Raw genomic sequence first — 56,674 nt, forward strand, 5'->3', positions numbered from 1 at the left:
GACGATCAAGCCCGGAGCATGATCTTTGACCTCGACACCGCGATACAGGCGCTGGTGGAACGGCTCGGGCGTGACGATCCCGAAACGGTCAAATTGACGGGTATCTATCACAATCTCATTCGCTACTGGGCCGAAGTATGAAGATCATGTCCTTCCAAGCAAGCCTTGCCGCAGCTCTGGTGCTGGCGGCCGCCTGGCTTGCATCCCCTGTTTCTGCCCAGACACAGGCCGCGCCCGCGGCACCGGTCCAGTCGACGGCTCAGCCGTCCGCGGTCAGCCCGGCCCCGGTTGTTGCTCCGCCTGCGGCGCCCCAAGCTGTCGTGTCCGCGGCTGCAAAGTCCGATACGGCAGCCGGCATCGCGCCCGCCATGAAGGAATTGTCGCCCTGGGTGATGTTCCAATCGGCGGATATCATCGTGAAGGCGGTGATGATCGGGCTCGCCTTTGCGTCGCTCGTGACCTGGACGGTGCTGATCGCCAAGTCGATCGAATTGTCGATCGCCTCGACCAAGCTTCGCTCGGCGCTGAAGAAGATCGCGGAGGCGCGCTCGCTCGCGGAAGCGCAGATGGCGCTCGGCGCCAAAGCGGGGATACTGCCGTCCTTCCTGGCCGCGGCGCTGCGGGAGGCGCGGATGTCGGCCGGCCTGTCCAGTGACACCGGCATCAAGGAGCGGGCGGCTTCGAGCTTCTCCGAGATCATGCGCGCGGAGGCGCGGCGCATCCGCGTCGGCATGGGTGTGCTCGCGACCATCGGCTCGACCTCGCCCTTCGTCGGCCTGTTCGGCACGGTGTGGGGCATCATGAACAGCTTCATCGGCATCTCGAAGTCGCAGACCACGAACCTCGCCGTCGTCGCGCCCGGTATCGCCGAGGCGCTGCTCGCCACCGCGATCGGACTGGTCGCCGCCATTCCCGCCGTCATCATCTACAATTACTTCTCGCGCGTGACGAAGAGCTATCTCGAGCTCGTCAGCCGTGCTTCGGGCGCTGCGGGACGGTTGCTCTCGCGCGATCTCGACCGCAGCCACGGCAGCGTGCATTCGCGCGCGGCGGAGTGAATCATGGGCGTATCGCTCGCAGACAATGATGACGACGACGATTTCGGCGAAACGCATGAAATCAACGTCACGCCGTTCATCGACGTCATCCTGGTGCTGCTGATCATCTTCATGGTCGCAGCGCCGCTCTCGACCGTCGACCTGCCGATCGATCTGCCGACGTCGAGCGCGACGCCGCAGAAGAAGCCGGACAAGCCGACCTATCTCAGCATCAAGCCCGATTTGACGCTTGCCATCGGAGAGAACCTGGTCCACCGCGCCGAGTTGATCGGCACCCTCGACGGCCTGTCCGACATGAGCAAGGACAAGTATGTCTTCCTGCGCGCCGATCGCTCGGTGCCGTATGGCGAGTTGATGGGCGTCATGGAGCTGTTGCGCTCAGGCGGCTATTCACGGGTGAAATTGGTTGCGCTGGAAGGCGCTCCGGGGGCGCCCGCGGCAGGCGCCGCTCAGCCTTAGAGGCCCGCGATGTCGGACGAGTCCAGACCAGCCCGGACGCTTTGGATTTTTGCAGCGGTGGCGGCGCTTGCGCTCCATCTGGGCGGTGCCGCGCTCGCACTGGCGCACTTGCGGGCCGATGACGGCGACGACGGCCTCGGCGCAGTCGGCGCGGAGTTCGCGGTCGAGATGGCTTCGCCGAAGGCGCCGGACACCGACCTTCCCCCGGGGCCGGATAGCGAAGCAATGCAGGAGCAGCAGGCGCTTCCCGAGCAAAAGGCCGAGACCAAGGAAACCGAGCTTCCAAAGGATCAGTCGCAACAGGTCGACGATCCCGATCGGGTCGTCACGGAGAACATCTCGAAGAAGCCGCAGGACGAGGATCCGAAGATTGCAGCGGTCGAAACGCCCGCTGCGGAAGCTTCGCCGAAGTCCGCTGCGACGGCGCGGCAGACGCTCGATGAGGACGCGCGCGAGGCCGAGAAGGCGCTGGCGCCTGTGCTGGGCATCGGCAAGGACATTCTGAAGCTCACGGCGGACTGGAATCGCAAGATCAGCGCGCATCTCGCGGCCCACAAGGTTAACCCCGAGGGCAAGGAGCCCAACAATCAGAAGGTCAAGGTCAGCTTCGCGATCAACCGACGGGGCAACGTGCTTTCAGTCGACGTTGTCGAGTCGTCCGGGGATGCAGCTTACGATGCAGCCGCGATCTCGATTGTCCGCAAGTCCGATCCCATTCCGCAGCCGCCTGCCAGCCTGACTGACGACCGGTTCGAGCGCACCGTCGACATCATCTTCACACCGCCGGACGCAAAGAAAAAGAAGAAGACGGCTCAGCGCCAGTAGAGCCTGATCCCAACATAGACCACGACTAGGCAGGCGAAGATCAGCGCCACCGGGAGTGGCCGTTTCTGAGTTGCGTCCGCGGTCGCTGCCCCGAAGAAATTAGCCTTCCTCGGCTTCGGTTCGGGGCGGCGGAAAGCGGTAACATTGTCCGCCGCCGGTTCGGCCGCCCGGGGACGGACGTCGGGCGGGGTTCCCGCGCCGCCCATCTCGGCATAGTAGGCCTTGTAGATGGCGCCGATGGTGGCCTCGGTAGCCTCACCCTCGTTCATCTGTGCCTGCAGGTTCTTGTAGCTCACGAGGAATTCCTGCGCCCCCGGAGGCAGCGCCGACGACCCGTTGAGCTTGGCCATCATCTTCCAGGTGGCGAAATCGGCGCGGGCGCGGGTATCGGCGCGTCGCGCGATCAGCATGTCGGCAGCTTTGACCAAGTCGGCCTCGAGCCCTTCGGCTTGTGTTCGGGTGTGTTGCTGTTCAACTAAGCATTGCCGGTCAGAATGAGAACAGCCTGAATCACATAACCGGTCAACGTTCGCAGTATTGCTGAAATAACATCAAGATTTAGACCGAACTGGGAGCCTGCCAGCGGTAGCAGGATCAGCAAGCCGATCAGGATCAGCATCCCGAAAGGCTCGAGCCGCGCCAGCGGCAGGGCAAGCGGCTGGGGCAGCAGCCCCACCGCGACGCGCCCGCCGTCGAGCGGCGGGATCGGCATCATGTTGAACACTGCCAGCACCGCGTTGATCAGCAGTGCGTTCTTGAGATTGTCGAAGATCCATTGCGCCGAGTTGGCCGGAGCCCAGGGCAGGGCGTGCAGGGCAAGAGCTGCGGCCAACGCCAGCAGGATGTTGGTGGCGGGCCCGGCCAGCGCCACCCACACCATGCCGAGCCTGGGGTTGTTGAGTTTGCGAAAATTCACCGGCACAGGCTTGGCGTAGCCGAACAGGAACGGCGAATGCGCGAACAGCAGCATCGCCGGCAATATCAGCGTGCCGAACGGGTCGATGTGGCGGAGCGGGTTGAAGCTGACACGGCCGAGCTGCCATGCGGTGTCGTCACCGAGACGATATGCGACGAAGGCGTGCGCAGCCTCGTGGAAGGTGATGGCGAGCAGCAGCGGCAGCACCCACACCGAGAGGTCATACAAAGAAATGTTCACGGCTCTCGTCCGTCCCGGTTGCCTGCGGTCATGCAGCCGACCCAGCCAACCGGCGGTGCAGCAACGCTTCACCTCAACATAGGGTGGCCGGTTCCGAAATGCCACGCCGCAAATGATCGGCGCCCCGAACCTGCCGTGCAGTCGTGCAATTCATGCAGGAATGGTCCCCGGATATTGCGTCAGCCCGTCGTCGAGCTTCAGCCAGGCGAGCTTCTCGGAGACCCAGATGTGCTCGGTCGGCGCGAAGGCGTTGCGATCGTCGAACGTCGTCAGTGCGACGCCCGCCAGCGTGCCGTTGCGCCGCCAGGAGAACAGCCGCGTGCCGCAGCGTTTGCAGAACACGCGGTCGATGTTCTCGGACGACGCATAGCGGGCGATGTCGCCCTCGACGGTCAGTGCGCGCTGGTCGAACTGCGCGCGGACGAAGTAGGGCGAGCCCATTGCCTTTTGGCATATGCGGCAATGGCAGATGCGAACGTTGAGCGGCTCGCCTTCCGCCTTGAATCGCACCGCGCCGCACAGGCATCCGCCTTCTCTGACCATGACGCCCTCAGTAAGTTGCGCGCCCGCCGGAGATGTCGAACACGGCGCCGGTCGAAAACCCGCAGTCCTCGGATGCGAGCCAGCTCACCATCGCGGCCAACTCCTCCACCAGCACGAAGCGGCCTTTCGGAATCTTCGACAGCATGAAGTCGATATGCTGCTGCGTCATCTGGTCGAAGATCGCGGTCTTCGCAGCCGCGGGCGTCACCGCATTGACGAGGATGTCATGTGCCGCCAGTTCCTTGCCGAGCGACTTCGTCAGCGCGATCAGGCCGGCCTTGGACGCCGAATAGTGCGAGGCGTTCGGATTACCTTCCTTGCCGGCGATCGAGGCAATGTTGATGATGCGGCCGTATTTTTGGTTGAGCATCGCGGGCACGATCGCCTTGCAGACGATGAAGGGGCCGTCGAGGTTGATGCGCAGAACTTTCCGCCATTCCTCGAGATCGGTCTCCCAGACCGGCTTGTTGACCCCGGCAATGCCGGCGTTGTTGACGAGGATGTCGATCTTGCCGAAGGCGGCAAGCGTGGCGTCGCGGGCCTGCTCGACGGCCGCGGCATCGGTGACGTCGACCTTGAAAACGCGGGCATTGTCGCCGATTTCCTTTGCCGTCTTCTCGGCGAGGGCTGCATCAAAATCCCAGATCGCGACTTTGGCGCCGGAGGCGACGAAGCGCTGAACGATGGCGCGGCCGAAGCCCTGCGCGCCGCCGGTGACGATCGCGACACGGTCGTTGAGATCGATCTTGTTCATGCTGGATGCCTTCTGGATGCCTTGGCGTCAGAGCATGTAGCCGCCGTCGACGACGAGGTCGACGCCGGTGGTGAAGGCGCTCTCGTCACTGCCGAGATAGACCGCCATGGACGCGATCTCGTCGGCGGTGCCGAGCCGGCCCATCTTCTGGCGGGAGACGAACATCTCCTTGCCCTGCGGCCCTTGCGCCGCGGCGCGGTCGAGCATCGAAGGCGTCTCGACGGTGCCAGGGCAGATGCTGTTGCAGCGGATGCCCTTGGTGATGAAGTCGAGCGCGACCGCGCGCGTCAGCAGCGACACCGCGGCCTTCGAGGAGCTGTAGACGTAGCGGTTGGCCGGCGGCCGCAGCGCCGCGCAGGAGGAGATGTTGACGATACTGCCGCCGCCGCCCGCGAGCATGTCCGGCAGGAAGGCCCTGATGGTCCGGTGCATCGACTTGACGTTGAGGTCGAACGAGAAATCAAAATCCTCTTCCGAACACTCGAGAATGGTGCCGTGATGCACGAAGCCCGCTGCGTTGAGCAGGATGTCGACCTTGCCGACGCGCTTGGCGAAGGCGTTGACGTCGGCGGTGTTGCGAACGTCGAGCTTCGCGGTCTCGGCGATACCTTCCTTGGCCAGGCTCGCGATGCCGCTCTCGTTGATGTCGGTGGCGATGACGGTCGCGCCTTCACGCGCGAATGCGACGGCGCATGCGCGTCCGATGCCTGCCGCTGCAGCCGTGATGACGGCGCGCTTTCCCTTGAGGCGGTCTGCCATTTTTTCTTCTCCCTTGCCTGAAAGTTCTATCGGATCGTCATTGCGAGAAGCACTTGCGACGAAGCAATCCAGACTGTCTCCGCGGAGATAGCTCTGGATTGCTTCGCTGCGCTCGCAATGACGGTGTGGCTATCAGTGATTATCCCGCGCCACGCCAAATGTGCCGGCGACGTTCTGGTAGCGCGTGGCGAGCTCCATGCAGGCACCGGTCGACTGCTGTCCAACGGTGTTGCGATAAAGCTCCTGCCACGGCGTCTGGTTCGGCGGATGCTTGAAGCCGCCATTGGCCTTGAGCTCGGCATGGCGCTTCTTCACCTCGTCGTCGGAGATGAGAATGTTGGCGCTGCCCTTGTTCAGATCGACGCGCACCTTGTCGCCGTTCCTGAGGATCGCGAGCCCGCCATTGGCGGCGGCTTCCGGCGAAGCATTGAGGATCGAAGGCGAGCCCGAGGTGCCCGACTGCCGGCCGTCGCCGATGCAGGGCAGGGACATGATGCCGCGTTTGATCAGCGCCGCTGGCGGCTGCATGTTCACGACCTCGGCGCCGCCGGGATAGCCGATCGGGCCGGTGCCGCGGATGAACAGCACGCAGCGCTCGTCGATCTTGAGCGAGGGGTCGTCGATCCGCTCGTGATAGTCCTCAGGCCCCTCGAACACGACGGCGCGGCCCTCGAAGGCATTGAGATCGGTCGGATTGCTAAGGTAGCGATCGCGGAATTCCTTGGAGATCACGCTGGTCTTCATGATCGCGGAATCGAACAGATTGCCCTTCAGCACCAGGAAGCCGGCGTCCTTCACCAGCGGCTTGTCGTAAGCCCAGATCACGTCGTTGTCCGGCTTTGGCGCATTGGCGCAGTTCTCGCCGATGCCGCGGCCGTTGACCGTGACAGCGTTCTCGTGGATCCGCTTGTGCTTCATCAATTCGCGCACCACGGCCGGCACGCCGCCGGCGCGGTGGAATTCCTCGCCGAGATAGAAGCCGGCCGGCTGCATGTTGACCAGCAGCGGCACGTCGTGACCGACCTTCTGCCAGTCGTCGATCGAGAGCTCGACGCCGATGTGGCGCGCCAGCGCGTTGATGTGGATCGGCGCGTTGGTCGAGCCACCGATTGCGGAGTTGATCACGATGCAGTTCTCGAACGCCTCGCGGGTCAGGATGTCCGAAGGCTTGAGGTCTTCCCAGACCATGTCGACAATACGCTTTCCCGTCTCGTAGGCGATCTGGCCGCGCTCGCGATAGGGAGCGGGGATCGCCGCACAGCCCGGCAGGGAAAAGCCGAGCGCTTCCGCGAGCCCGTTCATGGTGGAGGCGGTGCCCATGGTGTTGCAATGGCCGACCGAGGGCGCCGATGACGCCACGATCTCCATGAACTCTTCATAGTCGATCTCGCCGGCGGCGAGCCGCTCGCGCGATTTCCAGACGATGGTGCCGGAGCCTGTGCGCTCGCCATTGTGCCAGCCGTTCAGCATCGGCCCGCCCGACAGCACGATCGCGGGCAGGTTGACGGTCGCCGCCGCCATCATGCAGGCCGGCGTAGTCTTGTCACAGCCGGTGGTCAGCACCACGCCGTCGAGCGGGTAGCCGTAGAGGATCTCGACGAGGCCGAGATAAGCGAGGTTGCGGTCGAGCGCCGCGGTCGGGCGCTTGCCAGTCTCCTGGATCGGATGGGTCGGGAATTCCATCGCAATGCCGCCGGCCTCGCGGATGCCTTCGCGGACGCGATGGGCAAGCTCGATATGGTGGCGGTTGCAGGGGGAGAGGTCGTTGCCGGTCTGTGCGATGCCGATGATCGGCTTGCCGGACTGGAGCTCGGCGCGGGTGAGACCGTAGTTCAGATAGCGCTCCATATAGAGCGCGGTCATGCCCGGATTATGCGGATTGTTGAACCATTCCTGCGAGCGGAGGTGGCGGCGAGCGCCGTTGCCGGCGGGGGCATGCCCATTGGTTGGTTTTTTTGTCATTGGTTTCTCCTGCAATGCAAACGCACTGGCGTCCGTTCTATGGTATCGGCTTGTGCGATGCCCAACGGCGCGAGCGACGATTTGCCTGCCCGCTGGCGGGTCGTTTCCTCACAAATCCGATACTAGTCATGGCCACTTGGTAACGCTACCATTTTGTTCGCAGCGCCCGCGCCTGAAGCGGCTGGCCGGTTGTCCGACCGCCGGGCCAACGAGCTTTGCCGCTCGATCACCTTGAAGCCGAGATCGAGCACCGGATGCTCCGGGCGCCGTCCGTCGATCGCGTCGATCAGCATGCTGGCGGCCGTGTTGCCCATCTCGTAGCGGTTGGTGCGCACGCTCGTGAGAGTTGGGACGGCGGAGGCCATGAATTCGAGATCGTTGAAGCCCACGATCGCGATCTGTTCGGGGATGGCGATCTCGCGGCGCCTGCATTCGAACAGCACACCCAGCGCGAGGTCGTCATTGGCGCAGAACACCGCGTCCATGCCGGGCTCCCGCGCCAGGAGATCGGTGAACAGGGCGCCTCCGAGCGTTACCGAGGTCGGAGTCGCCGTCGTGACGACGAGGCGTTGCTCGAACAGTCCGGCGTCCTTCATGGCCGAGACATATCCGTCGAGCCGCCGCTGCACCCGCGGATCCATCCGCGCGCCGACGAAGCCGATCTTGCGGTGACCTTGCGCGAACAGATGCGCAACCGCCGCACGGGCTGCGTCATAGTGCGAAAAGCCGATCATCATGTCGACCGGATTGGGTCCGATCTCCATGATTTGCACGATCGGGCAGTCGGCGGCATCGAGCATCGCGCGCGATTCCGTGGTCTGGTCGATGCCGGTGACGATCAGCCCGGCCGGCTTCTGCGCAAGAAACAGGCGCAGCAGCTTCTCCTCCTGGAGAATACTGTAGCGTGTGTTGGACAGCTGGATCGAGTAACGGCTGTTTTCGGAGGCGTCGTAGATGCCGCGCAACACGTCGGAGAACACATTATTGGTTAGTGACGGAATCAAGACACCGATCACCTCGGTGCGCTGCGAGGCCAACGCGCGTGCCGCCAGGTTCGGCACATAGCCGAGCTCTCTGGCCGCGCTCTCGACCCGGGTCCTCTTGGCGACCGACAGCGCCTCGGGATTGCGGAAGAAGCGGGACGCCGTGATCGGGCTTACGCCAGCGAGCTCGGCGACTTCCGCCAGCCGGATTTTCCCTGACTTGGTGCGGTTTCGACCCATTTGCTGCTCTTAACACAGCCACTGTCGCAAACAAAGGAACGTTGACAGCGCTACCAGCACAGACTAACCAAAGACAAATTGCCAAAACCGCACAAACTGCCGACAATGGCGCCCGTAAGGTTGGGCTTCGTTCGGTGAAGTCTGAAAAAACAAGACGGTCGCGGCGCGAGATGCGTCGTGGACTTTCGAGGAGGGAGCTAGATGTCGTCTGTGCAAATCCGCGACGTGCGGAAATCGTTCGGCAATTTTGAAGTCCTGCACGGCGTTTCGATTCCGATCGAGGACGGCCAGTTCGTCGTCCTGGTTGGTCCCTCCGGCTGCGGCAAGTCGACGCTTCTGCGCATGCTCGCCGGTCTCGAGAACATCACCTCAGGCACGATCTCGATCGGCGACCGGGTCGTCAACAATGTCCAGCCCAAGGAGCGGGACATTGCGATGGTGTTCCAGAACTACGCGCTCTATCCGCATATGACGGTCGGCGAGAACATGGGCTTCTCGATGAAGCTGCGGGGCGAGAGCACCGAAGAGATCAACAAACGCGTCAAGCGCGCCGCCGAGATCCTTGCGCTGTCGCCGCTGCTCGAACGCTATCCCCGCCAGCTCTCCGGCGGGCAGCGCCAGCGCGTCGCCATGGGCCGCGCCATCGTGCGCGATCCGCAGGTGTTCCTGTTCGACGAGCCCTTGTCGAACCTCGACGCCAAGCTGCGCGTCGCGATGCGCACCGAGATCAAGGAGCTGCACCAGCGGCTGAAGACCACGACGGTCTACGTCACCCACGATCAGATCGAGGCCATGACCATGGCCGACAAGATCGTCGTTATGCACGATGGCATCGTCGAGCAGATGGGTACGCCGCTCGAGCTCTACGACAAGCCCGAGAACCAGTTCGTCGCCGGCTTTATCGGCTCGCCGTCCATGAACTTCCTGAAAGGTCATGTGCGCGTTAACGGCGTTGCGACCTTCGAGGGGCCGAATGGCGTCAAGCTGCCGCTCAGGAACGCGCCGGCGGCATCCGACGGGCGTCCTGTCGTTTACGGCGTGCGTCCCGAGCATTTCACCATCGCTGACGACGGTGCCGATGCCGAGATCGTGGTGGTCGAACCGACCGGCTCGGAAACGCAGGTGTTTGCGAAGCTCGGCGGTGAGCAGGTCGTCGCGGTCTTCCGCGAACGTCACCAGTTCAATCCGGGTGACAAGGTCAAGCTGAAGCCCGATCCCTCCGTGATTCATCTGTTCGACGAGGCGACGGGCAAACGCGTGTAGCGACGCCAAAGAACTGCCCAAGCAGAACTGCCCAATACAAGACGACCCAATACAAATATAAAATTTAGGGAGAGAACGATGAGCGATTTCGACAGGCGAAGTGTGCTTAAAGTCGGTCTGGGCGGCGCGGCCCTGCTGGCCGGCCCGGGTATCGTCCCGGTGCGCGCGGCGGAGTGGACCAACACGCCCGAGCCGAACGCCTCCATCCGCGTGCTGCGCTGGAAGCAGTTCATTCAGGCCGAGTTCGACAAATTTGCCGAGCAGACCAAGGCGTTCTCCGAGAAGACCGGCGTCAAGATCAAGCTCGAGGCCGAGAGCTGGGAGGACATCCGTCCCAAAGCCGCGGTCGCCGCCAATGTCGGCGCCGGTCCTGACCTGATCATCGGAACGCTCGATGATCCCCACAAATTCCCGGAAAAGCTGATCGACATGACTGACGTCGCCGACTATCTCGGCGCGCAGTATGGTGGCTGGTACCCGGTTGCCGAGCGCTACGGCAAGAAGGGCAACAGCTGGATCGCCATTCCGCAGGGCGCGACCGGCGGCTGCCTGAACTACCGCGTCAGCCACGTGAAGGCCGCCGGCTTCGATGAATTCCCCAAGGACACTGCCGGCTTCCTCAAGCTCTGCCAGGCGCTGAAGAAGAACAACACGCCGGCCGGCTTCGCGCTCGGCCACGCCACGGGCGACGCCAACGGCTGGTGCCAGTGGGCGCTGTGGGCCTTCGGCGGCAAGGTCGTCAACGACAAGAACGAGGTCGTGATCGACTCGCCGGAGACGATCGCCGCGCTCGAATACGTCAAGCAGCTCTACGAGACCTTCATCCCCGGCGTGCTGTCGTGGAATGACTCGAACAACAACAAGGCGTTCCTCAACGGCGAGCTCAGCCTGACGCTGAACGGCATCTCGATCTGGACCGTCGGAAAGAACTCGACCGATCCGAAGCAGCAGGAAATCGCCAAGGACATGAACCACGCGCCGATGCCGATCGGTCCCGTGGGCGTGTCGACCGAGCAGCAGAACGTGCTCGTCTATTATGGTTACAAGCACTCGAAGTATCCGAAGGCCGTCAAGGAATACATCAAGTTCATGATGGACAAGGCGAACTACGACGCCTGGGAGGTCTCCTCCAACGGCTACGTGTCGCCGCCGCTTCCGGCCTACAACGACAACCCGGTGTGGACGTCGGATCCGAAGATCACGCCGTATCGCGACTGCCTGAAGCGCTGCCGCGACAACGGCTATGCCGGCGATCTCGGCTATGCCTCGGCCGCCGTGATGGGCGACTTCGTCGTCGTCGACATGTTCGCCGAAGCCGCGTCAGGCTCCGTGACGCCGAAGGCGGCAGCCGCACGCGCAGCCGAGCGCGCCAAGCGCTACTACCAGGTCTGATCAGCTCCAATCTACGCGGCGTCCGGTTCGCCGGACGCCGCGACTTTTCGTCGAGGGGAATCCGACATGGCAGTTATGGCCGAGTCCGTTGCCGCGCAGGTCAAGCGCAGCAGCTTGTGGACCAGAGCATTCGAGAGCCGGAATTTCCTCGGCGCGATGTTCATGGTGCCGGCGATCGCCATCCTCATCCTGTTTCTGGCTTACCCGCTGGCGCTGGGCTTCTGGCTCGGCATGACCGACACCAAGATCGGTGGCGCCGGGCGCTACATCGGCTTCCAGAATTTCGTCTCGCTGGCGAAGGACTCGGTGTTCTGGCTTTCGGTGTTCAACACCATCTTCTACACGGTCGCCGCCAGCGCGGTGAAATTCGCCATCGGCCTCTATTTGGCGCTGCTGCTCAACGAACGGCTGCCGATGAAGTCGATGGTCCGCGCCATCGTCCTGTTGCCCTTCGTCGTGCCGACGGTGCTCTCTGCGATCGCGTTCTGGTGGATCTATGACAGCCAGTTCTCGATCATCTCCTGGGTGTTGATCAAGGCCGGCTTGATAACACGCTATATCGACTTCCTCGGCGATCCCTGGAATGCGCGCTGGTCGGTCGTCGCCGCCAATATCTGGCGCGGCGTGCCCTTCGTGGCGATCACGCTGCTGGCGGGATTACAGACCATCTCGCCCTCGCTCTATGAGGCCGCCAATCTCGACGGCGCCACCAATCTGCAGCGCTTCCGCCACATCACGCTGCCGATGCTGTCGCCGATCATCGCGGTCGTGATGACGTTCTCGGTGCTGATGACCTTCACCGACTTCCAGCTCATCTACACCATCACGCGGGGCGGGCCGATCAACTCCACCCATCTGATGGCGACGCTGTCGTTCCAGCGTGCCATCACCGGCGGCAATCTGGGCGAGGGCGCGGCGATCTCGAACGCGATGATTCCGTTCCTGGTCGCGGCGATCCTGCTCAGCTTCTTTGGGCTTCAGCGTTCCCGCTGGCAGCAGGGCGGGAGGGACTGACCATGACCACGGCAGACGACCAAAGCGTCGGAATGGACTACCTCGAGAGCTTCCCGCGGAAGTTTTTTCGGGTCTACCTTCCGCTCGGCCTGATCATCTTCTTCCTGCTGTTCCCGTTCTACTGGATGGCGGTCGCGACGTTCAAGCCGGACGCGGAAATGTACGACTACGAAAAGTACAATCCGTTCTGGATCGTGCATCCGACGCTGGAGCACATCAAGAAGCTGTTCTTCGACACCGACTATCCGCTCTGGATGTGGAACACCGTGATCGTCTCGGTGTCCTCGACCTTCATTTCGCTGTTCGCCAGCGTCTGCGCCGCCTATGCGATCGAACGCCTTCGCTACAAGGGCTCGCGCTATGTCGGCCTTGCGATCTTCCTCGGCTATCTTGTGCCGCCCTCGATCCTGTTCATTCCGCTGGCGGCGATCGTGTTTCAGCTCGGCCTGTTCGACGGCAATCTGGCGCTGATCCTGACCTATCCGACCTTCCTGATCCCGTTCTGCACCTGGCTCCTGATGGGCTATTTCCGCACCATCCCCTATGAGCTGGAGGAGTGTGCGCTGATCGACGGGGCGACGAGGCTGCAGATTCTGATGAAGATCACGCTGCCGCTTTCGCTGCCGGGCGTGATCTCGGCGGGCATCTTCGCCTTCACGTTGTCCTGGAACGAGTTCATCTACGCGCTGACCTTCATCTCCTCGTCCGAGAACAAGACGATCCCCGTCGGCGCGATCACCGAGCTCGTCAATGGCGACGTCTATCATTGGGGTGCGCTGATGGCGGCGGCTCTGACCGGCTCGGTTCCCGTAGTTATCCTTTATTCCTTCTTCGTGGAGTATTATGTGTCGGCGATGACCGGCGCCGTGAAGGAATGATCGCGGGGCCTGCCTTGAGAGCGCACCGGGACGAATCGCCAAGGGCGGCGCGTTCCGGCCAATAAGAAGGAGTAGGCTCTTGCACATTCTGGTTCTGGGCGCCGCCGGCATGGTTGGCCGCAAATTGTGTGAACGGCTGTTGCGCGACGGCCGGCTCGGCAAGAGCGACATCACCAAGCTGACCATGCATGACGTGGTCGAGCCGAAGACGCCGGAAAAGGCCGGTTTTGCCGTCGAGACCGTGTCGAGCGATTTTGCCGTCCCGGGTGCGGCCGAAAAGCTGATCGCCGGCCGTCCGGACGTGATCTTTCATCTCGCCGCGATCGTCTCGGGCGAAGCCGAGCTCGATTTCGACAAGGGCTACCGCATCAATCTCGACGGCACGCGGATGCTGCTCGATGCCGTCAGGGTCGCAGGCGGCGGCTACAAGCCGCGCGTGGTCTTCACGTCCTCGATTGCGGTGTTCGGCGCGCCGTTCCCCGATGCGATCGGCGACGAGTTCTTCCACACGCCGCTTCTGAGCTACGGTACGCAGAAGGCGATCGGCGAATTGCTGCTGGCCGACTATTCCCGCCGCGGCTTCCTCGATGGCATCGGCATCCGCCTGCCGACCATCTGCATTCGGCCCGGCCTGCCCAACAAGGCGGCATCGGGCTTCTTCTCCAACATCCTGCGGGAGCCGCTGGCCGGCAAGGAAGCGGTCCTTCCGGTGTCCGAGGACGTCCGCCATTGGCATGCCACGCCGCGCTCCGCCGTCGGCTTCCTGCTGCATGCGGGCACCATGGACCTCGCCGCGGTGGGGCCGCGCCGCAATTTGACCATGCCGGGCCTGTCGGCGACGGTTGGCGAGCAGATCGCTGCGCTGAAACGCGTCGCCGGCGACAAGGTCGCCGCCCGCATCAAGCGGGAGCCCGATCCCTTCATCGTCGGCATCGTCGGTGGCTGGCCGCGCAACTTCAATGCAAAGCGGTCGCTCGAACTCGGCTTCACCACCGCCGAAAAGACTTTCGACGACATCATCCGCATTCACATCGAAGACGAGCTCGGCGGCAATTTCGTCGCGTGATCTCTGACTGAGCGGGTAAAGTGATGGCGAGCGTTGCTTGCATCGGCGAATGCATGGTCGAGCTCCGGCAGGCCCAGGGTGGACAATCCGCCGGACATTCCAGCGTGCAGGGCGGGGGCCTCTACTCGCGTGGATTCGGCGGCGACACTCTCAACACGGCCGTGTACCTCGCGCGGCTCGAGGTTAAGGTCGACTATCTCACGGCGCTTGGCGACGATGCCCTGAGCGATGAGATGATCGCAGCCTGGACTGCGGAGGGCGTCGGCACGAGGCGCGTCGCGCGGCTGCCGGGCAAGCTGCCCGGCCTCTACATGATCCAGCTGGACGCGAAGGGCGAGCGCCAGTTCTTCCACTGGCGCGACAGTGCGGCGGCGCGCCAGCTGATGAATCTGCCGGAGACGGACGATCTCCTCAACTCCCTGATGAGCTACGACATCATCTATCTCTCTGCCATCACGCTCTCGATCTACGACGCGGCCGGGCGCGAGCGTCTGTTCGCGGCGATCAAGCGCGCGCGCCTGCTCGGCACCCGCTTCGTGTTCGACACCAATTTCCGCGCGCGGGGATGGCCGGATCGCGACGTCGCGCGCGAGGTGTTTTCAGCCGCCTTCGCGGCTGCCGACATCGTGCTGACCTCGACCGAGGATCTGCTCGCTCTCTATCCCGGCGAAAGCCACGAGCAGTTGATGGCGCGCATCCCGACCCCCGAGCTGGTGTTCCGGCTCGCCGAGCCGGTCAGCCTGCTGCGCTTTCCCGGGGGCCCCTACGAGGTCCGCGCCGAGCCCATGACCAAACCCGTGGTCGACACCACCGCGGCCGGCGACAGCTTTGCGGCGGCCTATATCGCGGCGCGGCTCGCCGGTTCCGACCCGGTCGACGCCGCCCAGGCCGGGCACCGCCTCGCCAGCCTCGTGATCTGCTATTCCGGCGCCATCATTCCGGGTTATGCCATGCCGCCGAAGAAACGGCACCGGCCGGCGACGACGCGTCAAGCGACCAAGTGAAACGAAAGCCAAGATGACCACCACTGCCCAGCAGAACCACCTCGCCGCGCTGTTCAAGGCCGCGACCGTCATTCCCGTCCTCACCATCGAGCGTATCCAGGATGCTGTGCCGCTGGCGCGTGCGCTGGTGGCCGGCGGCGTCCGTACGCTGGAGGTGACCATGCGTACCCCTGTTGCGATCGAGGCTGCGAGGGCGATGATGGCCGAGGTGCCCGAGGCGGTGGTCGGCATCGGCACGATTCTCAATCCGGCTGACTTTACGCGTGTCGAGAAGCTCGGCGTCGCCTTCGGCATCAGCCCGGGCTTGACCCCGGACCTGTTGAAGGCCGCCACCCATAGCTCCTTGCCGTTTGCGCCGGGTATCGCCACGGCGTCCGAACTGATGATGGCGCTATCCTACGGCTTCGACATTGCAAAATTTTTCCCGGCCGAGCAGGCCGGCGGCATCAAGGGGCTGCGTTCGCTGGGTGGGCCGTTCCCGAACGTGCGGTTCTGCCCGACCGGGGGGGTCGGCGAGGCCAATGCGGCGACCTGGCTCGCGGAGCCCAATGTGGTCGCGGTCGGCGGTTCCTGGCTGTGCCCGACGGCGGAGATCAGGGCCGGGAACTGGGCCGGCATAACTGCCATCTGCCAGCGCACCCTCCAGGCCCTTAAACCCGCGTGAAGTCTTGCCATCCCTGGGCTAAGACTTAGGTCAGCAAGAGACCGCCAGGGAGATAGACCATGACCGCCAGCATCGTCGGATGGGCGCATACGCCGTTCGGCAAGTTCGACACCGAGACCGTGGAAAGCCTCGTGGTGAAGGTCGCCAATGAGGCGCTGGCGGATGCCGGCATTTCGGCTGGCGATGTCGACGAGATCGTGCTCGGCCATTTCAACGCCGGCTTCTCGCCCCAGGATTTTACCGCCTCGCTGGTGCTCCAGGCCGACCCGAAGCTGCGCTTCAAGCCGGCGACCCGGGTCGAGAACGCCTGCGCCACCGGCTCCGCCGCCGTCCATCAGGGCGTGCGCGCGATCGCGGCCGGCGCGGCCAGGATTGTCCTCGTCGTCGGGGTCGAACAGATGACGCGCACGCCGGGGCCGGAGATCGGCAAGAACCTGCTCAAGGCGTCCTATCTGCCTGAGGACGGCGACACCGTCGGCGGCTTCGCCGGCGTGTTCGGCAAGATCGCCAGCTCCTATTTCCAGAAATACGGCGACCAGTCCGATGCACTGGCGCTGATCGCGGCCAAGAACCACAAGAACGGCGTCGCCAATCCCTTCGCCCAGATGCGCAAGGACTTTGGCTTCGAGTTCTGCCGCGCCGAGAGCGAGAAGAACCCCTACGTTGCCGGCCCCCTGAAGCGCACCGACTGCTCGCTGGTCTCAGACGGTGCCGCTGCCCTGGTGCTGGCCGACGCGGAAACCGCCAAGGGCATGAGCAAGTCGATCGGCTTCCGCGCCACCGCGCACGCCCAGGATTTCCTGCCGATGTCCAAGCGCGACATCCTCCAGTTCGAGGGCTGCACGGTCGCCTGGCAGCGCGCGCTGGAGAAGGCGGGCGTTACACTGTCCGATCTTTCCTTCGTCGAGACCCATGACTGCTTCACCGTCGCCGAGCTGATCGAGTACGAAGCGATGGGCCTGACGCCGAGGGGGCAGGGCGCCCGTGCCATCAAGGAAGGTTGGACGCTCAAGGACGGCAAGCTGCCGGTCAATCCGTCCGGCGGCCTGAAGGCCAAGGGCCATCCGATCGGCGCCACCGGCGTCTCCATGCACGTGATGACCGCGATGCAGCTCGCCGGGCAAGCGCCGGAGGGCATGCAGCTCAAGAATGCAAAGCTCGGCGGCATCTTCAACATGGGTGGTGCGGCGGTCGCCAACTACGTCTCCGTGCTGGAGCCGTTGAAGTAAGCCCCGATCTCGTAGGGTGCGCAAAGGCGCGCAAGCGCCGTGCCCACCATCTTGTTTGCGCTAGATCATGGTGGGCACGCTTCACTTTGCCCACCCTACGGCACTGATTGATTCGCGGGACATGCATCATGAGCAATGACTACGAAGATTCGCTGTCGATGGACGCACTCAACGATCGCATCGCGATTCTCGAGGACAATATCCGCCAGCTCATCGAGCAGGCCGCGGCCGCCTCGGGTGAGCAGAACGAGTCGCGGATCGCGGACCGCATCAACCAGCAGAATGAGGAGCTCGACCGTCTCCTCAAGATTCGCGAATCCCGTCAGAAGAAATAGCGGCCCTTCGCCGCCGGCGCATGCGGCCATACGCCGGTCGCCCTTGCGCACGCGACGCCGCTGCCGTTAGCTGGACCGAAATCGCAGGGCTCATCTGAGCCCGCGCAATCGGGAGCGAACGATGGGACCGCTGAAGGGCATCAAGGTCGTCGACATGACCACCGTGCTGATGGGTCCCTATGCGACCCAGATGCTCGGCGACTACGGCGCAGACGTCATCAAGGTGGAATCTCTGGACGGCGACGTCACCCGCCTGATCGGTCCGATGCGGCACGCCGGCATGGGCCCGGTGTTCCTCAACACCAACCGCAGCAAGCGCTCGATCTGCCTCGACCTGAAGAAACCCGCCGGCCGCGGGGCCGTGCTGCGCTTGCTGAAAGATGCCGACGTTCTCGTCTACAACGTCCGCCCGCAGGCAATGGCGCGGCTTCAACTGGGCTATGACGTTGTTGCCAAGATCAATCCGCGTTTGGTCTATGCCGGCGTGTTCGGCTTCGGCCAGGACGGGCCGTATGCTGCAAAACCCGCCTATGACGATCTGATCCAGGGCGCCACCGCGCTGCCGGCTCTGATGGCGCAGACCGGTGACGGCGTGCCGCGCTATGTGCCGAACGCACTGGTCGATCGCATTGTCGGCCTTACCGCCGTCGGCGCGATCTGCGCCAGCCTCGTGCACCGCGACCGCACCGGACGCGGTCAGCGCGTCGACATCCCGATGTTCGAGACCATGGCCGGCTTCGTCATGGGCGACCACATGGGCGGGCTCACCTACGAGCCCCCGCTGGACAAAGGCGGTTACGCCCGCCATCTCTCGCGCGACCGCCGGCCCTACAAGACGTCGGACGGCTATCTCAGCGTCATCGTCTACAACGACAAGCAGTGGGAGAACTTCTTCAAGGCGACGGGACGCGACGATCTGCGGGCCGACGCGATGTTCGCGACATTCGCCGGCCGCGCCGCCAATATCGACGTGGTCTACGCCGAGCTCGCGCGCATCTTCGAGACGCGTTCCACAACGGAATGGATCGACCTGCTCACCAAGGCCGACGTGCCTGTGATGCCGATGCACGATCTCGCGTCGATGCTGCACGATGAGCATCTGGAGGCGACCGGCTTTTTCCCGGTGGTGAACCATCCAACTGAAGGGCCGATCCGGAGTATGAGGGTGACGGCGACCTGGTCGGAGACCGAAGCCGAACCGGTGCGGCTCGCGCCGCAGCTGAACGAGCACGGCGCGGAAATCCTCCGTGAGGTCGGCTACTCCGCGGACGAGATCGACGCCATGGTCCGCGATGGCGTCACCCGTTCGCCGCCCCGTAATGACGATGCACAGGTGCGTCCGTGAGCTTCATCACCGGTGTCGGCCTCACGCCTTTCGGCAAGCACGAAGGTTCGTCCTCGCTCGACCTGATGAGCAGGGCCGCGCAGGCCGCGCTCGACGACGCCGGGCTCGAGCGCGCCGACATCGACGGCATCCTCTGTGGCTACTCCACCGTCTCGCCGCACATCATGCTGGCGACCGTCTTTGCCGAGCATTTCGGCATCCGTCCCAGTTACGCCCACGCCGTCCAGGTCGGGGGCGCGACCGGCCTCGCGATGACCATGCTGGCGCATCACCTCGTCGAGGCTGCAGTCGCCCGCAACGTGCTCGTGGTCGCCGGTGAGAACCGTCTCACCGGACAGAGCCGCGATGCCTCGATCCAGGCGTTGGCGCAGGTCGGCCATCCCGACTACGAGGTGCCGCTCGGCCCGACCATTCCCGCCTACTACGGTCTGGTCGCCAACAGATACATGCACGAATACGGCGTGACGGAAGAAGATCTCGCCGAATTCGCCGTGCTGATGCGCGCCCACGCCTGCACCCATCCCGGTGCGCAATTCCGCGATTCCATCACTGTTGGCGACGTCATGGCCTCGAAGCCGGTGGCGATGCCGCTGAAGCTGCTCGATTGCTGCCCGGTGTCCGACGGCGGCGCCGCCTTCGTCATCAGCCGCGAGCGGACCGGAGAGGCCGGCGTGCGCATTCGCGGCTGTGCCCAGGCTCATACCCATCAGCACGTCACTGCAGCGCCCGCCCTAAGCGAACTCGGCGCCGAGATCTCCGTCGCCCGCGCCAGGGAGGCCACCGGCCTCGCGATTTCCCACGTGCGCTACGCGGCGATCTACGACAGCTTTACGATCACGCTCGCGATGCTGCTGGAAGACCTTGGCCTTGCTGGCCGGGGCGAGGCAGCCGCACGCGTGCGCGCCGGCCATTTCAGCCGCGACGGCGCGATGCCGCTGAACACCCATGGCGGCCTGCTCAGCTACGGTCATTGCGGCGTCGGTGGCGCCATGGCGCATCTGGTGGAAACGCATCTGCAGATGACGGGGCGAGCGGCGAATCGTCAGGTGCGCGACGCCTCGATCGCGCTGCTGCACGGCGACGGCGGCGTGCTGTCGTCTCACGTCAGCATGTTCCTGGAGCGGGTGCGATGAGCGAGCGTCTAGCCGACTGGACCAAGGGCGAACAGGCCGTCATTTATCAGACCTGCACCGCATGCGGCCATGTGCAGTATTTTCGTCGCGCCTTCTGCGCGGCCTGCGGCGCGTCCGATTCGCGCGAGCAGCGCGCCAGCGGCAAGGGCAGGGTCTACGCGACGTCGCTGGTCTGCCGCGCCGCCACGCCCGAGACGCGCGCGCACGTGCCTTACAACATCCTGCTGGTCGATTGCGCCGAGGGTTTTCGCATGATGGCGCATGGTGAGAATGATCTCGCCATCGGCGATGAGGTCAGCGCGAGCTTCAAACGGTTCGCCGGCAAGCTGGTGCCGTTCTTCGCCAAAGACGGATAGTGAAATTGGATGTAGCCCTGATTGCGCTGCGCTCCATCTGGGCTACTGCAGCAACGCAAGCGGTGGGATCCGTCATTCGGGGGCGGTCCTGAGAGACCGAGCCTGGAACGGGAATTCTGGGCCTGGCCTGTGCGAGGGCCACCCCGGAATGACGAAAGCACTCACCCGACTCTTAACTAGCGCCCGTAGAACAGGATGCTGGCGATGACGAGCATCGCCATCACCGCCAGCATATGCGCGAACGCTTCCGAGGCCGCCCCCTTGGTGGCTTCCTTCATGCCGTATTCTCCCTAGACTTGGGCGTGACTCATCGATGCGCGGTTAGCGCCCAACGGCCAATTGTTTTTACTCGGAACACCCCTTGCGAGTATCCGCCGCGATCAAGTCCCCACGCGGCGAATATCGACTGTACCAAGGTCGTTCAGCAATGCGGCGGCATTTTGACTCGATGTTGTTGCTCCTGCGGACGCGCAAGAATACAGTTTCGTGGAACTTTCGCCGCTAACGACAAAAAGCATCAAAGGCTTAGGGAAAAACTTCAGGAAAATCATGGCCCGTATCAACTACAGCGACCCATCCCAAGCATCCGACCGCACCCGCGAAATCCTCGACAAGAATCGCAATGCCAACATCTTCCGCATGATGTCGCATTCGCCGAGCTACTTTGAGCAATACTGCCGCCTCGGCGGTGCCATCCGCCACAAGGGCGAACTCGATCCGATCGTGCGCGAGCTCGCGATCACTCGCACTGGCATCCTGTGCGAGGCGCCGTATGAGATCGTCGCGCACAAGCGTATCGGCAAGAATGTCGGCGTCACCGACGAGCAGAATGAGGCGCTCGAGAACTGGCAGACCGCGAGCTGTTTCGACGAGACGCAACGCGCCGCGCTCGCGTTCACCGACGAGATCGTGAAGCTGAACAAGCCGACGGATGCGATCTTCAAGGCGATCGCGGCGAAGTTGACGCCAGCCGCGCTCGTCGAGCTGCAGCTCTCGGTCGGATTCTACATCATGACGTCAAAGTTTCTGGAGACCTTTGAGATCGACCTTCAGCCGGTCACCGAAGTGGTAGGCTGATCGAGCAATTGCTGTGAGGGACGCTCATGACGATCGATGAATATGCCGCCTGGGCTGCAACGATTGCGAAAGTCGATGAGCGTCCGTCCAACGAACGGCTGTCCTATCTAGGGCTCGGCCTCGCCGGCGAATCCGGCGAAGTCGCCGACCACATCAAGAAGCTGCTCCGCGATGACTGGCTCGACCAGGCGGGCCTCGTCGAAGAGCTGGGTGATGTCATCTATTACTGGGCATGCCTGTGCGTGGCGACCGGCCAGCAGCCATCCGAGCTGCTCAAGACCAGTGCCGCAAAGATCAAGCGGCGGATCAGCGAGGCGGCGAGCCGCTAGGCCGCTCAGGTCGACGTCAGGATATCCACCCTGGCGTTGGCGACGATCAGGCGGTCGGCGAGAAGCTGCGCAAGATTGCGCATGATGCGTTCGCTGGCGTGCGGGTGCTGCTTGCGGAAGCGTTCGAACGCTTTCAGAGGCGCCTCGAACGCGGTCGCCGCCATATCCGCGAACACGTCGGCGGAGCGAGTGGTCTCGATCAGCGCCATCTCGCCGAACGCCATGCCGGCGGTGAGTGTTGCGAGCCGTACTCCGTCGGGCAGGGTGACATGCACCGCGCCGCTGCGCAGGAAGAAAAGGGAATCGGCTGCGGCGCCCGTGGTGAGGATTTTCGCGCCAGACTGATAGGTCCGGATCGTGCAGATCGAGGCGAGGTCGGTCAGCTCTTCCTCGCTCATGCCGGCCAGCAGCGGCTGCTCGGCAAGTTCGGTGGTCTCGTGGAAATCGATCGAGCCTCCGTACCGATAGATGATCTGGTCTTCGGCCCATTCGATCGCGGTGTCGAGCAAATAGAAGTCGCGGACGTTCTTGAGCTCGGCGGTCCATTCCCGCAGGCTGTCCCATTCCTTGGAGGCACGCCTGACGCCTGACAGCACGACGGTCACATTCAGCACCGCGAGTTCCTCGAACGCCTCGGCCACCAACCGCGCTCCGGCGCGTGTGGTGGAGGTGACGCGGTGGAGATCGCAGATCACGAATTGCGGCCGCGGCCGCCCCGCAAGCCGGCGCGAGACATAGTCGACCGCCGACAGCGACAGCGTGCCGACCAGCTCGATGATCCGCACCTCCTGCTCGTGGGCTGCGAGAATATCGCGCTCCTGCGGGCGGCGCACGCGCCGCGACGGACTCTTGCCGATGTCGTAATCGGCGATGACGGCGTTGCGCGCGTCGTCGCTCCGGTTGAGCATGTGCAAATCGTAATGCGAGGACAGCGCCTCGCACACCTTGATGCCGCGCACGCTGTTGCCGTGCTTGTCGAGTCTTGGCGAATAGCTGCCGAGCCCGAGGCGAGCGGGGAGGGCGGCGAGAATTCCGCCGCCGACGCCACTCTTGGCGGGGATGCCGATCCGGTAGATCCATTCGCCGGCATAGTCGTACATGCCCGACGACGTCATCACCGAGAGCGTGCGCGAGATCGCGTAAGGCGTCAGCACCTGCTCGCCGGTAACCGGGTTGACGCCGCGGTTGGCGAGCGTTGCCGCCATCACCGCGATGTCGCGCGCGGTGACCAGTACCGCGCATTGCCGGAAATAGACGTCGAGCACGGCGGCGACATCGTCCGAGATCACCGCATTGGTCTTGAGGAGATAGCCGATGGCGCGATTGCGGTCGCCGGTCTGGCTTTCGGAAGCGTAGACGGCCTCGTCGACGGCGAGGTCGCGGCCGGCAAAACGACCGAGCGCGAGGCGAATGTGCTCGAAAGCGTCCCGACCCTTGCTGTCGTGGATCAGCCCGGTGCAGGCGATCGCGCCGGCATTGACCATCGGGTTGAACGGATGGTTGTCCGAGTTGAGCCGGATCGAGTTGAAAGGATCGCCGGAGGGCTCGACGCCGATCGCGCTCTCGACCCTGTTTGCGCCGAGCAGGTCCAGCGCCAGTGCGAACACGAACGGCTTTGACATCGACTGGATGGTGAAGGGTACCCTGGAGTCGCCGACCTCGTAGACATGACCGTCCAGGGTCGCGAGGCTGATGCCGAAACAAGCAGGATCGGCCTTGCCGAGCTCGGGAATGTAGTCGGCGACGGCGCCCGAGGTCTCCGCCGAGAATTCGTTGAGGCAATTGTCCAGAAACCGCAGCAAAGGCGGCTTCGAACGGGTCCATGCGGTGGCGAGAGGCGAAAGCGGTTTCATCGCCTCTCTTTGTGCAACGCAATCAGGGCACGCGCAACCCGTTCGGCACCATGGTCTGCCGCCGGACCAGCAGCAGGGCGAGCAAAACCGTGGGGACGAGGATGGCGAGGCCGAGCAGCGTCACCTGCATCTGCGACAGCGGCATGATGCCGCCGCCGGGGGTGGCCACCACAAACCCGCCGATCACCAGCAGCACGCGGATCGGCCATTCCAGGGCACCGGCGCTGCGGAGATCGCCGACGAAGGGCTGGTAGCCCTGGATGCCGCCGCAGATGAACAGCGTGCCGAACGCCGCGAGCGCCATCAGCCCGAGACCGGCGAGATAGGGGCTCGGTCCCTGCAGCACCAGCGCCGGATTGAGCACGAAGAAGAACGGGATGAAATAGATGATGCTGCCGACCCACATCGATTCCCAGCCCGTCTTCATCGCCGGCGAGCCGGCAATACCTGCGGCCGCGAATGACGCGATCGCAACTGGCGGGGTGATCGACGACAACATGCCCCAGTAGAAGATGAACATGTGCACGGCCATCTTGTTCAGCCCGAGCTTCTCCAGCGCCGGTGCGACCAGGATGGCGAGGAAGATGTAACAGGCCGTCGTGGTCAACCCGAGGCCGAGGATCAGGCTGGTGAGGGCGCACATGCCGAGCAGCAGGAACGGATTGTCACCGGCAATGCGCAGCAGATCGTTGGCGAGGCTCGACACCACGCCGGTCATCGAGAAGGCGCCGATCAGTAGGCCGCAGCCCGCGAGGATGCCGACAAGCTCGACGAAGGTGCGCCCGTTGACCTCGAGGAATTTGCCGATGGTCGCCACAGTCCAGCGCGTGTCCTTCGAGAACAACTGGTTGAGGACCAGAAGCAGTGCTGTGGCGTAGAATGGCGCATGGCTCTCGCGCTTGAAGTAGAGCAGCATGACGATCAGCAGCGCGATCACGAAGACGTAGTACCAGCCGTCCCGGATCGTATCCATGACCCGCGGCAGCTCCGCGCGCGGAATACCCTTCAGCCCGTGTCGTGCGGCGTAAGAATCGACCTGCATGAACAGACCGATGTAATAGAGCGCGGCCGGAATGGTGGCGGCGATCGCGACATCGGCGTAGCTGACATTGAGGAATTGCGCGATCACGAAGGCGGTCGCGCCCATCACCGGCGGCGCCAGCACCGCGCCGGTCGAGGCACAGGCCTCGATCGCGCCGGCATAAGATGCGCGAAAGCCGCTCTTCTTCATCACCGGAATGGTCATGGTGCCGGCGGTGAGCACGTTGGAGATGATCGAGCCCGACATCATGCCGAGCAGGCCGCTAGCGAAGATGCAGACCTTTGCCGCGCCGCCGCGGAAGGTGCCGCACAGCGCGAAGGCGAGATTGATGAAGAACTTTCCGGCGCCGGTCATCATCAGCGCGGTGCCAAACACCAGGAAGCCGATCACGGTGTCGGCAAACGCCTGGATGGGAATGCCGAGCAGGCTTTCGCCCGACAGCACGTGATAGGCGGTCGCTTGCTCCAGCGTCGACTGCGTGCCGCGGAACGGCCCGAGCCAGCTGGATTCTGCGAACAGCGGATAGACGGTGAAGGGGAGCACGCTCAGTAGCAGGCTCCAGCCGCCGGTCCGGCGCAGCGCCTCCATCAGCATCACCCACATCACGAGACCCGCGGCTGTCACGCTGTTCGGCGCGCCGCCGAATTCCCAGCCGGCCTCCGCGGCCTTGCGCACGTTCGACATCAACACAAGCGCTGCGGCAAAAGTCACGACGAAGCAGAGGAGATCATACCAGGGAATGCGGTCGAGCGGCGCGCGTGCGGTCCCCGGGAAGATCAGGAACGTGAACGGCAGCATCAGGGCGATCAGGAGATAGAAGTACTCCGTGTTGAGCTGGGTGTAGCCGACGAAGAAGCGCAGCGAGAATTGCTGGTTGATGCAGAGCAGGACGGTCGCGGCGGTCGCGACGACGAGCATCCAGCGCCACGCGCCGGGCAAGCTTCGGACGCGCGTGACCTCCGCTTCCTGCATGTTGCCGGCGGCGCCATGCGGATCGTCGAACACGATCCGCTTGGCCTCGTCCTGCGCGGCGGTAGAGACTGAAGCAGACGACATGATCGACCCCGCGCGTGGGCAATAAACGCTGAGAACTAATCCTCGAACCCGTTCGGCATGTCGGTCTTCGCAAGGGCTGTGGCACGCGCCTTCATCCAGCCGTCGAGGAACGCCTTGTCATCCGCAGGCGGGTTGGACTTTCCGTAGTCGGTCCACGCTGCGCCAAGCACCTCCTGGCGCTTGATCAGTCTGTTGTTGTGAGCGTCCTGCGCGTCGCTCCATTGCCCGGCTTCCTTCAGCGCCTTTACCGCGCCGGGATGCACCGGCACCACCCAGTTCTTGGTCTGGCGATCGGCCGCAAGCCCGCCGGCGCCGGGCGCGGCGTCCTTGTAGGAATCGTAGTTCACGATCATGGCTTTGGTGATCGCATAGACCTGGTCGGGGGCTTGCGAGGCGTAGGCGACGAAAATCGGGTAGGGGTAGTTACCGAGCTCGATCGGTTTGTCCGGCGAGATGCCGGCGCCGCAGGTCGCGGTCTGCGGGAAAAAGAATGAGCCGACCTTCTGCATCCGCGCCCAGCCTTCCTTGTCCTTGGCGGGCAGCGGCGGCCAGATCAGGCCGCGCGGCGAGGTCTCGGCTTCCTTGGCGGGGCCGGTGATGGTGGTGCCGAAGGCCGCGTCGGTGTCGTTGTTGATCAGGCCCTTCCACATCGCGCCGTAGCTTGCGAACTCGACGACCCTGACGTCCTTCTGCGTCAGGCCGGCGAAGGCGAGCACCGCGAGCGAGTTCTGGTTCAGCGCCGGCGAGCCGACGACGAATCCGACGCGCTTGCCCTTGAGATCCTTCAGCTCCTTCACGCCTGTATCCGCAGCCACGCCGAGCGTGCCGCAATTGCAGTCGACGGATGAGAGCAGGATCTGGAGCGGTTGCGGGCCCCACTCCCTGGAGCCGAACTCGAACACGCCTTCCTGCGCGAAATAGGTCCCCGATCCCATCGCCGCGGAGACCGCACGCTTGGCGCGCAGCGGCGCCAGACGCGCGACGTCGTTGCCTGCGGGGAGCACGCGCACGTCGGTCGAATGTTTGTCCTTCATCATCTTGCCGACGCCGACCGCGATGTTGAAGCCGGCGGTGCCGGTGTCATAGGCGGTGAACGTCAATGTCGCCGGTAGCTTGATGTCTTCGGCGAATGCATAGCGTGTAGACGCAAAAGAAAGGCCCGCCACCAAGGCAGGCGCGAGCACGATCAGCCCACGAAGCATGTTTCCCTCCAATGATCCTCGCGTTTGCCGCGACGATTTTCTTTCTTTGTTTGAAACAGGTTTTGTTTGAAACGGATCATGTCATCGCGATCAAGCAATGGCAACGCCGTACCGCGAACGCAGCAATGAGGCTGACAGATTGTCGCGGAAAAGACGGAGAATGCAGTCAGTTCGCAACGATCGCGATCGCCTGTCCCTCGGCAACGACGTCGTCGATCTTCACCAGGATAGATGTGATCTCGCCGCTCACAGGAGAAAGCACAGGTATCTCCATCTTCATCGCTTCGACCAGCACAATCTCATCACCATCCGCAACGGTTCCTCCAACTTGCACGGGAGTTGAGCAGATGCGACCCGCGATCTCCGTGACGATCTTAATCTCTGGCATGCCATCGCCTTCTTCTTGTGGTCGCAAAATGCCTGAGGTAGTTTCTTCTGCAAGCGGAATTTAATTCCGCACAGCGGAACAAGCGGTAGGGATCATGGGACGACGTTCAGAGCGGTTGAGTAGACAAGGTGCGCTCGCCGGCGATGCCGGTGAGGGTGATGTCATCCAAGTGGTGTCGCGCGCGTTCGACGTGTTGCGATGCTTCGAGGGCCACGATAGCAGGCTCGGCAATCTCGAAATTTCAAACCGCTGCGGCCTGCCGCGCTCGACCGTGTCGCGGCTCACGCACACGCTGACGCGAATGGGTCAGCTGGTCTATCTGCCGCGCGATCAGAAATATCGCATCGGGCCGAGCGCGGTGGCGATGAGCGCCTCGATGATGAAGGGCGCGCAGCTGCGCAGCATGATTCGCCAGCGGCTTCAGGAAGTCGCCGAGCAACTGCCCGGCACGGTTGGTTTCGTGGTCCCCGATCGCTTCCATCTGGTCTATCTCCAGTTTGCGCGCTCGGCCTCGGCACTCGGCCTGCACGAGGGCACCGGCAGCCGCATCTCGATGGCCTCCACTGCTGCGGGCGCAGCCTACACCGCGGCATTGGCGCCCGAGGTCGGCGATGCCTTCCTCGCGGACATGGAGCGGGAAGCTCCCGAGGCTGCGAAAATCCTGCGGCCCCGCATCGAGGCCAACCGGCAGTCGCTGCATGAGCGCGGCTATGTCGTGGCCTGCGGCTTGTGGAGCCCGCACATCAACGGGCTCGCGGTGCCGATCTGGTCGCCGCAGTATCAGACGTTTGTGGTGATCACGATCGGTCTTCTGTCGTCGATGTATAACGAGCAGCGTCTGCATGCCGAAGTCGCCCCGTTGATGGTCGCGCTCGGCCGCTCGCTCGGCAGCCTGATGGACGGCGCGGAGGGCGACGTATTCAACGCCCGCATCCCGCGCAAACCGGTCGCCATGGCCGTGCACAACAATAACAAGCCGATCAATTCGGAGGGAGTGAATGAACTGGAAGTCGGAACTCGACGAGCTCGCCCGGCGCGAAGCCTTCGCGCGGGAGATGGGCGGCGTTGACAAGGTCAAGCGTCAGCATGACCAGGGCCGACTGACTGTTCGGGAACGTATCGACAGACTGACCGACAAAGGCAGCTTTCACGAAATCGGTGCCGTCTCCGGCGTCGGCGAGTACGATTCCAGCGGCGAGTTGCAGAAATTGACGCCGGCGAACTGCGTGTTCGGCCGTGCCCGCGTCGAAGGCCGCACCGTCGTCGTGGTCGGCGACGACTTCACCGTGCGCGGCGGCTCGGCGGACGCTTCCATCTCCGCAAAGCCGCTGATGGCGGAGGAGATGGCGCATGATCTCCGCCTGCCCATCGTCCGCATCATCGAAGGCTCCGGCGGCGGCGGCTCGGTCAAGACCATCGAGACCAAGGGCGCGGCGAACTTGCCGGGTGGCATCGGCGGCACACGCTGGTATCGCTTCACAACGGAGAACTTGTCGCGCGTGCCCGTGGTCGCGCTCGGCCTCGGCTCGGTCGCAGGGCTCGGTGCCGCGCGTCTTGCCGCCAGCCACTATTCCATCATGACCCGGAAGTCCGCGATGTTCGTCGCAGGTCCGCCGGTGGTGAAGGCGCTGGGGCAGGACCTCTCGAAGGAAGAGCTCGGCGGCGCCGACATCCAGACCCGCGCCGGCGCGGTCGATCATGCCGTCGACACCGAGGAGGAGGCCTTTGCCTGCGCGCGGCGATTCCTGTCCTATCTGCCGTCGTCGGTTGACGGGCTGCCGCCGACCTTGCCCTGCACCGACAATCCGGAGCGCACCGAAGAGGCGCTGATGAGCGCGGTCCCGCGCAACCGCAAGCAGGTCTACAAGATACGGCCGATCGTCGAACAGGTCGTGGACAAAGGTTCGTTTTTCGAGGTCGGCAAGAATTTCGGCAAGCCGATCATCGTCGGCCTCGCGCGGCTCGAGGGCAGGGCGGTGATGGTACTCGCCAGCGACAGCTTTCACTATGGCGGCTCCTGGACGGCGGATGCCTGCCAGAAGGTGGTGCGCTGGGTCGACTTCGCAGAGACCTTCCATTTGCCGATCGTCTATCTCATGGACTGCCCCGGCTTCATGATCGGGCTCGATGCGGAGAAGGCGGGCACCATCCGCCATGGCGTTCGCGCCATGGCCGCGGTCAACCAGACCACGGTGCCCTGGTGCACGGTGATCCTGCGCAATGCCTTCGGCGTCGCCGGCGTGGTGCATCAGCCCGCCGACCGATTCTCGATCCGCTACGCCTGGCCGTCGGCCTATTGGGGCTCGCTCCCGCTCGAAGGCGGCATCGAAGCCGCCTACCGTGCGGACATCGACGCGGCTGAGGACAAGGCGGAGAAACTGAAAGAGATCGAGGACCGCCTCAACAAGCTGCGCTCGCCGTTCCGCTCCGCCGAAAAGTTCTGGGTGGAGGAGATCATCGATCCCAGGAAGACGCGGTCGCTGCTGTGCGAGTTCGCGCGGCTGGCGGAGCCATTGCGAAAGCCGGGGCCGCCGGGGAATTTTTCGATCAGGCCGTAGTTTCAGCCGTCACTGCGAGCCGCTGATGCCGACCTCTGCCCAATGCCAATTGAGCAAAATTGATCTATCGCAACGCCACGCGTCCGATTGTCTGCAAGCGTCTCGTTTGAAACGAGGGAGAGACGTCATGACAAATGCGGGTAACGCGCTGCTTTGGACGGCCATATTTTTCTGTCTGTCGTTTGCTTCAATTTTTGTAGTCTGGTTTGCCGAGCGGTTGCGCGCGGGCTTCGTGAGGAAGCCTTAAAGCCTCCGGGGTTCGCTACCTCATCACCTGCTGACCGGGCGGCGGATGCCTGCCGCTAGGCCGTGCCTTCGGGGTCGCCGGCATCTCTGCTCGCGCTTTGTCGCGGCAGCGATGACGTGACCTCAAAACAATTACGCGCTACGCTTCCCGGGCAAGAACAAGAGGAAGCGCCAATCGTGTACGACTTCATTATCGTGGGCGGCGGCTCGGCGGGGTCCGTGCTGGCCCACCGGCTCTCCGCGAGGAGCGCCAACAAGGTCCTGCTCTGCGAGGCTGGACAGGACACACCGCCCGGCGACGAGCCGGCCGAGATCAGGGACAGCTATCCGGGTACGGCCTATTTCGATCCGCGCTTCCACTGGACCGAGCTCAAGGTCACGACCCAGATCGTCAGTCACAACAATCCGGACGAAGGACGTCCGCCCTTACGCAAATACGAACAGGCGCGCGTACTCGGCGGTGGCTCCTCGATCAACGGCCAGATGGCCAACCGCGGCGCGCCGACCGACTACGACGAATGGGAAGCGCGCGGCGCTGCGGGGTGGAGCTGGAGCGACGTGCTGCCCTTCTTCAAAAAGGTCGAGCGCGACCTCGATTTCGACGGTCCGTATCATGGCAAGGACGGCCGGATCCCGGTTCGCCGGATCCCGCGGGAGCACTGGACGCGACATTCTCAGGCGTTCGCCGATGCCTTCCAACAGGCCGGCCACCAATACTTAGCCGACCAGAACGGCGAGTTCGTCGACGGGTTTTTCCCGGTGACGCACTCGAACCAGGCCGAGCAACGCGTCTCGGCCGCCATGGGCTATCTCGATCGTGATACGCGCAAGCGCGCCAATCTGACGATCTCCACCAACACGCAGGTCAGAGAGCTGCTGTTCGAAGGCACGCGATGCGTCGGCGTGAAGGCCGTGGTCGACGGACGGGAGCAGGAATTCCGCGGCCGCGAGATCATTCTCTCCAGCGGCGCCATCCATTCGCCGGCGCATCTGTTGCGCGCCGGCATCGGCCCAGTCGGACACCTCAAGGACATGGGCATTCCCGTGCTGATGGGGCTACAGGGCGTCGGCCAGCGCCTGATGGATCATCCCTCGATCTCGCTGTCGTCCTTTGTCCGCCGCGGAGCGCGGATGAACGAGCACACCAGGCGCCACATGCAGCTTGGCCTGCGTTATTCGTCCGGGCTCGAAGGCGTGCCGAAAGGCGACATGTTCGTCGTCCTGCTCAGCAAATCAGCCTGGCACGCCGTCGGTGAGCAGATCGGATCGCTGCTGACGTTCGTCAACAAGACCTATTCCGAGACAGGACAGGTCAAGCTTGCCTCGCGCGACCCGGCAGCCGAGCCGATCGTCGAGTTCAACCTGTTGTCCGACCGGCGCGACCTCGATCGCCTGATGAGCGGTTTCCGCAAGATGGCGGCCGTGCAGATGAGCGACGTCGTCAGGGCCGTGACGGACAAGCCATTCCCGGCCTCCTATACCGACCGCGTACGCAAGATCGGCGTGGTCAACACCAGGAACCGGATACTGACAAAAATCGCCGCGGCCCTGATGGACGGGCCGGCGGCGCTGCGCCACTACATGATCGACAATTTCGTGGTCGAGGGCTTCACCTTCGACGACGTCATCAACGACGACGAGGCGCTGGAAGCCTTCGTGCGCAAGGCGACCATCGGCGTGTGGCACGCCTCCTGCTCGTGCCGCATGGGCCGGGCCGACGATCCGATGGCGGTCGTCGATCCAGAGGGCCGCGTCAAAGGCGTGCAGGGCCTGCGCGTCGTCGACGCCTCGATCTTCCCGGTGGTGCCGTGTGCCAACACCAATTTTCCGGTCCTGATGTCGGCGGAGAAGATCGCGGCCGCGATCATGCATTGAGCCGGGGCGGTTTGCACCGTCCGCCGGGAAGCATGTCAATGAGCCCTTGCACGCTGAAATGATGCAGCCAAAACTGTTCCGCTGGGACAGGCTGAGGCCCATGCGCCCGCTGGCGGAACCGGGAACCGGCCTCGGGCGTTTCTTTGCCAAATCTCGCCTTTCGGCTTGGAACCGGGGCGCTAGGCTGCGCGGTCCGTGTCGGGCCTGAGCGCGTCTTTTTGGCGACAGACCTTAAGGGGGTTCAATGATCGATTCTTCGAGCGGGGCGCAAACCAGCGACCCCGAAGACTTGCCCAGGATTTCGACCGGCAGCGACGGTCTGGACGACATCCTCTGTGGCGGGCTCGATCCCAATCGCATGTACCTCTACGAGGGTCGGCCCGGCTCGGGCAAGACCACGATGGCGCTTCAATTCCTTCTCGAGGGCGTCCGCTGCGGTGAACGCGTGCTCTATATCTCCTTGTCGGAAACCAAACGTGAGCTGACGCTGGTTGCGCAGCGGCACGGCTGGTCGCTGCAAGGTGTCGACATCTTCGAACTGGTTCCGCCGGAGACGACGCTGGATCCCGAGCGGGAGCTCACCGTCTTCCATCCCGCTGAAATGGAGCTGAGCGAAACGACGGGCCTAATATTCAAGGAAGTCGAACGGATCAATCCCGCGCGCGTGGTGCTGGACAGCCTGTCCGAGCTGCGCCTCCTCGCGCAGAACCCGCTGCGGTACCGACGCCAGGTCCTGGCCTTGAAGCACTTCTTCACCAACCGCAATTGCACGGTCATCCTCCTCGACGACCTCTCGTCCTCCCAGGACGATTTACAACTCCATTCGATCGCGCATGGCGTGGTGATGCTCGAACAGCTCGCCATTGATTATGGAGCAGAGCGCCGGCGGATGCGCGTCATCAAGATGCGCGGCATTCGATTTCGCGGCGGCTTCCACGATTTCACCATTGAAGCAGGAGGTGTGCGGATATTCCCCCGGCTGGTCGCGGGGGAACATCACGCATCGTTCATCGGTGAGTTGACGCCGAGCGGCAATGCGCAACTCGACCAGCTCCTGGGAGGAGGGCTCGAGCGCGGCACCAGTGCGCTTCTTTTGGGCGCCGCCGGTGTCGGCAAGTCGTCTCTCGCGCTGACCTATGCGATCGCGGCGGCAGCCCGTGGTGAGCATGCGGTGTTCTTTGCCTTCGATGAAGGTCGCGGCACGGTGGAAGCCCGGGCTCGGACGCTTGGCCTGCCCCTTGAAACGCACCTGCAATCGGGACTCATCCGCTTTCAACAGATCGATCCCGCCGAGATGTCCCCCGGGGAATTCGCCGCGAATGTACGAAAGAGCGTCGAAAAGGATAACGCCCGGATTGTCATCATCGACAGTCTGAACGGTTACCTCAACGCGATGCCGGATGAGCGATTCCTCATCCTTCAGATGCATGAGCTCCTGAGCTATCTCGGGCAGAAAGGCGTGCTGACCGTCCTGATCCTCGCTCAACATGGGCTGGTCGGTCCGATGGAAACGGCTCTCGATATCAGCTATTTGAGTGATGCGGTGCTCATGCTGCGCTATTTTGAGGTCGGCGGAACGGTGCGGCGTGCCCTCTCCGTCGTGAAGAAGCGCAGCGGCAATCATGAAAACTCAATCCGCGAGTTTCGTCTTGGCCGCGCTGGCATCACGCTAGGTCCTCCGCTGAGCGAGTTCAGCGGCATTTTCTCCGGAAATCCGCGTTATACGGGCACGGAGATGCCGGAGGGGCCGGCGGAATGAGCGCGGACCGCGATCATTGCGTTCTCGTGTTTGCTCCGATCGGCCGTGATGGGGCGGCATCGGTCGAGCTTTTCCGCAATTCGAATCTCGTCGCAATCAATTGTCGTGGTCTGCCTGAACTGGTCAGCGAGATGTCGGCGGGAGTGGGCGCGGTCCTTCTCGCCGAGGAGGGCTTGTTCGGGAAGGATACCCAGCCGCTGGCACATTGGATCGAGCGGCAGCCGCCCTGGTCCGACCTGCCCTTTGTCATTCTCACCAGCCACCGCGAGCAGCCGGCGGTGGTTGCTTGGCGCCGCAGCATCGTCGAGACACTCCGCAACGTTTCGCTGCTTGAACGTCCGGTTCAGCCGATCACGCTGACGAGCGCAATTCAATCCGCAATGCGGGCCCGCCGGCGGCAATATGAAATTCGAACCTTGCTGCAGGCGCGCGAGCGGACGGCCCAGGAGCTCGAGAAGCTCGTGGTCGAGCGCACCCGTGCTCTCGAGGAGGCCAATAAGCATCTGCGGGCCGAAATGGAAGAGCGCGCCCGGGTCGAGGAGACCCTTCGTCAAGCCCAGAAGATCGAAGCCATCGGACAATTGACCGGCGGAGTAGCTCACGACTTCAATAATCTGCTGATGGTGATCTCCGGTGGATTGGACATGCTCGATCGGCAGACAGATCCTGATCGGCGGCGTCGGCTGTTGCAGGGAATGGTTCAGGCGGCGCAGCGCGGTGCCGGCCTGACCCGGCAGCTTCTGGCTTTTTCACGGCGGCAGAAGCTCCGGCCCGAGGCCGTCGACATCGCATCGCAGATCGGCGGCATGCGCGAACTGCTCGATCGGAGCCTGAGAGGCGACGTTCACGTCGAGTTCGATTTTCCGGATGGTCTTTGGCCGGTGGAGGTCGATCCGGGAGAGCTCGAACTGGTCATTCTCAACCTGGCGGTCAACGCCCGCGATGCGATGCCGAACGGCGGCACGATCGTTGTTCGTGGCGAGAACCTGGCCGGCTTCGACGAGGATGAAATTTCGGGCGATTACGTCCGCCTGTCCGTGGTCGACAGGGGTGTCGGGATGAGCCCCGAGATCCTGGCGCGGGTCTTCGAACCGTTCTTCACGACCAAGGATGTCGGGAAAGGCTCGGGCCTGGGGCTTGCGCAGGTGCACGGATTTGCGACGCAGTCACGCGGGATGGTTCGAATAAAATCGATCGTCGACGAGGGCACCAGCATCGAGCTCTATTTGCCGCGATCCAGGAATATTCCTTCGGGTGAACGGCATCTCATCGACCTGAACAGGGCGCGTCCCAAGAAGGCTAATCATGGCCGGGTTCTCCTCGTCGAAGACGACGACGAGGTCGCCGCGCTGGTCAGCGAAATGCTTGCGCAACTCGGTTACCAGGTCACGCGCGCGGCTAGTGCTGCGGCGGCCCTCGGTGCCCTAGCGGACGGCCGCTCCGTCGATCTGGTGTTTTCCGATATCATGATGCCGGGCGGCATGAACGGTGTCGAACTCGCGTCCGAGATAAAGAGGAGGCGAAGCGACATCCCGGTCCTGCTGACGAGCGGATACGCCGAAGCCGCGGTTCACGACGCCGAAATGGCCGGGATCCGGATCCTGTCGAAGCCCTACCACATCGACGAGCTCGCCGCAGCGCTCAGTGCTGCAAAATCGGACTTTGCGATAGCCACAGGAGCGGGTTTGGCGACGACTCGGGGCTGACCACGCGCGCAACAATTACTGCCCGGGTTTATGGCTCGAGGGGCCCTGGGCGTTTGCGCGCTCGGCCGGTCGACGCCCGTCGCCGGGCGGCGTGCACATGCGGTAGCGTCTCAGTTGCGACGACACGGATTCGTTCTCTGCGAGTAGTCCATCTCTGCCGCTACGTCTGGGCTATGAGGACTGCAGAAATCGGCCCGCAAATGAAGCCACTTTCGGCCGCTTTTTAGCCCATTTCAGCCAAACTGTTGTTGGTTTCTCATTGCCGGGGCAGGGATCTTCAATTTGGAGCCCTGCAATGTTCAAGGCGGTTCTTTCTGCGTGTCTCTTGGTTGCCCTCAGCTCCGTCGCTTCCGAAGCACGGACTTATCGCATTCATCAAGTACCTGAATGCAACGTCACGATGCCCTGCGACTTCTCGTATGCGCAAACGCGCCGCGAGCGGACTTCCCGGTCCCCACTGAATCCCAGGTCCTCGCTACAAGCCTATCGCGCGACGCAATTGACAGCGACCGACGCGGGCGGCGCCCCGACGACGAGCATCTCCGGCGCCCGCATCGTAGGCAGTCGTCCGGCAGGGTGTCCTTCATCCTTCTGCGGCTGCGGCGCGGCTCTGCGCGTGTTCGGCCGTATCGTGCCGGAATTGAATCTTGCGGCCAATTGGCTGCGCTTCCCGCGGACATCACCCGCACCGGGAATGGTCGCAGCGCGACGTGGACATGTGTTCGTCCTCGAGCAGCACCTGGAAGGGGACACCTGGATGGCGTACGACGCCAACTCGGGCGGACACGCGACGCGAATGCATGCGCGTTCATTGCGTGGCTATACGATCGTCAACCCGCGCGGTGGTTCCGTCGCCTGAGAGGCCAGCCGACATAATTGCGACGCATGAACATCCGCAAGGCGTCTGTCGACGGCTACGGCAGGTTCGCCTTGCTGATTTTTCGATCTGCGACGGCTGGTCGCGTTTTATTTCAGGTACGTCTTCCGCAATCGAGCGGCATCCCGAACCCGAACGACCCGCCTCGTGTCGGGCGGATCGGTGACGCCGCACTCTACGGCGTCACCGGCACCATCAGATACTAAGCCATCGCGGCTTGCGGCTTTGGCTTCGGTTGTCGCGAGAGCGTCAGCACGATCAGCGCGGCGAACACGCAGAGCGCGCCGGCGATGAAGAAGGCGGGCAGGTAGCTCTGATAGACCGTCCGCGAGAAACCGGCGCCGAAGGCGGCGGTGCCCGCGCCGAGCTGGTGGCCGGCAAAGATCCAGCCGAACACCAGATTGGCGCGCTCGGGTCCGAATTTCTGCGCGGTGAGGCGCACCGTGGGCGGCACGGTTGCGATCCAGTCGAGCCCGTAGAACATCGCGAAAATCGAGAGCCCATAGAACGAGAAATCGCTGAAGGGGAGGAAGATCAGCGAGAGCCCGCGCAGGCCGTAATACCAGAACAGCAAATAGCGGTTGTCGTAGCGGTCCGACAGCCAGCCAGACATGATGGTGCCGAAGAAGTCGAAGATGCCCATGGCTGCCAGCAAGCCCGCGGCCTGCACCTGCGGGATGCCGAAATCGAGGCACATCGGAATCAGATGCACCTGCACGAGGCCATTGGTGGATGCGCCGCAGACGAAGAACGTCGCAAACAGGACCCAGAACGCGCTGCTCTTCGAGGCGTCGCGCAGCGTGCCGAGTGCCACGCCGGTGATCGAGCCATGGCTGACGGGCGGGGCGGGCAGGGGTGTGGTGCCTTCGTCGCCGAACGGGCGCAGGCCCAAATCGCTCGGACGGTCGCGCATCGCGAGCAGGACCGCGAGGGCGGAAACACCAAGCGCGATGCAGACGAAGCCGAGCGCAAGCCGCCAGCCGAAACGTTCGGTGAGGCTTGCCAGCAGCGGCAGGAACACGAGCTGGCCGGTGGCGACGCTCGCGGTCATGATGCCGACGACGAGGCCGCGCCGCGCTGCGAACCAGCGCGTCGCGATGGTGGCGCCCAGCACCAGCGCAGTCATGCCGGTGCCGATCCCGATCACGACGCCCCACAGCGCGACGAGCTGCCAGACCTCTGTCATGCCGAGCGAGAGCACCAGCGCCGAGACGACGATGAGCTGCGCGGTCAGCGTGACGTTGCGCAGGCCGTAGCGGTTGAGCAGGGCTGCCGCAAACGGCGCCATCAGCCCGAACAGGATGAAGCGGATTGACAGCGCGGAGGAGATCTCCGCCGTGCTCCAGCCGAATTCCTTCTGAAGCGGAACGATGAACACGCCGGGCGCGCCGACCGTGCCGGCGCTGATCAGCGCGGTGAGGAAGGTCACGCCGACCATCACCCAGCCGTAGTGGATATTGCGGCGGCCGAGTGTTGCCGCGAGCCAGTTCGAGATCATTGGGCCTCAATCTTGGTAGGCAGGATTTGAAACACCTGCGCAAGTTTGCAGAGTGGCACGAGACGCGTCTGTCTGAAATGACGGAGTTCCCTCATTTCCGGACTTTCACCTCAGTGCGTCAAGCGTTCCACCGCGATCGCTGTGGCTTCGCCGCCGCCGATGCAGAGCGCCGCGACACCGCGCTTGAGGTCTCGCGCCTTGAGCGCATGCAGCAGCGTCACGATCAGCCGTGCGCCGGTGGCACCGATTGGATGGCCGAGCGCGCACGCGCCGCCGTTGATGTTGAGCTTCTCGCGGGGAATGCCGAGATCGCGCTGCGCCGCCATTGCCACCACGGCGAAGGCTTCGTTGATCTCGAACAGGTCGACGTCGTCGGCGCTCCAGCCGACTTTGTCCAAGAGCTTGCGGATCGCCGGGATCGGGGCCGTGGTGAACCATTGCGGCTCCTGGCTGTGGGTGGCGTGGCCCTTGATCACGGCGAGAGCCGGCAGGCCGTTGCGATCGGCGAGTGAGCGCTTCGTCAGCACCAGCGCAGCGGCGCCGTCGGCGTTGGCGGAGGAGGCCGCTGGCGTGATGGTGCCGTTGGCGCGGAACGCCGGCTTCAGCCCGGGGATCTTCGCGGGATCGACCTTGAGCGGATGCTCGTCATTAGCGACGATGCGGGGGCCTGCCTTCTCGCTCAGCGTGATCGGCGCGATCTCGGGCTTGAACGCGCCGCCCTCGACCGCCTTGCGCGCGCGGCTCAACGTTTCCATCGCGAAGGCGTCCTGGTCCTTGCGGGTGAACTGGTAGGCTTCGGCGGTGGCCTCGCCGAAATCGCCCATGGAGCGGCCGGTCTCGTAGGCGTCTTCAAGGCCGTCCATCATCATGTGGTCGATGATGCGGTCGTGGCCGGCGCGATAGCCGCCACGCGCCTTGACGAGCAGATACGGCGCGTTGCTCATGCTCTCCATGCCGCCGGAGACGACGATCTCGGCCGAGCCGGCGCGAATGATGTCGTGCGCCAGCATGGTCGCCTTCATGCCGGAGCCGCAGACCTTGTTCACAGTGGTCGCCCCTGTGGCGTCGGGCAGGCCGGCCGCACGCGCAGCCTGGCGCGCCGGGGCCTGGCCCTGGCCCTCGGGAAGGACGCAGCCCATGAAGACCTCGTCGACCTTCTCCGGCGCAAGCTTGGCACGCTCGAGTGCCGCGCCGATCACGTGCGAACCGAGCTTGTGTGCGGGAAGCGGCGACAGTTCGCCCATGAAGCGCCCGAGCGGGCTACGGACGGCGGAGACGATGACGACGGGATCGGCGGCCTCGGCCATGGGGGAGACTCCCTACGATGTCGGACATATAAGATTATGACCATCATATGATGCGGCGCAAAAAATGCAATTGCGTCCGGCATGAGAAAATCTTTTGGTTCGCATGAGATTTGGTCGTGCGAACGGAAAAGGTTGAGAGCGCCTACCGCTTCCGATTCACAAACGCGCCCATCAGCCGCGTCGGCTCGTCCGTCAGGAACGACTCGCCGAACACCTTCACGCTCAAATTCACCGACTCCGTCAGCGGCAGTTCCTCCCATTGCCGCAGCAGTGCTTTCTGCGAGCGCAGCGCCTCGGGGCCGCATTCGAGCAGCGCCTGCACAAGGTGCTCGACCTCGGCATCGAGCCCGCCTTCCGGCGCGACCTTGTCGACCAGCCCCCAGGCCAGCGCCGTCGACGCGTCGATGTTCTCAGCGGTCATCACCAGCCAGCGCGCGCGGGCCCAGCCGATCAGACGCGGCAGCAGCGCGGCATGGATCACTGAGGGAATGCCGACGCGCACCTCCGGCATGCCGAAATGCGCATCATGGGCTGCGATCCGGAAATCGCAGGCGGCAGCGACTTCGAGCCCGCCGCCGAGGCACCAGCCGGGCATGCGCGCGATCATGGGAGCCGGGAAGGCGCGCACGGCCTCGCAGAGGTCGCGCAGGCGGCTGATGAAGGCTTCGGCGGACTTCTGGTCGAGCCTGGCCATCTCCTTGATGTCGGCGCCACCGATCATGCTCTTCTCGCTCTGGCCGCGCAGTACCACAACCCGGATGCTGCGGTCGGACGAGAGCTGCTGCAAGCCTTCGCGAACCGCATCGGTGACGGGCGAGCCCAAAATGTTCAGCGAGCCGGCATTGCAGATCGCGACATGAACGACGCCGCGCGCATCGCGCGTCACGCCGCAGTGGTGGTTGAGCATTTCCATGAGGGGATCTCTGAGTTCGTGGACGCGCGAATACGCCTGTCGGGATCACTTCCGGGCCGAAACGCCTTGCTTGTCAAGCGGGCGGGAAGGAGTTGCCAGCGCGAAGTCCGCAGAATAGTATGATGGAAATCATACCAAGAGGCCGCGATGACCAGCAACGATCAACTCGACCTGTTTTCGCCTGCGGGCCGGCGCGAGCGGGTGGTGGAGTGGTAGGTGCCTGCGCCGGTCGCGAAAGTGGCGATGGGCCTGTCAGGCATGGATGCGATGCTGGGTATCCGCGACGGACGGTTACCGCCGCCCCCCTTTGCCAAGCTGATCGGCTTCGTAATGGCCGTGGTCGAGCCGGGCCGGATCGTCATGGAACTCAAGCCGCGCGAGGATCTCGAAAACACCATAGGCCTCCTGCACGGGGCCACAGCCGCCGCGCTGCTCGACACCGCGATGGGGTGTGCGATCTCGACCAGGCTGGAGCCCGGGCAGGGCTCCGTCACCCTCGATCTGAAAATGACCTTCCTGCGTCCGCTCTCGGTCCGGTCCGGGCTGATCGCCGCCGAGGGCAAGGTGATCAAGCTGGGACGCCAGACCAGCTACACCGAGGGCTTCGTCCGCGACGGTAAGGGGGCGCTTGCGGTGCACGCAACGGCGACCTTTTCCATGATCGGCAACAATTTTACCGAGAATTAATGCGCCGTCCTGCCGATATCCGTGTTATTAGATGACCTCCGACATCCAATGAGATCCGCATGCGCTATTCTCGGGAACACAAGCAGGAAACCCACGACCGCATCGTGAAGAAGGCCTCCGTGCGGCTGCGCGAAAAGGGCGCCCACGGCATCGGCGTCGCCGACCTCATGAAGGAGGCGGGCCTGACCCATGGCGGCTTCTACGCCCATTTCGATTCCCGCGAGGCGCTCGTGATCGAGGCGTTCGACTACGCCATGGATCGCTCGATGGAGCACTGGCGCAAGCAATCTGATCAGGTCGCGCCGGAGAAGCAGCTCCCCCAGATCGTGGAGACCTATCTCTCGACGGTGCATCGCGACAACCCCGGTCACGGTTGCTCGATTCCCGCGCTCGGCGCCGAGATCGCCCGGGAGAGCCCGAAGACACGAAAGGCCTTTGCGGGCAAGCTCGACGAGATGATCGAGATGATCACGGACTTCATCCCGAATCTGCCGCGCAAGGCCGCGCGCAAGCAGGCGATCGCGACGCTGGCGACCATGGCCGGCACCATGCTGCTCGCGCGCATTGCCGGCTCGAGCGAGCTGTCGGACGAGGTGTTGAAGACGGGCAAGGACAGTGCGCTCGATGGCGCGCGGCGTGAGCCGAAGGTAACGGCGGCGAAGAAGGTGAAGCAGAGTTAGGCCGAGGTGCGGTAGGTGGGCAAAAGCGAAGCGTGCCCACCATCCAACCGCGAGTGTGGAGACATGGTGGGCACGGCGCTAGGGCGCCTTTGCCCCCCTACGAGACCGTCCTTACCGCCCCGCAAACAGCGCCCGCTCGCGCTCGACAATCTCGGAAATATAATCCGCCACCGCGCGGATGCGTGCGAGGTCCTTGCTGTCGGCGTGCATCAGCATCCAGAAGGTGCGGGTGATCGAGACCTCTTCCGCCAGCACCGCAAGCAGCTGCGGATAGTCGGCCGCCATGAAGTGCGGCAGGACGGCGATACCGAAGCCGGCGAGCGTGGCATTGAGTTGTGCGATCAGATTGGCGCTGCGCAACCGTGCGGAGATCTTCGGCGACACCTGCGGCAGATAGTCGAGCTCGGGCGTGAACAAGAGCTCCTCGATATAGCCGACGAATCGATGCTGCGGCAGCACCTCGCGCGAGGTGATTTTCGGGAAGCGGTCGAGATAGGCGGGCGCGGCATAGAGTCCGAGGCGGTAGTCGAGCAGTTTGCGGCCGACGATGCGGCCTTCCTTCGGCATGGTCAGGCTGATCGCGATATCGGCCTCGCGCTTGGAGAGGCTGAACAGCCGCGCGGTGGCCACCAGTTGCAAATCGAGATCGGGATACCGGTCGGCGAACTGAGCGAGCCGGGGCGCCAGGAAGGCGGTGCCAAATCCGTCTGGCGCGCCGATCCTCACTGTGCCGGTCAGCCGCGCCACGGAGCCACCGACCTGCTCCTGGTTGGCGACGATGGTCGATTCCATGGCTTCCGCGCTGTCGGCGACGCGCTGGCCGGCCTCTGTCAGCAGGTAGCCGGTCTTGCGCCGGTCAAACAGCTTGGCCGAGAGGTGCTTCTCCAGCCGGTCGACGCGGCGGATGACGGTAGCATGGTCGACGCCGAGCTGTTTTGCCGCAGCCGAAACCGAGCCGCCCCGCACGATGGCCAGCACGAAGCGGAAGTCGTCCCAGTCGATAGCGCCTTGATCCAGCATTTTCGCACATCTATGGTGCATTATCTCAGACTTGAATCCTATAAAATGCAGGTCGATAGGATTTGTCAAAGCGTTCAAGCTCGCCTTAAGGAGACCATTCCATGCGTTCAGTCGGACATTTCATTGGTGGCAAGGAGGTCAAGGGCACCTCGGGCCGCACCGCCGACGTTTTCGAGCCGATGACGGGTGACGTCCAGGCCAAGGTGGCGCTGGCGTCCAAGGCCGAGGTCCGCGCCGCCGTGGAGAACGCCCGCGCCGCGCAGCCGGAATGGGCCGCGACCAACCCGCAGCGCCGCGCCCGCGTCATGATGAAGTTCGTCGAGCTGGTGCAGCGCGACTACGACAAGCTCGCCGAGTTGCTCGCCCGCGAGCATGGCAAGACCGTTCCGGACGCCAAGGGCGACATCCAGCGCGGCCTCGAAGTCGCGGAATTCGCCTGCGGCATCCCGCATCTGATGAAGGGCGAATACACCGAAGGCGCCGGCCCCGGCATCGACATCTACTCGATGCGCCAGGCGCTCGGCGTCGTCGCCGGCATCACGCCGTTCAATTTCCCGGCGATGATCCCGATGTGGAAGTTCGCTCCTGCGATTGCCTGCGGCAACGCCTTCATCCTGAAGCCGTCGGAGCGCGATCCCGGCGTGCCGATGATGCTCGCCGAGCTGATGATCGAGGCGGGCCTGCCGGCCGGCATCCTCAATGTCGTCAACGGCGACAAGGAAGCGGTCGACGCCATCCTCGACGATCCCGATATCAAGGCCGTCGGCTTCGTCGGCTCCACTCCGATCGCGCAATACATCTACGAGCGCGCAGCCCAAACCGGCAAGCGCTGCCAGTGTTTTGGCGGCGCCAAGAACCACGCCATCATCATGCCCGACGCCGACATGGACCAGGCGGTCGACGCACTGATCGGCGCCGGCTACGGTTCGGCCGGCGAACGCTGCATGGCGGTGTCCGTCGCGGTCCCCGTCGGCAAGTCCACTGCCGACCGCTTGATGGAAAAGCTGGTCCCGCGCGTCGAGTCGCTCAAGATCGGCACCTCGATCGATCCGTCCGCCGATTACGGTCCGCTGGTGACGCGCGAGGCGGTCGAGAAGGTCAAGGGCTATATCGACATCGGCATCAAGGAAGGTGCGACGCTCGCGGTCGACGGCCGCGGCTTCAAGATGCAGGGCTACGAGAACGGCTTCTATCTCGGCGGTTCGCTGTTCGACAACGTCACGAAGGACATGCGGATCTACAAGGAAGAGATTTTTGGTCCCGTGCTCTCGGTCGTGCGCGCGCACGATTACAAGGAAGCGCTGGCGCTGCCGTCGGAGCATGATTACGGCAACGGCGTTGCGATCTTCACCCGCGACGGCGATGCCGCGCGCGACTTCGCGGCCAAGGTCAATGTCGGCATGGTCGGCATCAACGTGCCGATCCCGGTGCCGATCGCCTATTACACCTTCGGCGGCTGGAAGAAGTCGGGCTTCGGCGATCTCAACCAGCACGGCCCGGATTCGGTGCGCTTCTACACCAAGACCAAGACGGTGACCTCGCGCTGGCCGTCCGGCGTCAAGGAAGGCGCGGAGTTCTCGATCCCGCTGATGAAGTAAGGCTGTAGCCCAGCCCGTCATTGCGAGCGTAGCGAAGCAATCCAGACTTTCTCCTCGGACCCACTGGATTGCTTCGTCGCTTCGCTCCTCGCAATGACGAGAACAGTGAGCAGCCCAACATGCAGTTCGCTCTGAACGAGGATCAGATCGCGGTTCGCGACATGGCGTTGGCGTTTGCGGCGGAAAAGATCGCGCCGCACGCGCTTCGTTGGGACGAGGAGAAGCATTTTCCCGTCGAGGTGATGCGCGAGGCAGCAGCGCTCGGCATGGGCGGCATCTATATCCGCGACGATGTCGGCGGTTCCGCGATGTCGCGGTTCGATGCCGCGCTGATCTTCGAGGCGCTGGCAACGGGCTGTCCGACCACCTCGGCCTTCATCTCCATCCACAACATGGCGTCCTGGATGATCGATGCCTACGGCAGCGACACCCAGCGCCACACCTGGCTGCCCAAGCTCTGCACCATGGAGCTGATCGCGAGCTACTGCCTCACCGAGCCCGGCGCCGGCTCGGACGCGGCAGCGCTCCGCACCCGCGCCGTGCACGACGGCGACCATTACGTGCTCAACGGCCAGAAGCAGTTCATCTCCGGCGCCGGCGGGACCGATCTGCTGGTCGCGATGGTCCGCACCGGTGGCGACGGTCCGGGCGGCATCTCGACGCTCGTGATCGACGGCAGGACTCCGGGCGTCTCTTTCGGCGCCAACGAGCGCAAGATGGGCTGGAACGCGCAGCCGACCCGCGCCGTGATCTTCGAGAACGCGCGCGTTCCGGTTGCCAATCGCTTGAGCGAGGAGGGCGTCGGCTTCAAGATCGCGATGGCGGGCCTCGACGGCGGGCGTCTCAACATCACGGCGTGCTCACTCGGCGGCGCGCAGACCGCGCTCGACAAGGCGCGCGCCTACATGAAGGAGCGCAAGGCCTTCGGAAAGCGCCTCGACGAATTCCAGGCGCTGCAATTCAAGCTCGCCGACATGGCGATCGAGCTCGAGGCCGCGCGCACCTTCCTGTGGCGCGCCGCCGCGGCGCTCGATCGGAAGGATCCCGACGCCACCATGCTCTGCGCGATGGCCAAACGCTTCGGCACCGATGTCGGCTTCGAGGTCGCCAACCAGGCGCTCCAGCTTCATGGCGGCTACGGCTATCTCAGCGAATACGGCATCGAGAAGATCGTGCGAGATTTGCGCGTGCACCAGATTCTCGAAGGCACCAATGAAATCATGCGGCTGATCGTGGCGCGCAAATTGATCGAGGGCGCGCGATGAGTGGAGTGGAGGAGGGCGATCTGGTCGCACGGGTCGAGGGCTCGGCCGGCATTATCAGGCTCAACCGCCCGAAGGCGATCAACGCCGTCACGCTGGAGATGTTTCGCGACATCGACAGGGCGCTCGACCGTTTTCAGACCGATCCAGCCGTTGCCGTGATCGTGCTGGAAGGTGCCGGCGAGCGCGGCCTGTGTGCCGGCGGCGACATCCGTGCGCTCTGGGAGAGTTCGAAGATCGACGGCGATCTCGGCAAGATCCTGTGGCGGGAAGAGTACATCCTCAACGCGCGGATCAAGAAATTCCCAAAACCCTATGTCGCCTTCATGGACGGCATCGTGATGGGCGGCGGCGTCGGGCTTTCGGCACATGCGAGCCATCGAATCGTGACCGATCGCACCAGGCTCGCGATGCCCGAGGTCGGGCTTGGCTTCTTCCCTGACGTCGGCGGCACCTGGCTGTTGTCACGCTCGCCGGGCGAGATCGGCACTTATTTCGGCCTGACCGGCCAGACCATGAACGGCCCCGATGCGATCCACGCCAGGTTTGCCGATGCAGTGGTGCCGGCAGCCAAATGGCCGGAATTGCGGGAAGCGCTGACCAAGGTTCGCCAAGGCGTCACAGCGGCCGATGTCAGTAAGCTCATCAACGGCTTCGCGACCGGGGAGACCGCTGGGCCGGTCGCCGCGAAGGAGCCGGCGATCGACGCACTGTTCGGCTTCGACCGCATGGAAGACATTTTTGCCGCGCTCAAGCGCGACGGTTCCGAGTTCGCGCTGGCGACATTGAAGACGCTCAACGAAAAATCGCCGCGCGGCATGGTGGTGACGCTCAAGCTGCTGCGGCTCGCGCGCACCGCGTCGAGCCTGGGAGAATGCCTGGTGCGCGAATATCGGGCTGCGTTGGAAGTCTTCCGCAGCGACGACTTTCGCGAAGGCGTGCGCGCCGCCGTGATCGACAAGGACCGCAATCCGACCTGGTCGCCGTCGCGGATCGAGGACGTCACGCCGGACATGCTTGCGCACTATCTCGCCGAGATCGGCGCCGACGAATTGAAGTTCAACTAATCAACGAAACGTTCAGCGGAGGAAACCAAGATGGCCACGATCGCATTCATCGGTCTCGGCAACATGGGCGGCCCCATGGCCGCCAATCTGGTCAAGGCCGGCCACAAGGTCGTCGCTTTCGACCTCGCCGAGGCCTCCCGCAACCAGGCCAAGGCCGACGGTGCCGGCATCGCCGAGAGCGCCGCGGGCGCGGTGAAAGACGCCGATGTCGTTGTCACCATGCTGCCGGCCGGCAAGCATGTGCTCGGCGTGTGGGGCGAGGTCGTTCCTGTCATGACCAAGGGCGCGCTGATCATCGACTCCTCCACCATCGACGTCGAGAGCGCGCGGCATGCGCATGCGCTCGCGGCCAAGCACGGCGTGCTTTCGGTCGATGCGCCGGTCTCCGGCGGCACCGGGGGTGCCAAGGGTGCGACGCTCACCTTCATGTGTGGCGGCGAGGACAAGGCGTTCGCAGCGGCAAAGCCCGTGCTGGAGAACATGGGCAAGAAGATCGTGCATTGCGGTGGTGCCGGCGCGGGCCAAGCCGCAAAAATCTGCAACAACATGATCCTCGGCATTTCCATGATCGCGGTGAGCGAGGCGTTCGCGCTGGCTGAGAAGCTCGGGCTCTCGCATCAGGCGCTGTTCGACGTCGCCTCGACCTCGTCGGGCCAGTGCTGGTCGCTGACGACCTATTGCCCGGTGCCCGGGCCGGTGCCGACCTCGCCCGCCAACAACGATTACAAGCCGGGCTTTGCCTCGGCGCTGATGGTGAAGGATTTGACGCTGGCGCAGGACGCCGCCAAGGCCGCGGGCGCGGCAACGCCGCTCGGCAAACATGCGCAGGAGATCTATCAGTCATTCGACGCAGCCGGCCAGGGCGGGGTGGATTTTTCCGGAATTATCAAGCACGTTAGGGGGCTGGCCGGGAAAGCTTGATGACGACATTTCAGGAAGCGCGCGCGTTTCTGCTTCACAACCGCACGGACTACGAGACAGCGGTCAAGGGCTTCCGCTGGCCCGATCCTGTTCCCTTCAATTGGGCACTCGACTGGTTCGACGCCGAGCTGGCGGCGAATGCGGACAGCAAGGATCGTCCTGCGCTCTGGATCGTCGATGCCGCGCAGGACCGGCAGACCAAGCTCTCGTTCGGGGCGTTGTCGCGCCGCTCCAACCAGGTCGCGAACTTCCTCCGCGCGCAGGGCCTCAAGCGCGGCGATCATCTCCTGCTGCTGCTCGGCAATGTGGTTCCGCTGTGGGAGACGATGCTGGCCGCGATCAAGCTCGGCGTCGTCGTAATTCCCGCGACGACGCTGCTCACGGCCGATGAACTTCGCGACCGGCTCGATCGCGGCCAGGCGAAGGCGGTGGTGGCAGCGCAGGACCAGGTTGCGAAGTTCGCAAGTCTTGGTGCCGACAATATCGTCCGCATTGTCATGGGCGAGGCCTCCGATGGCTGGCTCTCCTATGATGACGCGGCAGAAGCGTCGGAGAGCTTTGCAGCCGACGGCCCGACCAACGCCGACGACCCGATGCTGCTCTATTTCACCTCGGGCACCACCGCAAAGCCAAAATTGGTGCGGCACAGCCAGCGCAGTTACCCCGTCGGCCATCTCTCGACCATGTACTGGATCGGACTGAAGCCCGGCGACGTCCATCTCAATATCTCTTCGCCCGGCTGGGCCAAGCACGCCTGGAGCTGCTTCTTCGCGCCGTGGAATGCGGGCGCAACCGTCTTTGTGGTCAACCAGCCGCGCTTCGACGCCAAGGGGCTGCTTGCCACCATCGGCCGCTGCGGTGTCACAACGCTGTGCGCGCCGCCGACGGTGTGGCGGCTGTTCATCCAGGAGAACTTGGCGTCGTTCAAGGTGGCCTTGCGCGAGGTCTGCGGTGCCGGCGAGCCGCTCAATCCGGAAGTGATCGATCAGGTGCAGGCCGCCTGGGGCCTCACCATCCGCGACGGGTACGGCCAGACTGAAACGACGGCGCTCGCCGGCAACTCGCCGGGGCAAAAGATCAAGGTCGGCTCGATGGGCCGACCGCTGCCGGGCTATCGCGTGCAGGTCAGCGACGCCGACGGTCATCCGGCCAAGGAGGGCGAGGTGGCTCTGGTGCTCGGCGAAAACCGCCCCGCCGGCCTGATGCAGGGCTATCAGGGCGACAACGGTGAGCTGTCCGGCGCCGAAGGCGAGCTCTATCGCAGCGGTGACGTCGTGTTCGAGGACGACGATGGCTATCTCACTTTCGTCGGCCGCTCCGACGACGTGTTCAAATCGTCCGACTACCGCATCAGCCCGTTCGAGTTGGAGAGCGTGTTGCTCGAGCACGAGCTCGTCGCGGAAGCCGCCGTGGTACCAAGCCCGGATCCGATCCGGCTGGCGATTCCCAAAGCCTTTGTGCTGCTGACAGTCGGCGCGGAGCGCTCGCCGGAAACCGCGCTCTCCATCTTCAGGCATCTGCATACGCGCCTTGCGCCGTTCAAGCGCATCCGCCGCCTCGAGATCGTCACGGAGCTGCCGAAGACGATCTCGGGAAAGATCCGCCGCGTTCAGCTCAGACGTCTCGAGCGTGACGACGACCGCAACGATCCCCTGCGCGGCCGGGAATTCCGCGAAGAGGATTTTCCGGAGCTGCCGAAAACACGGAGTGAGACCTAAGTGAACGAAGTCTGGAAGAAGCCGCCGATTTCCTTGAACGCCTATCAGGCTATGGTCGGCAAGGAGATCGGCGTGTCGTCGTGGCACTTGGTCGATCAGCCCCGCATCGACACCTATGCCGACGTGATCGAGGATCACCAGTTCATTCACGTCGATCCGGAGCGTGCGAAGAAGGAGACGGCGTTCGGCACCACCATCGCGCACGGTTTCCTGACGATGTCGCTGCTGTCGATCATGTCCTACGAGGTGATGCCCGTTATCGCGGGCACCACGATGGGGGTCAATTACGGTTTCGACAAGCTGCGTTTCATCTCGCCGGTGCGCTCGGGCAAGCGCGTTCGCGGCCGTTTCGTGCTGGCGGAAGCCAAGCTGCGCAAGCCGAATGAATTGCAGTCGCGCACCAATGTCACCGTGGAGATCGAAGGCGAGGACAAGCCCGCGCTGGTTGCTGATTGGTTGGGGTTGATCTATTTCGCCTGACGCTGGCCGTCGTTGCCGGGCTTGACCCGGCAACCCATCGCTGCTCAAAAGCTGTCCAAATCGGTGGACTCGAACCCTCTCCCCTTGTGGGAGAGGGTGCCCCGCGGAACGCGAGGCGGGTGAGGGGTTTCTCTCCGCGAGCACATCCGTTGCGACAGACCCCTTATCCGGCGCCGTAGCCAACGCTACGCGTTGGCGTTTTAACTGGGAACGGCGGCCGTTGGCCGCCTATGCCACCTTCTCCCACAAGGGGAGAAGGAAGAAGAAGCAGGAACTGCACTCATGGCAATCAGGTTCGACGGACGCGTCGCCATCGTCACCGGCGCGGGCAATGGTCTGGGGCGCGCGCATGCGCTGGGATTGGGGAGCCGCGGCGCCAAAGTCGTGGTCAACGATTTCGGCGGCGCGCGCGATGGCAGCGGCGGTTCGCTGTCGCCGGCGGAAGCCGTGGTCGAGGAGATCCGTAAAGCGGGCGGCATCGCCATGGCCGACGGCGCCGACGTCTCCAATTTCGAGCAGGTCACGGCGATGGTTGAACGCGCCACCAAGGAGTGGGGCAGCGTGGACCTCTTGTGTGCCAATGCCGGCATTTTGCGCGACAAGTCGTTCGGCAAGATGGAAGCGGCCGATTTCCAGAAGGTGCTCGACGTGCACCTCGTCGGTACCTTCTATTGCTGCAAGGCGGTCTGGGCCGGCATGCGCGATCGCAATTATGGTCGCATCGTGCTGACGACGTCGTCCTCCGGCCTCTACGGTAATTTCGGCCAGGCCAATTACGGTGCGGCCAAATCCGCCATGGTCGGCCTGATGAACGTGCTGGCCGAAGAGGGCCGCAAGGCCGACATCCGGGTCAACATCATTTCGCCGACGGCGGCAACCCGCATGACGGAAGAGCTGCTGCCGCCGCAGGCGTTGCAATTGATGAAGCCGAACGCGATCACGCCCGCGGTCGAGTACATGCTGAGCGAGGATGCGCCGACGCGCACCATCATGGGCGCTGGCGCCGGCTCGTTCGCGGTGATCAAGATCGTCGAGAGCGAAGGCATCAACCTGCCGGAGTCCGAGTGGACGCCGGACGCGGTCGCGGCGCATTTCGCCGAGATCAGCGACATGTCGAAGGCGAAGGCGCTGCAGGGGGCTTTCGAGCAGACGCAGAAATACGTAGCGCAGGCCGCTGCGCGCGCCGGGGTGAAACTCTGACAGCCGTCGCCGTCATTGGCGCCGGCCCTGCCGGGTTGATGGCGGCCGAGGTGCTCGCGCAGGGCGGTGCTCGCGTCACGATCCATGACGGGATGCCGTCCGCGGGCCGCAAATTTCTGATGGCCGGCCGCGGCGGGCTCAATCTCACCCATAGCGAACCGCTGCCGCAGTTCATGGCGCGCTACCGGGAGGCGGCGCCGAAACTGCAAGCAGCGATCGAAACGTTTCCGCCTGACGCGCTGCGCGCCTGGAGCGAGGCGCTGGGCGAGCCGACTTTTGTCGGCACCAGCGGGCGTGTGTTTCCGAAAGCGTTCAAGGCATCGCCCTTGCTGCGGGCCTGGCTGCGACAGCTCGATGCCGCCGGCGTGCGCTTTGCGTTTCGCCAGCGCTGGATGGGCTGGGACGGGGACGGACGACTGGTCTTTGACACACCCGGCGGCGACACCACCATCGCCGCGGACGCCACGGTGCTGGCACTCGGCGGCGCCAGCTGGCCGCGACTGGGCTCCGATGGCGGCTGGACGACGATCCTGGCCGACAAAGGCGTTGCGATCTCGCCGCTGCGGCCGGCGAACTCCGGCTTCACAGTCGCATGGTCCGAAATCTTCCGCACGCGCTTCGAAGGCCAGCCGCTCAAGGGCATTACGCTGTCCTTCGGCCCACACCGGGCGCGCGGCGAGGTCATGATCACAAGGGGCGGAATCGAGGGCGGGGCGATCTATGCGTTGTCGGCCGAACTGCGCGAGGCGATCGCGGCGAGCGGCGAAGCGGTCCTGCACGTCACCTTGCGGCCGGATGTCGAGCATGGCGAACTCGTCAAGCGCCTGTCCGCCTCGCGCGGCAAGCAATCCTTCTCCAACTTCCTGCGCAAGGCTGCGCAGCTGTCGCCGGTCGCGGTCGGGCTGCTGCAGGAGGTCACCATCGGTGCTGGCCAGTCGTTGCCGGCAATGTCGGCTGAACAATTGGCGGAGCTCATCAACGCCGTGCCGATCAAGCTCATAGGCGTCGCGTCGATCGCGCGCGCGATCTCCAGCGCCGGCGGGATATCGTTCGACGAGCTCGACTCGGACTTCATGATCCGCAAGCTGCCGGGCGTCTTCGCAGCCGGTGAGATGCTGGACTGGGAGGCGCCGACGGGGGGCTATTTGCTCCAGGCCTCGTTCGCGACGGGAGCGGCGGCGGGTAGGGGTGTGTTACGACGGCTCGCCCAATCGTCGCCCTGACTATCCCATCATGACGTTCCGGTCCGGGTTGTGAGATCCGTGAGGAGGCCGAGCACGCCGAAGCTGGCCGCCACTGCGCAGACCATGGTCCAGCCGCCAAAACTCCAGGCCAGCGATGCCGCCGCCGCGCCGACGCCACCGCCGATAAAGAACAGCGCGACGAACAGGCCGTTCATGCGACCGCGGGCCTCGGGGCGCAACAGATTGATCGCGCGGCGGCCCAGCGTCTGGTCGGTGGTGATGCCGACGTCGAGCAGGATCGTGCCGAGGCTCAGTACCAGCAGGCTGGTGATCTGGGAGTCCAGCATGCCCGCCCAGGCGCAGAGCGCGAGCGAGCCGATGATGAGCAGATGGGAGGCAAAGAACATCGGCCGCGCCCGGCCCTTGTCGCCCCAGCGGCCAGCCATTGGTGTCGCCGCGGCGCCCGCTACGCCGATCAGTGCAAAAGCGGCAACTCCCTTGGCGTCGAGGTCGATCGGCGCCTCCGGCAGCCGCAGCGCGACCGCCGACCAGAACGCCGTGAAGGAGGCCATGACAAGCGACGCGGTCCAGGCCCGCACGCGCAGCACCGGCTCTTCGCGCAGCAGTCTTGGAAAGGACAGCAGCAATTCGGCGTAGCTCGCGCGTCCCGTCGGTCGAAGGGTCGGAAGGTAACGGGCAAGTGCGCCGGCAAGCAGAGCCATCAAAGCGGCCGAGACGACATAGTAGGCACGCCAGCTCCAGAGATCGGCGATCAGGCTCGCCGCAGGTCGTGACAGCAGGATGCCGATCATCAATCCGCCCATCACCTCGCCGATGGCCTGGCCGCGGCGATCCGGTGCCACCATGGATGCGACCAGCGGAACCATCATCTGGATCGCCGCGCAGCAGGCGCCGAGGATGAAGGTGGCGAGCAGCAGGAGCGAGGGCGTCGGCGCGAGCGCCGTCGCGAGAGCGGCGAGGATCGCGCAGCCGAGGGTGCGGAGGATGACAAGCCGGTTCTCGACCAGATCGACCAGAGGTACGAGCAGCAGCAGGCCGAGTGCGTAGCCCAGCAAGGTCAGCGTGCTGATCAGCCCCGCCTGCCACGCGGGCATCGACATTGACCGGCCGATCAAGCCGAGCAGGATCTGCGGCGCGAACAAATTGGTGACGACGACACCGGCGGTGATCGCGCCGAGCCAGATCAGCGGCCGCTCGGCGAGCTGGTTTCGGGACGCAGGCCTGGTGGTTTCGGAGACAGTCATGGGACCTCGCAGCTGTGGCGCGGGACCCTTTAAGCGGGGGCATCAATATGCTACAATTCAAATAAGACTATAAAGAATATGCGAGTTTGTTATGAACACCCATGACCTTGTTGCTTTCGTCGCCGTGGTCGAGACCGGATCGATTGTCGCAGCGTCGGCGCGTCTCAATCTCACCCAGCCTGGCGTGACCCGACGTATCCAGAATCTCGAGGAGATGTTGGGGGCGCAGCTTCTGGACCGGCTCTCGAAGCCCCTGAAGCCGACGGCGGCGGGCCATGAGGCCTACGAGCAGGGCAGGCGTCTGCTCAGGATGCTGGACGACCTCAAGTCGGGCGTGGCCAACGACGGAATGGTCCGCGGCGAGTTCAGGCTCGGTCTGACGCCGTTTCTCTCGGAGGCAGGCCTGACCGCACCACTCGATGCGGTGCGCGCCGAATTTCCCGCGCTGGCCGTGCGGGTGGTCTCCGGTTGGTCGCCGAACCAGCTCGAGCGTGTCTGCCGCAACGAGCTCGATGCAGCCGCGATTTGTCTCCCCGACGGTGCAGTGCCGCCCGCCGATCTGGCGGCCGACGATCTCGGCGCGCAGCCCGTCGTCTTCGTCGTCGCACGTGAGATGAAGATCCCGCGCACCGTCGACCTGGAACGGCTGTCCCAACTGTCGTGGGTAATCAACCAGGATGGCTGTGGATTTCGCGATACGCTGAAGCGAAAATTCGATGCCTCGCATCTGCCGTTCAACATCGCCGTTGAGGCGCTGGACAGTGAGCTTCGCCTGTCGCTGGTGTCGCGCGGCCTCGGCGTCGGGCTCGTCACCCCGATCGCCCTGAAACGCAGCGCATTTCGCGACAGGCTCAAGCCGGTCGCTGCGCGCGACTTCAAACCCGCCGTGCGCGCATGGGTGGTGCATCGCGCCCCCGCCGGTCGGCTGGAGCGGCCGATCAAGCTCTTCCGCGATGGCCTGGTCCGGGAACTCCAGGCGCTGATCGGGGGATAGCTACCGCAGCTTCCCCCGCGCTGCGATCGGCAGCGTGCCGATGATCTCATCGCCGCGCACCATCACCACTTCGTCCATCATGTTGACGACGACGCAGACATGATTGGGCACGATGCGGACGATGTCGCCGACATTGGGCCGGGTGTTGCTGCGGGAGAGGTCGAGGAAGCCATGCTCCTCGGCGAAGCGTGCGATCTTGGCTTCGGGATGCTCCAGGATCAGGCCGTGGCCGTCGAGGCCGCCGGTATCCGTGGTCAGCGTCTTGGAGCCGGCATCGAGGATGCCGCGCTCGGGCGCGGCACGGCTCACCACCGTCGAATAGACGTGAAGCGCGCAGTCGTCCCAGGTGGCGGAGCCGGCGGCGACCTGCATGCGGTCGTTGTAGATGTAGGTGCCGAAGCGGTGCTCGGTGCCGCCCTTGAGCTTGCCGAGATTCTTCAGGTTCGGCGTCCCGCCGGTCGAAACGATTTTTGCATCCAGCCCGTGCGCGCGCACGCCAGCCAGTGCTTCATCATAGAATTTTTGCGCGTCCGCCCAGCCAGTCTCGGTCGGATACATCATGAAGCCGGCGAATTGCAGGCCCTTGGATGCGGCAATCTCCTGTGCCAGCGCAATGGCCTCGGCTGGCGTCTCGACGCCGGCGCGCTTGCGGCCCGTGTCGCATTCGACCACGACCGACAGCGGTCGGCCTGAGGCCGCAGCGGCCTTGGGCAGGCCGGCAACGACGGTCGAATTGTCGGCGGCGACTGTCATGTTGGCCTTCGCCTGCAGCGCCCCTAACCGCGCCATCTTCTCCTCGCCGAGCAGATTGTAGCTGATCAGGATGTCATCGATGCCGGCATTGGCCATGATCTCGGCTTCACCGAGCTTCTGGCAGGTGATGCCCTTGGCACCGGCAGCGATCTGCATCTTCGCGATCGTCGGGTTCTTGTGCGTCTTGATGTGGGGACGGTTGGCGATCCCGGCGTCATCGCAGGCCTTCTGGATGCGCGCGATGTTGCGCTCGACCTTGTCCATGTCGATGACGGCGCAGGGCGTGCCGTATTCGCGGGCGATTTTGGCGGCAAGGGTCGTTGTCATGGAAGTCTCTGAGTTGGCGCGCATTCCGTTTGCAAAAGCGGTGCCCACTTTTGCGGAATGCACGCTAGGCCTGTTCAATCTCTTCGCGCCGCACTTCGAGCTCCAGCCATTTGTCCTCGGCCTCGGCCAATTCCTTTTGCGCCTTCGTCAGAGCGTCGGAGGCCTGATCGAAGCGCTTGCGATCCTTGCGGAAGAGATCGGGGTCGTCAAGGAAGCGCTGCTGCTTGGCAATTTCGGCCTGCAGCTTGGCAATGGTCTTGGGCAGCGTCTCCAGCGCGTGTTGCTCGTTGAAGGTCAACCGTCGTCTCGCGACGCCGGACGGCGCAACTGATCGCTGCTCTCTCGTCTCTTCGACGGCCTTCGCTGTCGCCCGCTTCACGTCGGCGCCGCGCTGGGCCAGCATGTCGGTATAACCGCCGGCATATTCGAGCCAGCGTCCGTTGCCCTCGGGCACGATCACGGACGTCACCACGCGGTCGAGAAAATCGCGATCGTGGCTGATCAGGATCACGGTGCCCTCGTAGTCGCTGAGCATTTCCTCGAGGACGTCGAGGGTCTCCAGGTCGAGGTCGTTGGTCGGCTCGTCCAGCACGAGGAGGTTGGAGGGTTTTGCCAGCGCGCGTGCCAGCATCAGCCGACCGCGCTCGCCGCCCGACAGCACCTCGAGCGGCGTACGCATCTGTTCCTGGGCGAACAGGAAGTCCTTCATGTAGCTGACGACGTGCTTCGGCTTGCCGCCGACCATGACATGGTCGCCGCGGCCGCCGGTCAGCGCCTCGGCCAGCGTCGTCTTGGGATCGAGACTTTCGCGATGCTGATCGAGCGTCGCCATCTCGATGTTGGCGCCGAGCCGTATGCTGCCGCTGTCCGGCGCGCTGCCGCCGGTCAGCATCTCGATGAGCGTGGTCTTGCCGGCGCCGTTGGGGCCGACGATGCCGATGCGGTCGCCGCGCTGGACCCGGATCGAGAAGCCGTCGACGATCTTTCGCTCGCCATAGGACCGGCTGATGTTCTTGGCCTCGATGACGAGCTTGCCGGACTTGTCGGCTTCGGCAGCCGCGAGGTTGGCGTTGCCCGTCGCGCCGCGATGGGTTCGGCGCTGGTCGCGCAGTGCGTGGAGATTGCCGAGCCGCTTGACGTTGCGTTTGCGGCGGCCCGAGACGCCGTAACGCAGCCAGTGCTCCTCGTTGACGATCTTGCGGTCGAGCTTGTGCTGGTCGCGCTCTTCCTCCGCGAGCACCTCGTCGCGCCAGGCCTCGAAGGCACTGAAGCCGCGGTCGATCTGCCGTATCTGGCCGCGATCGAGCCAGGCGGTGCTGCGCGAGAGATTGCCCAGGAAGCGCCGATCGTGGCTGATGATCACCAGCGCGCAGCGGCGGCTCTCCAGTTCGCTCTCCAGCCATTCGATGGTCGG

The 56,674-nt window shown here is 64.1% G+C and carries 53 protein-coding genes and 2 pseudogenes (2 of these 55 running past the window's edge); 36 read left to right on the top strand and 19 right to left on the bottom strand.

The features are described from left to right. The 4 genes in view from IVB45_RS15115 to IVB45_RS15130 are tightly spaced (at most 9 nt apart) and all read left to right on the top strand, a layout consistent with a single transcriptional unit that may run on beyond the window. On the top strand, window positions 1-141 hold the 3' end of the coding sequence (locus IVB45_RS15115; protein WP_247360470.1) for a Fe2+-dependent dioxygenase. The gene continues 549 nt to the left of window position 1, outside the view; the window shows 141 of its 690 coding nt (coding positions 550-690); the start codon falls outside the window, past its left edge; its stop codon occupies window positions 139-141. Beyond that, on the top strand, window positions 138-1,058 hold the full coding sequence (gene exbB / locus IVB45_RS15120; RefSeq protein WP_247360471.1) for a tonB-system energizer ExbB: 921 nt from the start codon (window positions 138-140) through the stop codon (window positions 1,056-1,058). The genes IVB45_RS15115 and exbB overlap by 4 nt, the downstream gene beginning before the upstream one ends. A 3-nt stretch (window positions 1,059-1,061) precedes the next feature. Beyond that, window positions 1,062-1,517: a TonB system transport protein ExbD gene (gene exbD / locus IVB45_RS15125; RefSeq protein WP_247360472.1), complete on the top strand. Its 456-nt coding sequence runs from the start codon at window positions 1,062-1,064 to the stop codon at window positions 1,515-1,517. 9 nt (window positions 1,518-1,526) lie between these two features. Beyond that, on the top strand, window positions 1,527-2,342 hold the full coding sequence (locus tag IVB45_RS15130) for a TonB family protein (RefSeq protein ID WP_247360473.1): 816 nt from the start codon (window positions 1,527-1,529) through the stop codon (window positions 2,340-2,342). Here IVB45_RS15130 and IVB45_RS15135 read toward each other — a convergent pair. From IVB45_RS15135 to IVB45_RS15165, 7 genes are all read right to left on the bottom strand, one after another. After that, the gene (locus IVB45_RS15135) at window positions 2,330-2,752 is read right to left on the bottom strand and encodes a hypothetical protein (RefSeq protein WP_247360689.1); all 423 of its coding nucleotides are present in this window, start codon (window positions 2,750-2,752) and stop codon (window positions 2,330-2,332) included. The genes IVB45_RS15130 and IVB45_RS15135 overlap by 13 nt on opposite strands. A 65-nt stretch (window positions 2,753-2,817) precedes the next feature. Then, window positions 2,818-3,498, bottom strand: a complete 681-nt coding sequence (locus tag IVB45_RS15140) for a site-2 protease family protein (RefSeq protein WP_027569531.1) — start codon at window positions 3,496-3,498, stop codon at window positions 2,818-2,820. A 150-nt stretch (window positions 3,499-3,648) separates the two neighbouring features. After that, entirely contained in the window at window positions 3,649-4,041 is a 393-nt protein-coding gene (locus IVB45_RS15145) for a GFA family protein (RefSeq protein WP_247360474.1), read from the bottom strand. A gap of 7 nt (window positions 4,042-4,048) precedes the next feature. Beyond that, on the bottom strand, window positions 4,049-4,795 hold the full coding sequence (locus tag IVB45_RS15150; protein WP_247360475.1) for an SDR family NAD(P)-dependent oxidoreductase: 747 nt from the start codon (window positions 4,793-4,795) through the stop codon (window positions 4,049-4,051). Window positions 4,796-4,822: 27 nt separating this feature from the next. Then, window positions 4,823-5,554 (bottom strand): SDR family oxidoreductase, encoded by a 732-nt coding sequence (locus tag IVB45_RS15155; protein WP_027569534.1) that lies wholly within the window; start codon window positions 5,552-5,554, stop codon window positions 4,823-4,825. 132 nt (window positions 5,555-5,686) lie between these two features. Next, window positions 5,687-7,516, bottom strand: a complete 1,830-nt coding sequence (locus IVB45_RS15160; protein WP_247360477.1) for an IlvD/Edd family dehydratase — start codon at window positions 7,514-7,516, stop codon at window positions 5,687-5,689. Window positions 7,517-7,638: 122 nt separating this feature from the next. Continuing rightward, window positions 7,639-8,739 carry a LacI family DNA-binding transcriptional regulator gene (locus IVB45_RS15165; protein ID WP_247360479.1) on the bottom strand — a complete coding sequence of 367 codons (1,101 nt, stop codon included), beginning with the start codon at window positions 8,737-8,739 and terminating at the stop codon, window positions 7,639-7,641. A gap of 201 nt (window positions 8,740-8,940) precedes the next feature. Between IVB45_RS15165 and ugpC the strand changes: the two genes are divergently transcribed. The 12 genes from ugpC (at window position 8,941) to IVB45_RS15225 (ending at window position 20,418) form a co-directional block, all read left to right on the top strand. Next, complete coding sequence (ugpC, locus tag IVB45_RS15170; protein WP_007592328.1) at window positions 8,941-10,002, top strand: sn-glycerol-3-phosphate ABC transporter ATP-binding protein UgpC; 1,062 nt, start codon at window positions 8,941-8,943, stop codon at window positions 10,000-10,002. 78 nt (window positions 10,003-10,080) lie between these two features. Beyond that, on the top strand, window positions 10,081-11,394 hold the full coding sequence (locus IVB45_RS15175) for an ABC transporter substrate-binding protein (protein ID WP_027517383.1): 1,314 nt from the start codon (window positions 10,081-10,083) through the stop codon (window positions 11,392-11,394). 66 nt (window positions 11,395-11,460) lie between these two features. After that, entirely contained in the window at window positions 11,461-12,408 is a 948-nt protein-coding gene (locus IVB45_RS15180; protein WP_247360480.1) for a sugar ABC transporter permease, read from the top strand. 2 nt (window positions 12,409-12,410) lie between these two features. Next, a complete protein-coding gene (locus tag IVB45_RS15185; RefSeq protein WP_007592322.1) occupies window positions 12,411-13,286 on the top strand; it encodes a carbohydrate ABC transporter permease in 876 nt (291 codons plus the stop codon). A 79-nt stretch (window positions 13,287-13,365) separates the two neighbouring features. Next, a complete protein-coding gene (denD, locus tag IVB45_RS15190) occupies window positions 13,366-14,352 on the top strand; it encodes a D-erythronate dehydrogenase (RefSeq protein WP_247360482.1) in 987 nt (328 codons plus the stop codon). Window positions 14,353-14,375: 23 nt separating this feature from the next. Further along, entirely contained in the window at window positions 14,376-15,356 is a 981-nt protein-coding gene (locus IVB45_RS15195; RefSeq protein ID WP_247360484.1) for a sugar kinase, read from the top strand. 13 nt (window positions 15,357-15,369) lie between these two features. After that, a complete protein-coding gene (gene eda / locus IVB45_RS15200; protein ID WP_204510940.1) occupies window positions 15,370-16,020 on the top strand; it encodes a bifunctional 4-hydroxy-2-oxoglutarate aldolase/2-dehydro-3-deoxy-phosphogluconate aldolase in 651 nt (216 codons plus the stop codon). Between the two features lie 59 nt (window positions 16,021-16,079). Continuing rightward, window positions 16,080-17,249, top strand: a complete 1,170-nt coding sequence (locus tag IVB45_RS15205) for an acetyl-CoA acetyltransferase (RefSeq protein WP_027569542.1) — start codon at window positions 16,080-16,082, stop codon at window positions 17,247-17,249. Window positions 17,250-17,377: 128 nt separating this feature from the next. Further along, window positions 17,378-17,584 carry a hypothetical protein gene (locus IVB45_RS15210; protein WP_027517389.1) on the top strand — a complete coding sequence of 69 codons (207 nt, stop codon included), beginning with the start codon at window positions 17,378-17,380 and terminating at the stop codon, window positions 17,582-17,584. A gap of 121 nt (window positions 17,585-17,705) precedes the next feature. Then, window positions 17,706-18,929 (top strand): CoA transferase, encoded by a 1,224-nt coding sequence (locus tag IVB45_RS15215; RefSeq protein WP_247360486.1) that lies wholly within the window; start codon window positions 17,706-17,708, stop codon window positions 18,927-18,929. After that, window positions 18,926-20,062, top strand: a complete 1,137-nt coding sequence (locus IVB45_RS15220) for a thiolase family protein (RefSeq protein ID WP_247360487.1) — start codon at window positions 18,926-18,928, stop codon at window positions 20,060-20,062. Before IVB45_RS15215 ends, IVB45_RS15220 begins: the two co-directional genes overlap by 4 nt. Beyond that, window positions 20,059-20,418 (top strand): OB-fold domain-containing protein, encoded by a 360-nt coding sequence (locus IVB45_RS15225; RefSeq protein ID WP_247286567.1) that lies wholly within the window; start codon window positions 20,059-20,061, stop codon window positions 20,416-20,418. The genes IVB45_RS15220 and IVB45_RS15225 overlap by 4 nt, the downstream gene beginning before the upstream one ends. A gap of 380 nt (window positions 20,419-20,798) precedes the next feature. Here the strand turns inward: IVB45_RS15225 and IVB45_RS15230 are convergent, their stop codons facing one another. Further along, window positions 20,799-20,969 carry a hypothetical protein gene (locus IVB45_RS15230; protein ID WP_247286566.1) on the bottom strand — a complete coding sequence of 57 codons (171 nt, stop codon included), beginning with the start codon at window positions 20,967-20,969 and terminating at the stop codon, window positions 20,799-20,801. On the opposite strand from IVB45_RS15230, the gene IVB45_RS15235 reads away from it, so the two are divergent. Then, window positions 20,968-21,495, top strand: coding sequence for a carboxymuconolactone decarboxylase family protein (locus IVB45_RS15235; RefSeq protein ID WP_247360488.1), 528 nt, complete (start codon window positions 20,968-20,970; stop codon window positions 21,493-21,495). The two genes, IVB45_RS15230 and IVB45_RS15235, sit on opposite strands and share 2 nt — an antisense overlap. 26 nt (window positions 21,496-21,521) lie before the next feature. Continuing rightward, complete coding sequence (locus IVB45_RS15240; RefSeq protein ID WP_026233761.1) at window positions 21,522-21,824, top strand: nucleoside triphosphate pyrophosphohydrolase family protein; 303 nt, start codon at window positions 21,522-21,524, stop codon at window positions 21,822-21,824. A 5-nt stretch (window positions 21,825-21,829) separates the two neighbouring features. Here the strand turns inward: IVB45_RS15240 and glsA are convergent, their stop codons facing one another. The 4 genes from glsA to IVB45_RS15260 form a co-directional block, all read right to left on the bottom strand. Further along, window positions 21,830-23,677, bottom strand: a complete 1,848-nt coding sequence (glsA, locus tag IVB45_RS15245) for a glutaminase A (RefSeq protein ID WP_247360489.1) — start codon at window positions 23,675-23,677, stop codon at window positions 21,830-21,832. A 22-nt stretch (window positions 23,678-23,699) separates the two neighbouring features. Next, the gene (locus tag IVB45_RS15250) at window positions 23,700-25,775 is read right to left on the bottom strand and encodes a TRAP transporter permease (protein WP_247360490.1); all 2,076 of its coding nucleotides are present in this window, start codon (window positions 25,773-25,775) and stop codon (window positions 23,700-23,702) included. Between the two features lie 35 nt (window positions 25,776-25,810). Next, window positions 25,811-26,977: a TAXI family TRAP transporter solute-binding subunit gene (locus IVB45_RS15255; RefSeq protein ID WP_247360491.1), complete on the bottom strand. Its 1,167-nt coding sequence runs from the start codon at window positions 26,975-26,977 to the stop codon at window positions 25,811-25,813. Between the two features lie 166 nt (window positions 26,978-27,143). Continuing rightward, a complete protein-coding gene (locus tag IVB45_RS15260) occupies window positions 27,144-27,365 on the bottom strand; it encodes an acetyl-CoA carboxylase biotin carboxyl carrier protein subunit (RefSeq protein ID WP_027569551.1) in 222 nt (73 codons plus the stop codon). A 94-nt stretch (window positions 27,366-27,459) separates the two neighbouring features. Between IVB45_RS15260 and IVB45_RS15265 the strand changes: the two genes are divergently transcribed. From IVB45_RS15265 to IVB45_RS15295, 7 genes are all read left to right on the top strand, one after another. Beyond that, a complete protein-coding gene (locus tag IVB45_RS15265; protein ID WP_027569552.1) occupies window positions 27,460-28,434 on the top strand; it encodes a helix-turn-helix domain-containing protein in 975 nt (324 codons plus the stop codon). Further along, window positions 28,364-29,923: a carboxyl transferase domain-containing protein gene (locus IVB45_RS15270; protein ID WP_247360492.1), complete on the top strand. Its 1,560-nt coding sequence runs from the start codon at window positions 28,364-28,366 to the stop codon at window positions 29,921-29,923. The genes IVB45_RS15265 and IVB45_RS15270 overlap by 71 nt, the downstream gene beginning before the upstream one ends. 423 nt (window positions 29,924-30,346) lie before the next feature. Further along, window positions 30,347-32,044 carry a GMC oxidoreductase gene (locus tag IVB45_RS15275; RefSeq protein WP_247360493.1) on the top strand — a complete coding sequence of 566 codons (1,698 nt, stop codon included), beginning with the start codon at window positions 30,347-30,349 and terminating at the stop codon, window positions 32,042-32,044. A gap of 244 nt (window positions 32,045-32,288) precedes the next feature. Beyond that, the gene (locus IVB45_RS15280; RefSeq protein ID WP_247360494.1) at window positions 32,289-33,803 is read left to right on the top strand and encodes an ATPase domain-containing protein; all 1,515 of its coding nucleotides are present in this window, start codon (window positions 32,289-32,291) and stop codon (window positions 33,801-33,803) included. Next, the gene (locus IVB45_RS15285) at window positions 33,800-35,509 is read left to right on the top strand and encodes a response regulator (RefSeq protein ID WP_247286552.1); all 1,710 of its coding nucleotides are present in this window, start codon (window positions 33,800-33,802) and stop codon (window positions 35,507-35,509) included. Before IVB45_RS15280 ends, IVB45_RS15285 begins: the two co-directional genes overlap by 4 nt. A 295-nt stretch (window positions 35,510-35,804) precedes the next feature. After that, window positions 35,805-36,368, top strand: coding sequence for a hypothetical protein (locus tag IVB45_RS15290; RefSeq protein ID WP_035962523.1), 564 nt, complete (start codon window positions 35,805-35,807; stop codon window positions 36,366-36,368). Between the two features lie 26 nt (window positions 36,369-36,394). Beyond that, window positions 36,395-36,592 carry a hypothetical protein gene (locus IVB45_RS15295; protein ID WP_247360495.1) on the top strand — a complete coding sequence of 66 codons (198 nt, stop codon included), beginning with the start codon at window positions 36,395-36,397 and terminating at the stop codon, window positions 36,590-36,592. On the opposite strand, the gene IVB45_RS15300 is transcribed toward IVB45_RS15295, so the two are convergent. The 3 genes from IVB45_RS15300 to IVB45_RS15310 form a co-directional block, all read right to left on the bottom strand. Next, the gene (locus IVB45_RS15300) at window positions 36,589-37,884 is read right to left on the bottom strand and encodes an MFS transporter (protein ID WP_027569559.1); all 1,296 of its coding nucleotides are present in this window, start codon (window positions 37,882-37,884) and stop codon (window positions 36,589-36,591) included. The two genes, IVB45_RS15295 and IVB45_RS15300, sit on opposite strands and share 4 nt — an antisense overlap. A gap of 110 nt (window positions 37,885-37,994) precedes the next feature. Next, entirely contained in the window at window positions 37,995-39,191 is a 1,197-nt protein-coding gene (locus tag IVB45_RS15305) for an acetyl-CoA C-acyltransferase (RefSeq protein ID WP_247360496.1), read from the bottom strand. A gap of 142 nt (window positions 39,192-39,333) precedes the next feature. Beyond that, window positions 39,334-40,104, bottom strand: a complete 771-nt coding sequence (locus IVB45_RS15310) for an enoyl-CoA hydratase (RefSeq protein ID WP_247360497.1) — start codon at window positions 40,102-40,104, stop codon at window positions 39,334-39,336. A gap of 147 nt (window positions 40,105-40,251) precedes the next feature. Here IVB45_RS15310 and IVB45_RS15315 point away from each other — a divergent pair. Both IVB45_RS15315 and IVB45_RS15320 read left to right on the top strand, forming a co-directional pair. Then, a pseudogene (locus IVB45_RS15315) lies at window positions 40,252-40,791 on the top strand (PaaI family thioesterase). A gap of 59 nt (window positions 40,792-40,850) precedes the next feature. After that, the gene (locus tag IVB45_RS15320) at window positions 40,851-41,471 is read left to right on the top strand and encodes a TetR/AcrR family transcriptional regulator (RefSeq protein ID WP_247360498.1); all 621 of its coding nucleotides are present in this window, start codon (window positions 40,851-40,853) and stop codon (window positions 41,469-41,471) included. 111 nt (window positions 41,472-41,582) lie between these two features. Here IVB45_RS15320 and IVB45_RS15325 read toward each other — a convergent pair whose 3' ends face one another. Next, a complete protein-coding gene (locus IVB45_RS15325; protein WP_247360499.1) occupies window positions 41,583-42,491 on the bottom strand; it encodes a LysR family transcriptional regulator in 909 nt (302 codons plus the stop codon). A 101-nt stretch (window positions 42,492-42,592) separates the two neighbouring features. On the opposite strand from IVB45_RS15325, the gene IVB45_RS15330 reads away from it, so the two are divergent. The 8 genes and pseudogenes from IVB45_RS15330 to IVB45_RS15365 all read left to right on the top strand — a co-directional run bounded on the left by IVB45_RS15330 (window position 42,593) and on the right by IVB45_RS15365 (window position 51,960). Then, window positions 42,593-44,089: a CoA-acylating methylmalonate-semialdehyde dehydrogenase gene (locus tag IVB45_RS15330; protein ID WP_007592262.1), complete on the top strand. Its 1,497-nt coding sequence runs from the start codon at window positions 42,593-42,595 to the stop codon at window positions 44,087-44,089. 119 nt (window positions 44,090-44,208) lie between these two features. Next, window positions 44,209-45,354, top strand: a complete 1,146-nt coding sequence (locus tag IVB45_RS15335; RefSeq protein ID WP_247360500.1) for an isobutyryl-CoA dehydrogenase — start codon at window positions 44,209-44,211, stop codon at window positions 45,352-45,354. Further along, window positions 45,351-46,418, top strand: a complete 1,068-nt coding sequence (locus IVB45_RS15340; protein ID WP_247360501.1) for an enoyl-CoA hydratase/isomerase family protein — start codon at window positions 45,351-45,353, stop codon at window positions 46,416-46,418. The genes IVB45_RS15335 and IVB45_RS15340 overlap by 4 nt, the downstream gene beginning before the upstream one ends. 21 nt (window positions 46,419-46,439) lie before the next feature. Then, window positions 46,440-47,339, top strand: a pseudogene (gene mmsB / locus IVB45_RS15345) (3-hydroxyisobutyrate dehydrogenase); the annotation flags it as partial. Then, the gene (locus IVB45_RS15350; protein ID WP_247360503.1) at window positions 47,339-49,057 is read left to right on the top strand and encodes an AMP-binding protein; all 1,719 of its coding nucleotides are present in this window, start codon (window positions 47,339-47,341) and stop codon (window positions 49,055-49,057) included. The pseudogene mmsB and the gene IVB45_RS15350, both read left to right, overlap by 1 nt. Then, window positions 49,058-49,537, top strand: coding sequence for a MaoC family dehydratase (locus IVB45_RS15355; protein WP_247360504.1), 480 nt, complete (start codon window positions 49,058-49,060; stop codon window positions 49,535-49,537). Between the two features lie 282 nt (window positions 49,538-49,819). Continuing rightward, a complete protein-coding gene (locus tag IVB45_RS15360) occupies window positions 49,820-50,737 on the top strand; it encodes an SDR family NAD(P)-dependent oxidoreductase (RefSeq protein WP_247360506.1) in 918 nt (305 codons plus the stop codon). Then, complete coding sequence (locus IVB45_RS15365; protein ID WP_256469466.1) at window positions 50,734-51,960, top strand: TIGR03862 family flavoprotein; 1,227 nt, start codon at window positions 50,734-50,736, stop codon at window positions 51,958-51,960. Before IVB45_RS15360 ends, IVB45_RS15365 begins: the two co-directional genes overlap by 4 nt. An 8-nt stretch (window positions 51,961-51,968) precedes the next feature. Here the strand turns inward: IVB45_RS15365 and IVB45_RS15370 are convergent, their stop codons facing one another. Further along, window positions 51,969-53,186 (bottom strand): MFS transporter, encoded by a 1,218-nt coding sequence (locus IVB45_RS15370; RefSeq protein WP_247360509.1) that lies wholly within the window; start codon window positions 53,184-53,186, stop codon window positions 51,969-51,971. Between the two features lie 91 nt (window positions 53,187-53,277). Here IVB45_RS15370 and IVB45_RS15375 point away from each other — a divergent pair, with 91 nt between their 5' ends. Next, entirely contained in the window at window positions 53,278-54,180 is a 903-nt protein-coding gene (locus tag IVB45_RS15375; protein WP_247360511.1) for a LysR family transcriptional regulator, read from the top strand. On the opposite strand, the gene IVB45_RS15380 is transcribed toward IVB45_RS15375, so the two are convergent. Then, a complete protein-coding gene (locus tag IVB45_RS15380; RefSeq protein WP_247360512.1) occupies window positions 54,181-55,260 on the bottom strand; it encodes a D-TA family PLP-dependent enzyme in 1,080 nt (359 codons plus the stop codon). A gap of 64 nt (window positions 55,261-55,324) precedes the next feature. Further along, window positions 55,325-56,674, bottom strand: partial view of an ATP-binding cassette domain-containing protein gene (locus IVB45_RS15385; RefSeq protein WP_027517420.1) — the 3' portion only. Its footprint extends 456 nt past the window's final position; 1,350 of the gene's 1,806 nt are visible here — the last part of the coding sequence; its start codon lies beyond the right edge, outside the window; the stop codon is at window positions 55,325-55,327.

This window comes from Bradyrhizobium sp. 4 (genome assembly GCF_023100905.1).
Taxonomy (GTDB): domain Bacteria; phylum Pseudomonadota; class Alphaproteobacteria; order Rhizobiales; family Xanthobacteraceae; genus Bradyrhizobium.

Bases quoted from the DNA above. Each gene is read 5' to 3' on its own strand.
- IVB45_RS15300 (WP_027569559.1), bottom strand. From the start codon at position 37,884: ATGATCTCGAACTGGCTCGCGGCAACACTCGGCCGCCGCAATATCCAC.
- IVB45_RS15330 (WP_007592262.1), top strand. From the start codon at position 42,593: ATGCGTTCAGTCGGACATTTCATTGGTGGCAAGGAGGTCAAGGGCACC.
- IVB45_RS15150 (WP_247360475.1), bottom strand. From the start codon at position 4,795: ATGAACAAGATCGATCTCAACGACCGTGTCGCGATCGTCACCGGCGGC.
- IVB45_RS15260 (WP_027569551.1), bottom strand. From the start codon at position 27,365: ATGCCAGAGATTAAGATCGTCACGGAGATCGCGGGTCGCATCTGCTCA.
- IVB45_RS15145 (WP_247360474.1), bottom strand. From the start codon at position 4,041: ATGGTCAGAGAAGGCGGATGCCTGTGCGGCGCGGTGCGATTCAAGGCG.
- IVB45_RS15180 (WP_247360480.1), top strand. From the start codon at position 11,461: ATGGCAGTTATGGCCGAGTCCGTTGCCGCGCAGGTCAAGCGCAGCAGC.
- IVB45_RS15290 (WP_035962523.1), top strand. From the start codon at position 35,805: ATGTTCAAGGCGGTTCTTTCTGCGTGTCTCTTGGTTGCCCTCAGCTCC.
- IVB45_RS15310 (WP_247360497.1), bottom strand. From the start codon at position 40,104: ATGGAAATGCTCAACCACCACTGCGGCGTGACGCGCGATGCGCGCGGC.
- IVB45_RS15195 (WP_247360484.1), top strand. From the start codon at position 14,376: ATGGCGAGCGTTGCTTGCATCGGCGAATGCATGGTCGAGCTCCGGCAG.
- glsA (WP_247360489.1), bottom strand. From the start codon at position 23,677: ATGAAACCGCTTTCGCCTCTCGCCACCGCATGGACCCGTTCGAAGCCG.
- IVB45_RS15250 (WP_247360490.1), bottom strand. From the start codon at position 25,775: ATGTCGTCTGCTTCAGTCTCTACCGCCGCGCAGGACGAGGCCAAGCGG.
- exbB (WP_247360471.1), top strand. From the start codon at position 138: ATGAAGATCATGTCCTTCCAAGCAAGCCTTGCCGCAGCTCTGGTGCTG.
- IVB45_RS15375 (WP_247360511.1), top strand. From the start codon at position 53,278: ATGAACACCCATGACCTTGTTGCTTTCGTCGCCGTGGTCGAGACCGGA.
- IVB45_RS15165 (WP_247360479.1), bottom strand. From the start codon at position 8,739: ATGGGTCGAAACCGCACCAAGTCAGGGAAAATCCGGCTGGCGGAAGTC.
- exbD (WP_247360472.1), top strand. From the start codon at position 1,062: ATGGGCGTATCGCTCGCAGACAATGATGACGACGACGATTTCGGCGAA.
- IVB45_RS15155 (WP_027569534.1), bottom strand. From the start codon at position 5,554: ATGGCAGACCGCCTCAAGGGAAAGCGCGCCGTCATCACGGCTGCAGCG.
- IVB45_RS15225 (WP_247286567.1), top strand. From the start codon at position 20,059: ATGAGCGAGCGTCTAGCCGACTGGACCAAGGGCGAACAGGCCGTCATT.
- IVB45_RS15340 (WP_247360501.1), top strand. From the start codon at position 45,351: ATGAGTGGAGTGGAGGAGGGCGATCTGGTCGCACGGGTCGAGGGCTCG.
- IVB45_RS15215 (WP_247360486.1), top strand. From the start codon at position 17,706: ATGGGACCGCTGAAGGGCATCAAGGTCGTCGACATGACCACCGTGCTG.
- IVB45_RS15270 (WP_247360492.1), top strand. From the start codon at position 28,364: ATGAACTGGAAGTCGGAACTCGACGAGCTCGCCCGGCGCGAAGCCTTC.
- IVB45_RS15235 (WP_247360488.1), top strand. From the start codon at position 20,968: ATGGCCCGTATCAACTACAGCGACCCATCCCAAGCATCCGACCGCACC.
- IVB45_RS15285 (WP_247286552.1), top strand. From the start codon at position 33,800: ATGAGCGCGGACCGCGATCATTGCGTTCTCGTGTTTGCTCCGATCGGC.
- IVB45_RS15210 (WP_027517389.1), top strand. From the start codon at position 17,378: ATGAGCAATGACTACGAAGATTCGCTGTCGATGGACGCACTCAACGAT.
- IVB45_RS15305 (WP_247360496.1), bottom strand. From the start codon at position 39,191: ATGGCCGAGGCCGCCGATCCCGTCGTCATCGTCTCCGCCGTCCGTAGC.
- IVB45_RS15160 (WP_247360477.1), bottom strand. From the start codon at position 7,516: ATGACAAAAAAACCAACCAATGGGCATGCCCCCGCCGGCAACGGCGCT.
- ugpC (WP_007592328.1), top strand. From the start codon at position 8,941: ATGTCGTCTGTGCAAATCCGCGACGTGCGGAAATCGTTCGGCAATTTT.
- IVB45_RS15175 (WP_027517383.1), top strand. From the start codon at position 10,081: ATGAGCGATTTCGACAGGCGAAGTGTGCTTAAAGTCGGTCTGGGCGGC.
- IVB45_RS15230 (WP_247286566.1), bottom strand. From the start codon at position 20,969: ATGATTTTCCTGAAGTTTTTCCCTAAGCCTTTGATGCTTTTTGTCGTT.
- IVB45_RS15370 (WP_247360509.1), bottom strand. From the start codon at position 53,186: ATGACTGTCTCCGAAACCACCAGGCCTGCGTCCCGAAACCAGCTCGCC.
- eda (WP_204510940.1), top strand. From the start codon at position 15,370: ATGACCACCACTGCCCAGCAGAACCACCTCGCCGCGCTGTTCAAGGCC.
- IVB45_RS15320 (WP_247360498.1), top strand. From the start codon at position 40,851: ATGCGCTATTCTCGGGAACACAAGCAGGAAACCCACGACCGCATCGTG.
- IVB45_RS15255 (WP_247360491.1), bottom strand. From the start codon at position 26,977: ATGCTTCGTGGGCTGATCGTGCTCGCGCCTGCCTTGGTGGCGGGCCTT.
- IVB45_RS15350 (WP_247360503.1), top strand. From the start codon at position 47,339: ATGACGACATTTCAGGAAGCGCGCGCGTTTCTGCTTCACAACCGCACG.
- IVB45_RS15295 (WP_247360495.1), top strand. From the start codon at position 36,395: ATGAACATCCGCAAGGCGTCTGTCGACGGCTACGGCAGGTTCGCCTTG.
- IVB45_RS15205 (WP_027569542.1), top strand. From the start codon at position 16,080: ATGACCGCCAGCATCGTCGGATGGGCGCATACGCCGTTCGGCAAGTTC.
- IVB45_RS15325 (WP_247360499.1), bottom strand. From the start codon at position 42,491: ATGCTGGATCAAGGCGCTATCGACTGGGACGACTTCCGCTTCGTGCTG.
- IVB45_RS15265 (WP_027569552.1), top strand. From the start codon at position 27,460: ATGGGACGACGTTCAGAGCGGTTGAGTAGACAAGGTGCGCTCGCCGGC.
- IVB45_RS15280 (WP_247360494.1), top strand. From the start codon at position 32,289: ATGATCGATTCTTCGAGCGGGGCGCAAACCAGCGACCCCGAAGACTTG.
- IVB45_RS15135 (WP_247360689.1), bottom strand. From the start codon at position 2,752: ATGCTGATCGCGCGACGCGCCGATACCCGCGCCCGCGCCGATTTCGCC.
- IVB45_RS15130 (WP_247360473.1), top strand. From the start codon at position 1,527: ATGTCGGACGAGTCCAGACCAGCCCGGACGCTTTGGATTTTTGCAGCG.
- IVB45_RS15360 (WP_247360506.1), top strand. From the start codon at position 49,820: ATGGCAATCAGGTTCGACGGACGCGTCGCCATCGTCACCGGCGCGGGC.
- IVB45_RS15185 (WP_007592322.1), top strand. From the start codon at position 12,411: ATGACCACGGCAGACGACCAAAGCGTCGGAATGGACTACCTCGAGAGC.
- IVB45_RS15380 (WP_247360512.1), bottom strand. From the start codon at position 55,260: ATGACAACGACCCTTGCCGCCAAAATCGCCCGCGAATACGGCACGCCC.
- IVB45_RS15240 (WP_026233761.1), top strand. From the start codon at position 21,522: ATGACGATCGATGAATATGCCGCCTGGGCTGCAACGATTGCGAAAGTC.
- IVB45_RS15335 (WP_247360500.1), top strand. From the start codon at position 44,209: ATGCAGTTCGCTCTGAACGAGGATCAGATCGCGGTTCGCGACATGGCG.